The organism is Macrococcus equipercicus (genome assembly GCF_004359525.2).
GTDB classification, from domain to species: domain Bacteria; phylum Bacillota; class Bacilli; order Staphylococcales; family Staphylococcaceae; genus Macrococcus; species Macrococcus equipercicus.
In genome coordinates, this window is sequence record NZ_SCWC02000010.1 from 1 (window position 1) to 57671 (window position 57671).

Below are 57671 nucleotides of genomic sequence, written 5' to 3' on the forward strand. Positions count from 1 at the left end.
CAAATTTTCATATTATTCTACTCCTGCTAAAAATTTTTTCAGTTCTATAAAACTATTAATATATTCAATATCTTTCAATTCTGTTATACAACTTCTTTCTACAGTCGTTAACCTTGGGAGGAATACTATTTTTTTTAAAGAAGAGCTTTTCAATTCATTAATATTTTCAGTGTCAATTGATTGATTCCACGAAATAATACTTTTTTTATTCTCTATATTAAAAGTAAAAGGATTACCTATTAATAAATACTTTTGCTCTTTAATTCTACGTTCATTTTCTTCAAACTGTAAAAGTTGATTATATATTAGCTGCTTTTCTATTACTAAATCTCCATACTCTTTTTCGGTAGCTCCAATTATCTTATCTTGTTCCTCAATTTTTATTCCAAGTTTTTTTATTTTATTTTCTAATTGTTTAACAATATTTTCAAGATTCTTAGCTTTTGATTTATATTCTCCAATAATTTTATCCTTTACAAGAATCTCTGAACTAACTTTTTCTTTATCTTTTATCGCATTCAATGACTCTATTTCTAGTTTCTTAATGATATCTCTTAAATTATCTATAGCATCTACTTTTGTTTGATTATCTATAGATGTTTTATTAGTTTCTTCACTTGATTTGTTTTTATTATATTGATCCTCAAGATATTTTTTCACAGTTTGTACTTCAAAAGGCTTTTCACTATGTAGAAACACCATTATTTTATCAAATGAGTTGTCTTCTATTAAACCTATAATATCTGATTCAGAAAGTTCATTAATTTCATTTTCAAAGTTTTTTTTTATATTTTGATATTGCGATGCTATTAATTTTCGATTCTTTTCACTTAAATAATTTTTTAGAGCGTAAGAATGCATTCTTTCTACTACGTCCGCATTCCATTTTCTGAAACCTTTAGGCAAAATTTTTGTTTTATTCAATATTTCCGCCTTTTTATTAGAAGATTGTAAGTTAAATGCAACTTCTATATAGTCTATTTTAATCACCCTTTATTATAATGTTTTGTATATCTTTCTTATAATTCTATTTAAATATTCATTTAGATTATATCGAGAAAGTGTACCTGGAAAGAAGTAAATAATATATAAAGCTATTTGTGTTAACTCGTTATTTTTTATTTGGCACTAAATTAATGATGAGCATAACACAAATGACTTTTCAGTTATATTACTTAATTTTATAAACAACGGTATAAAAAATAGAATGAATAAAACTCTAGTGGATTATAGACTTTTTCGCTAAAAAGATTTTTATTTAATTTCGTTTGTCAAAATAAGCTGGACAGTTTCTCATCTTTAATGAAACTCAAAAATACCTCCAATGGTGTCCTGTAACCAAGAGATTTTCTAGGTCGATTATTTAGGGAATATGCAGCTTGAATAATATAGTCGTCTGTAACTGTGTTGAAATCCGCATCTTTGTCCAGACCGTTTCTTCTAAGCATTCCATTTGAATGTTCATTAAGACCACGCTGCGAAGGTGTGCCTGGATCAGCAAAAAAGATAGATATATCGTGTTGGTTACTGATTGACTTCCAGCTGGAAAACTCTTTACCGTAGTCGAATGTAATGGATTTAAAGAGACGATAAGGTAAAACCGAAAACATACTGTTTAATGCTTTTTCAATGTCGGATGCCTTGCGACCTTCCGGTCGTAGGGTGATGATCATCTTAGAAACACGTTCAACAAGGGTGATGACTGCGCTGCCATGACGACGACCGACAATCGTATCTCCTTCAAGATGACCGAACTCTCTATCAAAGTCAGGAAATTCAACTGTTCTTTCTGAAATGTGGCGTTTGAAAGTCTGACGACCTCTTTTCTCATGATAACCGTTAGGTTTTCTTTTCCCTTTCATTGGAAGTGATTGAACAGGAAGAATATCTTCCCTGAACATTCTGTACAGAGTTTTAACAGAGCAGCTGATAGATTCTTCATTCCTGCCTATGATGGTGTCAGGTGTCCAGCCGTCGGCTATTCTTTCTCGAATATAACTGGTCTGATGCTTAGGAAGGACAATCTTACGTCTTCCGCAAAGAGATTTTCTTTTCTTATAGTTCTGATAGAATTCCAGTGCAGATATACCTGCTTTGAATGCATTAATTACATTATAGACGGTCTGTCTTGAACGCTTAATTCTCCGGCAGATCTCACTGACCGAAATTTTCTGGTGGTAATATGATTCTATGAACGCAAGTTCATCCGTGGTAAGATGTGTATAGGCCATTTGTGCTAACTCCTTATGTTTTCTTTGGTCGGAAATACATATTGAGTTTAGCACAGAAGGCTTTTTTAGTTATCTAGCTTAATTTTACAATCGGCGCTAGATTGAAAAATACACTTTTAAAAAAATAAATCACGAATGATGTAAATGATTGATAGAGTTATTCTTGAGTTTTCTTGAAGTCATTCTTTGTATATTTCTTCATTAAAAAACTTGCAGTTGAAATTTTAGGTTCATCTGCAGGACTATATGTTATTTGCGTTTCAGTGCCCAGTCTGTCGGCAGCAGTGATATAAGCAGCAGCACGCCCATTATAATGAAGAAGCCACTAGCACCTAGTTGAAAGAGTGTATCGCTTAACGCTGTCTGTGTGAAGCCACTTATGATATACACAATGAGAAACGGTAAATACGCGATACTACAAATGCCCTGTATGACGACGTACCTCTTTTCACTGATACCTATATCACGTAAGCGACGGATAAAGCCGCTGAAACAAGCCCAGACAAGGATAAAAAATGACGGCACGCAGAAAAATAGTAACCCGATAGACATCCCTTCTCCCGGACTGTAAAAACGTTCATCCAGCCACCAGATTAACCAGCAGATCAACATCCAAATAGCAACCGACAGTATCATAGGCGGCCAGAACTGTGTCCGTGTATCCCGTCCTTCACTTGTAAAGGCATACCACCAGAAATCCTTCATAGCTTCTCTCATTCCCATATTCAGTCGTCCCTCTCAAGAAACACATCATCTCGCTCATTCCCCTACCAGCGAGAGCTAGGGACGAGGTAGCTGTCAGTCTTTCTCTTTAAAGTTATTTTTCAAGCTCTCTAAAATATCATCCTTACTTTTACCAATCATCATTTCCACACCAGCCAGAAAAGCCCCTTCCACGAGCGGATAATGAGCGATCGTGATCTGTGAATAATCATTCATCTCGAGCGCCATCTCAATATTCATCTTGCTGGAGCCGATATCGTAGAAGACAAGGGCCTCATCCTCTACTTCATCAAACATCGCTGTAATCGCATCAATCGATGTGCCGATTTCGCCGTCGATACCACCGACTGCTTTAATCGTCAGACCCTCAGCCATCTGACTGACAAGTGCCTGGATTCCTGCAGCAATCTCTTCACTATGACTGACGACACAGATTTCCATCAGCGGACACCTCCGATCAAGGCATCGAGGATATAGACCGCACTCTGTGCACCCGGATCAATCGTCCCCTGTGACTTTTCTTTGAAATAGGCAGCGCGCCCTTTAGTCGCCATCATATCCTTCGTCTCTTCAGCCAGCTGCTGCAGCTCTTCTGATGAGAGCAGATGATCGGCATCTGCTGCCGGACTGATGACATCATACATCGTCTTCTCGCCGCCTGTCACCTTGCCGCGTGCACTCACCGCTTCCTTGAACGCATCAAGGAGGGCGTGGATATTGGCTGCCGTCAGTTCATCCTCAGCGACCTGCGACATCTTGACGAACGAGAAGCCGTACAGCGGTCCAGACGCGCCGCCGACCGCACTCATCAAGGTCATGCCACAGGATTTCAGTACGTCTGCGATGGTCTCGCCGGTCAGCTTGTCATTCACTGCCTTGAATCCGCGCAGCATATTCACGCCGTGATCACCGTCGCCGATCTCTCTGTCTAGGTTCGTCAGCAATGTTTCATTCTCTTGAAAGGTCTGAAGCAGGCCTGTCAAACGTTCTTTCAGTTCGTGTGCATTCATACGAAGTCCTCCTAAAAGTATTTACTCGCTGCCTTACTGTCTAGAGCTGCTACGTAATCATCGTCATGCTTGAGGAGTGTAATGGAGAAGCCCTGCATATCCAGCGCCGTCATATAGTTACCGACAAAAAGCTTTGTCATCTGTAGATCCTTCGTATCAAAGTATTCTTTTAAGTAGCGTGCAACGACCGCGAGCTCACTGAGCGGTGTGCCGCCCATGCCGTTGACCATGACGATGAACTTGTCACCCTCGATTTCTTTCTCGAGCTCTGCCATTAGCCGTGCAACAATCTGATCGACCGTCTCCATTTTTTCGCGGTAGATGCCCTTCTCGCCGTGGATACCGATGCCGATCTCCATTTCATCTGCGGCAAGCTCGAAACCGTGCTGCCCAGTCGTCGGTACCATACAAGGCTCAAGTGCCATCCCGATTGTATGCATATTCGGCAGCACCGCCTCCACTTTGGCTTTTACTTCTTCAAGAGATAAACCTTGCTCAGCATAATAACCTGCAAGCTTATGGACGAAGACAGTGCCCGCCACTCCGCGACGCTGTTCCTTGTTATCGATGGCGATATCATCCGCGACAATCACGCGGTCAACCTTGATGTCCTCTATCTCAGCAAGCTCCATCGCCATCTCAAAGTTCATGACATCACCGGCATAGTTCTTGACGATAAGAAGTACGCCCGCATCAGTCGCCACCGCCTTGATGGCCTCAAGTATCTTGTCCGGTGTCGGCGAGGTGAAGACCTCACCACAGACAGCCGCATCAATCATTCCCTCAGCGACATAACCTGCATGTGCCGGCTCATGACCGCTGCCGCCACCTGATACGAGTGCCACCTTACCTCTCTTCCTGTCTTTACGCACAATGACTGAATCTGCAATGACTTCATGTGTGTCGTCCGCTAACGTGAGTCCTTTCAACATATCCGCAACAAACTGTGTCTTGTCATTCACTAACTTTTTCATTAGCTTCGCCTCCTGTTGCTTATATTATAAATATTTCCATTAGAAAGCGCTAACAATTGTGTGCTGGACAAATTATATAGTAGTCATTTCCGCGATAATCGAATTAATCCGATTTACATTATTCCCGCACTTCACCATTCGTCGCTATAACTTCTTTATACCAGTCAAATGATTTCTTTTTCCTGCGTGCCCTTGTACAGTTGCCTTCATCATCCGACTCCACAAAAAAACCAGATATCATCAATGATATCTGGGATGCAGGATATTCTATTTTTAGTTTTTGGATTTTTTCTGATAAGCTTCCAGTATCTTTGATGCGGTAACAACATCGAGTACTGCAGAACCGACTGTCTTAAAGACAGTAATCTCATCTTCTGACTGACGTCCTTTGATCTCACCGTTAATAAGCTGACCGAGTTCTCCGTTATACTGATTTTCATTAATGAAGCCTTCTTCAAGCGGCTGGATAAAATCACCTGCCTCCTGCATAACACCATCTGTTGTGTCAAAGATAACTACATTCGCGTCCTTGATGATTTCTTTCGGTATTTCACACATATCCTTTGTATAGGCACCGACACCATTAATATGTGCACCTCGTTTAATATGACGCGCTTCAAAAGTAGGACGCTTACTCGTGGTAACACTGGTTATGATATCAGCATCTGTCACACAGGCCTCACTGGTCTCAACAGGAACCATGCGTACACCAAACTTCAGGGCCATCTCTTCCGCAAAAGCGCTGGCACGGCTAAAATCCAGATCGAAGATAAGCACTTCTTCCAGGTCACGAACAGTCAGCATTGCTTCCAGCTGGCATTCAGCCTGACCTCCTGTACCAATCAAAGCACCGATTTTAGCATCAGGACGAGATAAAAGCTCCGTTGCCGCACCCTGGACTGCGCCGGTGCGAAGTTGCGTCAGATAAGTGCCATCAATCATTCCACTCACCATCCCCGTCTCAGGGTTCATGACAATCATCGTGGCCGGCACACTAGGCAGTCCTTTGTGCACGTTATCCGGATATACCGAGACAATCTTGATTCCAAGTGCGTCTTTCTCCCCTTCAACGTAGCCTGGCATAAAGAGTGCCTGCCCCTGTCTTGTCGCAATGTCAATATTGGTACGCAATGGTACAATAGCCTGTCCTTTTGAATAATGGGCGAGCGCTTCTTTATCCGCTTCAATGGCATTCCGCATCGTGAAGCAGTCTTTCACGTCTTGTTTCGTCAGATTAATCATCATGATCTACTCCTTAAGCAATCTTTGTGTTGGTCCGGTTCTTATGAAACTGTGATTCAAGCATTGTATAAGCACTATACAGCAAGACGGCAATGACCACCCATTTCAGCATGTACGTATCCAGAGACTTGACGAGGAAGACGGCAGTCAGTACGCCAAGGACACCGAATGTCGCTGCAAACAATGTAATTTTTCTGCTGTAGTGCTGTAATTTAACGAATTCCACACTGCCGACCGGCACTGAGAATGTACATGCCCCCATCATAATCGGGAATGCAGCGACAGGATTCATACCCATCAGATAGACCGTAACCATCGTCAAAGCATATGAACCAATACCAATATTATTGAGAGCACCATAAACAAAGAGTAGGAAACCTGTCAGCACTAATTTAAACCCATATAATTCAGTTGCAGTTCCGCTTGAAGCAATCCAGTTCATCTGACCCGCAAAGATCAGGAGGCCTGCAACAATCAGGCCGAAACCGATGAAGACTTTGATAATATTAGCTGGTAATTTGACGACAAACCGGGGACCGATATAAGCGCCGATGACCTGACAGATAATGCAGACTACAAGTGTCTTAATACCGACATCAATAGAACTGATGTAACAGATCGCCATGACAGCTACCGGAATAACACACTGGGTATTCAATGTACCCGGCAGTTTTTTGATGTCGACCCATTTAAGTTTGTCATAAAGTACTGTTCCTATCGCGAAGTCTGAAATACCGAATGTAGATAGAAAGAACATGGCAAACGAACTGAATGGCAGAGCCTTGGCATTTGCCGGCTCAGCTTTCATCTCCTGAGTATAAGTGGCAACATCTTTGGCAAAGAAAAAGAGGAAATACAGATTCACGAGAACAACGGCAACAATTAACAGAGTGACCATAACTAAAACCTCCCATTTTTAATTTTGTGATTATTTTCACAATCACGTATAAAAAAATTTATTCTGACTTAATTCTCATCTATAATTTACCATGACTTTTTCTGGAATACTATAATAATTAACAGGTATTTTCGAACTATTTGTGAATATATTCACAAATATATGTGATTTACTTATGTACGATTACAATCCTATCACCTATTCAACTGAATCTTCATTCATATACTTTGTGTCATGCTATAATCAAGATAAAATTGAATATTTTATTCATTTTTCTATGGTTTGCGGCGTCCGATATGATAACTACTGAAAGGAAATTGATAATGATACCTGTTTTATTAGCTGTCAGAGAAAATGACAGAACGTTTATGCTGAAATATGGTTACGATTTACATGACAGTCTTCAAGATGATATGGACATTGTTCTGAATACGCTGGATTATGCGATTGAAGAAGTATTAATCAAGAAGTTCGGCTACGAATACGACCTAGAGAAACTAATGGAGAATCTATGGATCAAAGAACTGTATCATCAGAAAGAATTGATACAGCAGCATCTAGCTGATGATAATGGCTATACCGGTTATCAGCCTTATCAGTTATGGATATACGGAGACAGTGCAGTCAGACTGACACTTTATAATAATCAAATATTAATCGGACGTATGGAAAAAATTGACGAGGAAGACATTAATCATGCCTGGCTGGAATTCCGTGTCACTGCAACTGCTGAATTAAAACCGATAGCATTTAATGACATTAAAAGTGTCCATAAGATCTAAAACACCCCGACAGTTAGACTGGATCCTAACTGTCGGGGTATCTTTAACCCTTCTACGCTTATCTGATTTTATTACGCTTAATGAACTCAGCCTTTTAAAGGCAGTGCCATGTCCTTCAGTTTATCAAAGAAAAGCACTTCATCCTGGCCATAGTGAAAACGCCCGTCCTCATCTATATGATACTGATCGGTATCAATCGTCCTTTCAATGAAGACCAGGAAATCATTCAATGACTCGGCGACGACATACATCGTCTCGAGATCGCTGCCATAGGTGATGACCTGTCCCTTTGTTCCCGTCTCACCCGGATCTGTATCAACAGCCAGGAAGTTACCGAAGCCGTCAGTCGCAAAAGGCAGCCAGAGCTCATGATAATATTCTTCCTTGATGGCACCTTCAGGCACAACAGAAACCGCAATCTCTTCCGCTTCATCCTGATTAAACTCCACTTCTCTGATGACTTCCTCCAGCGGCAGCCACTCAAGACCGAAGAACAGACCGACACTGTCATAACTCTCACCATCCGCTTCCCGGTACAGCGCCACGAACTGTTCATCAAGCGGTGCCTTAAATACTTCAACAAGGGCCTCAATCTCCTCATCCGTCGCACCTGGATTCAATGTAGCTGCGAAATAAACCTTGTCATTCTCAAACAATCGTTTAATATCCATACAATACCTCCCCTGTGTAATAGTTGATTATTCCCTTTGCGGTAGATATTTACACATCAACAAACAATTTTTGCCAAGTATATGATACAATGGCTAAAATTACTCTTAATCAGTAAAGGAGACGAATATGAACAGAACCGACGCTATTCTTCTTTTCAGCCAGATCGGCATGCTTATCCTCGGCTTGCTGTACTTACCTGACATCATCAGATCAGGCCTGACACCAGATAATCTATATGCCCTCTTTATGCTACTCGGTGCACTGACACTCGTCTCAGGCTTCGGCACAAACATTTTCACTAATACCCTAAACCGCGAAGATTACAGCAGACACTATCCGCTGATAGTCCGGCTGCGCTGGTCATGGATCAATACAATCATTCAGGGACTCTGCATCATAGCCTTCGCCGCCATCTGTTATTACCTTACCGTTTTTCTGAGTGACGAGTGGTTATGGCGTATACTGAGTCTTCTCTGGATTCTAGTGTGCCTCTATGACATTTACCGGGAATGGCGGCAAAGAAGAATATGGATGGGAGGAGAAAGTAAAACAGGCTTTAGAATTTAAGATGCCTTATTACAAATTCCCCAGATAAAACACCGTTGCAGAGACAAGAGTATGAACCATGAGAAACAGCAGAATAGCATTAATGGACGGCGGCTCATATTCCTCCTCCAGGACGACAAAGTAATCAAACAACATCTTCTTGAATTTATCCATGTGCGAACGACCTCCTTTTTAGAGGAGTATATGATATGGTTATGACAAGAAATGACGTAGTCCATAAAACATGAGAAATTATTTAATGTCTGTGAGATTATATCAGCTCAACACCTGAAAGCCATCAATGAAATACTGCTCTATCTGACAGAAGTCTCCTCTATCACCCTAACTGAATATAGTTTCAGCCAAGTTCGTTACAACAACCAGAACCGCCATTACGAACTGCCGGTTGATATCGCGAAGTTTCTCTATGACTCTATGTTGATCAGTGATGAAGCAGGTAGTCATCAGTTGAAAGAAATAAAAGACGAACAAGCATTATCCTCGCTGTTTGAGAATTTTGTCTACGCATTCTATCAGAAAGAAACAGACTGGAAAGTCTCACGTCCTAAGATTCATTGGGATGTCGATGACGGGTACAGCGAAGCACTTCCGGTTATGCAGACGGATATTGTGCTGAAGAAAGATAATCAGACGATCATCATTGATACAAAATTCTATCAGCAGAATATGAAATCAAGATATGAGAAAGGATCAAAGAAACATCTTTCAGGAAATCTATATCAGCTATTTACGTATCTGGAGAACTATCAGGAGAAAGATGACGAAACAGTCAGTGGCATGTTGCTGTATGCGATGACGAATGACGAAGAGCAGCCGGATCATGAGTATGTAATCAAGAGGAAGAAAGTGAAAGTAACACATATCAATCTATCGCAGGAAATGAAAAAGATAAGTCAGGAGCTGAGAGAGCTCGTTTGACTTATCTTGCTTAGCTTAACATTTTAAAAGTCAATTAGATATAAACAAATGAATATTTATATTACCAATGTAAACTGTAATGGTAAAAGAAAGATACATAAATATGATACTTAACTTAATCAATATTATATTATAATTTCTTTTCTGACGGCTTATCATCCAATATATAAGCTTAAAGATACAATAATAATATTAATATAAGTTTTTTAAAATTTTTAATTTGTTTAAGAGCGGCTTTATATTTTCTAAATTTATAGTTTCATAATTTTCCAATACATTTTGCGCTAATACTATTTTACTAATACTATTACCTTCCCCCTTATTCAGATATTTCCTTCCATTAATTACAAGATTATCCGTATATTCTTTTATCATATCTTCTATTTCATATTCTTTATCAGCTTCCAATTTATTTATAGTCAGAATATATAAATTACCAATTAAATTTACAGGTGAAGGATCACATGTATTTAATTTAGATTTTAACATATCAGAATCAATATCTAATTGCTTCTTTGCAGTATTAATAAACTTATGTAGAGGTTTGTCCTTTCCTTCGTTGTCGAATAGTAAAACTACAGGTTTACTAGGTTGTATATCAAGTCTTTCATTAAAATATTGAAAGTAATTTATTGGGTTTTTATTATGTTTACCTCCCGGCTTGGAAGAATAGTAATTTAAAATTTTAGACATAGTGTCAGCCCCATCTATGGCTAAATCAAAAAAATAGTACAGTCTTTTATTTCTTTTAATAAAATTAATTTTATAATGATATTTATTATCCTTAAACTCGACGAGTTCTGGATACTCTTTATAATATTTTTTTAATGCAGCCTTTATATAGTAAATATCTGTTTTCCCTTCAGGAAAAACAACTATATTATTTGGTTTATAGAATAAATTATAGAATAAAAACTTTTGATATTCTCTTTCTTTGGCATTTAATACCGAATCGTGTAAGTACGTAGTAAAATCTTTGCGATATGATTTTTCCTGTCTTTCCTTATTATACTCTATTTTTTTATTATATATTTCAATAGAATGGATAAAAGATAATCGTCCTTCAATTTGATTAGCATTTAATACTTGCTCATTAATAATTGGTGATTGATCCAATAAAAATTTATGTACTAGAGATCTGGTTGCTTTATAATAATCTCTTTTTATATTTAATCTATTATTTACTACTAATCCAGTTACCTCTTGGCGTGAATTATTAAGTTGAACTCTATATTTAGAACCATTTAATTTAAAACCATTTTTATTAATTAGTTGTTCAATCTCATAATAGAAATCTCCAAACGATTGGTAGAATTTCCTTGAATTACTAGAGAAAGTTAAATCATCAGCATATCTTGTATAGTCTACAGAATACTTTTGACATATATCCAAGACTTTCATATCAAATATATTGAGTATCAAATTACTCATGATTGGTGAAGTTGGAGCCCCTTGAGGAAGAGACCCTTCATAGCAAATCAATTTACTAATTGTTGTTGCCACTTCATCGTTTAAAAGAAAATACTTATTTTTGATTAAAAAGCCCCGAACTCTACCAAAGTGTATCGACTTAAAGAAGTCTTTAATATCAATGTTAAATACGATTTTTTTATTCCTATGAATTTTTGCATTAGTAAAAATACTTCTTTCTTTAATAAAACCATGAGATACATTATGAGAGACTCGATCCTTCATCATTAAATTATATTGAGTTTCTAGCAAGTCTTTTATTTTATATTGCAACCTTTTTAGTTTTGGATGTGGTGAATTAATTACTCTGGACTCGCCATTTTTTTTCAATATCTCAAATGTAGAATAAGGATGGTCTAAATGATATAAAAGATATACAAACGATTTATATGGAATTGATAAATGAAAAGCAAGCGTTCTTTTAGTGTTAATTAGCGATAAGTTCTCCATATATTAACTTCCTTTTAGTAAAAGTCATGTGGCTACTCATTATGTTTATACCAATTGCCAACTATCCCACTAGATGATGATGCGTACAGGTAACAAATGTCCCTGCCTTTCTTTTCAAGGTATGCGAAGCACATACCAAAAATCTAGCCACATGATATGTTAATTATATAAAAAAAAGTTAGGGTTAGAAAGAAAATTATGTAATAATATTACTTTATGAAATTATACTAACATATTATTTAATAATTCTTGTTTTTTAATTTTTAACAAAGTTATTTTTTGACTAATCTTTATTATACATGAATCCATATTTTCCATTAGACTACTTATTTTTTTTTGCTCATTTAGTACTGGGATAAACTCTTTTATATGTAATATATCATTTTTACGAAGGTTTGTTTGACTAACTCCATTATCAAACTTTAATAAATGCTTATTTCTATTTAAAATAAGAAATAAAAAGTATGGATGAGTATCAATTGGTCTCATCTTAGCTATTCTCTGATTCACTGCGTATCTATTAGATTCACTCACAAAGTAACCCTTTGCCAACGCTTTTCCGTTAGGCAAATCACTGAGCACCAGTAACGTATCTCCTTTCATAGCAAGTAATTCACCATGAGAAACAGTCTTTTTAACTTCACCATTAGTAGATATAAATTTTGAATTGACTAAAATATATTTACCTTCTTTAACTACATAATTTTCATGTGCAAGTCCATTTTCATATATAACTATTTCATTTAATTGTTTTTCTTCCCACTCCGGATAATCCTCACCATTCTCATCTTTGAATCGCAATTCTTGAGAGAATATCTTTTGCATATATCCCTTCTTCTGCTCTTCCAATAACGCCAGCTTCTTCTCTTCCAACTCAATCTGCCGATCAAGCTTACTAAAAAACTCACCGATTTTTTGTTGTTCATTTAAACTAGGTATATTAATGACTATATTTTCTAACTCCGTAAAGTAAAGATTTGATACACTTCCGCCTTCTACTCTTTTGGCAAATTCATTTGTTAATTTTCCACGTATATAATTCATTATAAAATATGGATTTTCTTTTGTATTATAAACAGAAATCATTTCTCCAATAGCAATATCAGGTAATGTCAGTACAGATACTTTCGAAAAATCTCTTGCTTTTTCTCCTACACGTGGAATTAAGATTTCTCCTCCATTACTCAATTTTAGATTTTTTAAGGATATATTGGTATGTGAACCCACTTTTCTAATTACACCATGGTACTTAGTGTATAACTCGCCATACCTTACACAAGGCGTTCCTCCTTCATTCACTAAAGACCATTTTGGAGCACTCTTTCCATAATAAAAATAACCAAAATCTTTAAATGTACCATTTGTCCACTCACCACTAAACTCAGGAAACCGTAATTCTGGCATTCTCTTTTCATTAGTCATGCTACAACACTCCTAATTCTTTCAAATATCCGTTAATCTCTTCTTCTAATACTGCGATTTCTTTATCGATATCCTTCAGTTCCTGCTGTACTTTCTCCAAATCAACCGGCTCTTCTTCAATGAACGTATCCACGTATCTTGGAATATTTAAATTATAATCATTTTCTTTAATCTCTTCTAACGTCGCTGCATAGCTATAGCGGTCGATAGTCTCTCTTGTTTGATAAGTCTCTACAATCTTATCGACATGCACACTAGTCAGGTTATTCTGATTCTTACCTTTTTCAAATTCTTCTGATGCATCAATGAACAACACTTTATCATCTTGTTGACGGCATTTCTTGAACACCAGGATACATGTCGGGATGCTTGTGCCATAGAAGATATTAGCAGGTAATCCGATGACAGCATCCAGATAGTTCTTCTCTTCGATTAAGTACTTACGAATCACACCTTCTGCTGCACCGCGGAATAAAACACCGTGTGGTAATACGACTGCCATTGTGCCATTATCATCTAAGTGGTAGATCATATGTTGGACGAAAGCAAAGTCTGCTTTTGATTTTGGTGCGAGTTTACCGTAGTTAGAGAATCTCTCGTCATCTAGATACTTCGCATCTGCTGACCATTTTGCACTATACGGCGGATTTGCAATTACCGCTTCAAACTTCTCTTCAATGACTGCCGGTTCTTCCAATGTATTACCATTCTCAATCGTGAAGTTATTGAAGTTGACATCATGCAGTAACATATTCATACGAGCCAAGTTATATGTCGTACTGTTCAGTTCCTGTCCATAATAATGACGCACATTCGCTTCTTTACCGACACGTAGGAGAAGTGAACCTGATCCACACGTCGGGTCATAGACGTTCTTAAGGTCTGTCTTACCCATTGTGACGATTTTAGCAAGAATTTTAGAGACCTGCTGCGGTGTATAGAATTCTCCTGCTTTCTTACCAGCCGTCGCTGCGAACTGGCCGATCATATATTCATACGCATCCCCGAGCATATCAATCTCAAGTTCACTATGTACAAAAGGCAGTTCACTTAGATTCATCATAACTTTTGAGATGAGTTTCGTTCGAGTTGCGACGTTGTTACCAAGACGTGATGAGTTCAAATCCATATCCGAGAACAGATTGACGAAGTCATCCTGACTGTCTGTGCCAAGTGTCGATTCCTCCACTTTGCTTACAGCTTTAGCCAAATCTTCAATATTGAATTTATCCGCAATGATATCTGCAATCATCTTGCTATAAAGATACTGCGGTTCAATGACGAAGCCGATTCGTTTAGTCAGCTCATCTGTGATGGCCTCCTGATATTCAGGATTCTCCCAAGCGTCTTCATAGCTGATGTCATCATCGCTGAGTAACTCTGCAATCTGCTCTTCTGTCTTCTCTGATAAGAAACGGTAGAAGATTAACCCTAAAATATAATTTCTGAATTCACTCGCATCCATATTCCCGCGAAGATCGTTCGCAATACTCCATAACTTCTTATGTAACTCCGCCTGCTGTTGTTTCTGTGCTTCTGTAACTGATGTCATATAATGTTCCTCCTAATATACTATGGTTGAAATGATTAATGTGTTACCTATTATTGAAATCCAACTTATTGTTTTAATTCAGAGAATTGTTAAACAGCCTTGTTCAATATTTAATCAAGTACTTGCTTTAATAATAATGATAGTAATTCACTCTTCTGTTTCTGCAGATATTTCAATCTGATGCTTGCTTTATACACTTTTGCAATACGCTGCTGTTTCTCAAGCGGCGGTAACGTAATGGTGAACTCTTTTATCTGGTGGACGGATAACTTTTTAACCAAAGTAGCGCCCTGACTAATCGCTTTTAGTTGCTGCGCCGCTTCTACCGATTCTGTCAGCCAGTAGTTCAGAAAGTCAGGATCAATATCGCTGAATCCAGTTAACTTGCAATAGTTATACGGCAATATAAAGCCATCATGCTGTTCACTCACTATGGCACTTTCTGTATTAGCAAGGTTAATAACAATATCCCCTTGCTTGATAGACTGTACTTTCGAGATGTCTGACAGCTGAATCGGTTTGTGCATGGTCGCTGTCTCCATGTACTTACCCTGATCTTCACCAAGAGCTGCTTGATCATAGAGATAATAAGTCGCTCCAGTAGGATCAGAAGTAAGACGAGATACCAATGTGCCTGATTCAATTGTCAGTAATGATTCTAACTTCATTTCGACTCCTTTGTAATTTTTATTTATTACATTTTTAACTATAATCTACAATATAAAATAAATCAAGTAATTTTAATAAATTACTTGATTTAAGTTCGATTTCACATCTCACTGCTATAAATTTTTGAAGTTTCTTTTATAAACGTCTGAACTTCATCTATTTTCTTACGTTTGGTCAGTAACCCGCCTGCTAATGGCTTTCCTACTTCTGAACGGTCCAGCTGCCCGCTGAATTCATATTCTGATACTAATCGGTTGAGTTGTTGCTGCGGGTATTCAAATTTCTTTGAGAAGCTTTCGATAGCTTTCTGCTTCTCTTCTTCCTCGAAATCCATAAAAGCATCATCTATGCTTGAGCCCGGCAATAAGGTTGGCACGACTTTATCCAGAAATGCTCTGATAAGGTCACGTTTTAGTCGCAGGTTCTCGTCATCTGCTTTGTCCAGTAGATCATGAATCTGTTGACGCATTTTATTCTGTTCCTTCTTGTCTTCTAAATTGATTTCACGCAGCAGATTCAAGATATAGCTGACATTGATAATATCATTGCGCATAATCTCAATCTCAAAGTCGATATCATCCAGAACAGAGACTTTATCCGCTTCTTTCCTCTTCTTCGTTTCTTCATAGAGATGCAGATATTTGCCTTTGTACTCCTCATACGTCTGCTGATCAATTTCAAGGATTGCTTCATCAAATTCAAATTCATCGAATGTCTTCAGCATCAGCAGTGTCTTGGAGAGCTGCTTGAAGGTCTCAACAAATGTCTTCTGCTGTTCTTCATCCTCAATCTGGTCAACACTTGATGGATCCGGTGCCATTGTGTAGAGTTCACCCAGCGTCTTCAGGAAGACTTTTAAGTAAGAATCATAGGACTGACTGAGCACTGTCTCTGTATTATCTGTTGTTGAGAAAAGCTGGATGGCATCGTCTGTCGCTTTTTTTAAGTTACGGTAGGCAACGATATTACCGTAAGGTTTGGTCTCCTTTTCAATACGGTTTGTCCGTGAGTATGCCTGAATCAGATCATGGTGTTTCAAGTTCTTATCGACATACAACGTGTTCAGCACTTTTGAGTCAAACCCTGTTAGGAACATATTGACGACAATCAGAATGTCAATCTTGTTGTCCTTGATGCCCTGTTTGACACGTTTTGAGATATCAGCGAAATAGCTGTTGTATGTATCGGTTGAGTAGTTAGTGCCGAATGTCTTATTGTAGTCCTTGATGACACTTTCAAGCTGGTCCTTGGCGTGTTCTGTGACCTCGCCGTCACGCATATCTTGGTTCGGCTGATACGTGAAAATCGTTGCGATTTTAAGCCCGTTCTTGCCTTCCTGTTCAGAGAGTGCTTTCAGTGCGTGATAATATTTCATGGCCATTGGAATCTTCTGCGTCGCAAGAATGGCTGAGTACTGGCCATTCCGTGTCTTCTTATGATGATTGCGGTAGATGTGTTCTGCCACCATCTGAATGCGTTCATCTGCCATCCAGACTTCATCTGTGTTAATAGACTCCACATATTCTTCATTGGTAGTATCAACTTCATTCTTGAATGTGTTGATGTATTCTACCGAGAAACCGAGTACATTACCATCCCGGATGGCATCTTTGATGAGGTATTTGTGCAGACATTTCTCGAAGATATCTGCTGTCGCGCGGCCATCCTGACTTTTGTTCTCCTCAAAGCGAGGTGTTCCTGTGAAGCCGAAGTACTGGGCATTCTTGAACTGCTGCTTAATCAGGCGGTGCATCTCACCGAACTGTGTCCGGTGACACTCATCAATGATGAAAACTACTTTCTCAGTCTCATACTGCGCCATCACAGGGTCCTGACGTTTGATTGCATGAGCCATCTTCTGAATAGTCGTGACAATGAGTGATTTCGAGCGGTCTCCTAATTGCTTCAGAAGGGTATGCGTGTTATCTGTCATGTCAACTGCGCCTTTTTCAAACTTATTGAACTCAGCTAAGGTCTGACTGTCCAGATCTCGTCTGTCAACCAGGAAGATAACCTTACTGATACCAGGTTCCTTAGCAAGCAGCTGACTCGCCTTGAAGGACGTGAGCGTCTTACCGCTTCCCGTTGTATGCCAGATATAACCGTTGTTATTCGTTTCAAGTGCACGATTAATAATGGCCTCAACAGCATAGACTTGATAAGGCCGCATCGCCATCAGAATGCGGTCCGATTCATTCACGACCATATACCGTGCAATCATCTTCGCCAGATGGCAAGGCTCAAGGAAGGTCTCTGCAAATTCCTTCAGATTGTTGATGCGATTGTTCTCTTCATCGCTCCAGTAGAACATATTACTTTTATTAATTTCCTTGTCACTATTCGCATAATAACGTGTCTCAACACTATTACTGATCACAAAGAGCTGAATATAACGGAAGAGCCCCGTAAAATTATGACGACGATAGCGTTCAACTTGATTGAATGCCTCAGAGAAAGCGACACCGCTTCTCTTCAGCTCAATCTGCGTCGCCGGCAGACCGTTAATCAGAATGGTAATATCATAACGTCCTTTATAGGTGTCATGAACAGTCACCTGATTCGTCACCTGGAACTTATTCTGACACCACTTCTCTGTATTGAAGAATTCCAGATAGACTTTAGACTCATCATCCCGTGTCAGCACAAACTTATCACGGAGAATCATCGCACTGTCAAAGACCGATTTGCCATTAATCTGCGTCATCAGACGATCAAATTCAGCATCAGTCAGCGGTTCATTTTTGAGTTTATCCATATGACGCTCGTTCAGAATCTGCCTGAAGTTATCAAGTAACACTTCATCATCTTTTATCTGGATACGCTCATAGCCTTTGGCAACCAGTTGACTGATTGTCAGTTCCTCGAGTGCGTGCTCGGATTGGTACATGAAATCACCTGCTTACTATTTTCTTTACTCTTTCCTTAATTATACATAATATGATAGGGCTTTCATATAAATTTTATACATCTGTAAATGAAAAGTAATAAGCAGTAGACAACTACTTATCACTCTATAATCATTGTTCTTTCTTCACAAACACTTCATTTCTGACTTCATCAGGTATAATGCCGAAGAAATAATTTTCAATCTGTTCCCAGAACCATTTCGTATGCACGACTTGCTTCTTCATTACATCCTGTTCATCAAATTCTTTTGTGAACAAGTATTTCAACATCGACATTCCAATTTTATGAGCTGTATACTGCTGATTTAATATATCGTTCTGATATTTCTTCGGTTTCGCTACAGCATTTTCAAGTGGATAAACTGAGTTGATCCGCAAGGATAATGTCGGTGTTTCACCACTGGACAAGTGATAACTCGCGATACCCAGTCCTTCTAGTAACCCTAAGATAATCGTGTAGTTACTGATTTCATCCTGTTTACTTCTAAATACAAAATAACTATGCTCATTAGGCGGTGTTTCGACTGAGATCTCCTTATCAAACAATGTATTCACATAGTACTTCAGTTTATCGAAGATATCGTTATATGTATTACTGATTTTGTACTTGTCCTCTGCTAAAACGGTAATGCCATTTAATCTATTGACATCATTTGCTTTAAGCAAGCTGTTAATGAGCAACATGCTGAACTGTTCATTGAACTTATATTTCAGTGTTGTTCTTAGTTGATAGGCTAGTTGTTTCTCATCAAAGTGGTTCCCTTTAACAGCGAACGTTCTGAATGCTTCTTCACACTGCTCCAGAATATCTAAGGCCTCACGCTTTAAATCAATTCCATCCTCTTCTTTGACTGTGATATTGTAGGCGATAGGCAGCTTTTTCAGCAACTTATCGTGTTGAAGAACCTCATCTCCTATTGCCATGTAGAATTTGAACTGTGGGTAGGAGTAATGATCAGCATAATTTTTCTTCCAGTAGTCACCTGTCTTAAACTTATAGACCTGTTTATAGAAGTCCCCGTTTGTATGACTCACAAATTCAAAGAACGGTTCATATTTTTTCATGGCAATCATCGCAGCCAGGTCATCATTGACAAGAATATAGTCTACCCCGTTCACTTCTCCTGGGCGCGTAACAATCGGCGGGTATTTGATTTTATTGTTGAAGTCATTCTCAATATTCAGCAGTGCTAACTTCACTTTGTTTTCAGGATCATCATTAGATGATTCCGTTTCGCCTTTAGCGAAGATATGTGCAAATTCCTTTGGATTGATGACTAAGTTTCGTTTATAACGATTTGCTTTGTATATCTTAATCAGTTTATCCATCACAGCGAGTAATTCTGACTTCTTAATGGAAGACATGGCATACATTTTCTTTACTTCATTGAAATCTTTCTGCAGGTAATCGACTTTAGCATGGCCGATTATTGAAGTATCACGGGCAGCACGACCGATCTCTTGTACGAAATCCAGTACATTACCTGTCATGCCGTAATGGTAGACACGTTTGATATCAGGTACATCAATACCCATACCAAATGCTTTTGTGGCTAAGATGACCGGTTTCGTACCATTTAAGAAGTCGTTGAAGTTCTGTTCTTTTTCATGCGGCGTCAGTCGACCATAGTAAATCGTAATTTTATCTTTTGTTCTTTCAGCATTCGTATCAACATATTTAAGAAAACTATGAATTTGCTTGATAGTCGGGAAATAGATAAGCAGTTTTTCATTCTTACTGATTGCATCCTTAATTGTTTTCAGCGTCAATTCTGTTTTAATCTTCATTGCATCATTTTTATATTTCGACTTATCTTCTTTTTCAATGTCTGAAATCTGCAAGAGAAGATTATCTTTCTTGACACTACCTACATATTTGATGACTGATGTGAGATTCAACGTCGATTTGATTTCATCCAGCATACTATTTTTCCCTTCGACAATTGCTGTCGCGGTAAACGTCACTATCGGGAAAGTCTGGTTCGCCCTCAATTTAGAGACATGGCTTCCCATGTACCAGTAATCCGGTCTGAAACTTTTCCCCCATGTTGTCACGATGTGTGCTTCATCGACTATGAATAGACCGATTGGACGTTCGCCTATCAAGTTGCCAATATCACCGCGGCTCAGCAGTGTCTCTGATGAAATATAGAGAAGGTCAATCTTACCGTCTTTAATTTCAGCCTTAATCTTTTCTTTCTGTAATGGCGAGATACCTGAGTTTATCGTTTTCGCATTCTTGATATTTTTTCTTTTCAGACTTTCTGTCTGATCGTTCATTAATCCGATAAGGGGAGAGATCACAATAGTAATCGGTTTTTGGTCTTTGTGATTCTCGGCCAGATATAAGGCTGGAATCTGGAACATCAGTGACTTACCTGCTCCGGTTGAAGCCGTGATGAAGATGTCGCGTGGTAATTCGCCGGCCAGTCCTTTCTCAGCTTGAGTAACAATATCATCAATAATCTGTGCCTGACTGATACGGACAATTTCTCTGGAAGCAGTTGTGTTCTTATAGAACGGGAGTTCTTTGAACTCGTTATAACCCCAATACTGATTCATAATTTTTCTGTAGTCATTTTCACGTGTGATGATTCTTTTTTGGGCAGAGCTGATAAGGACTTTGATTCTGCCGTCAAACTGGTGGTTCAATGTTTCAAGGTAGTCTTGCATTCGATTATATTCATCTAAGTTGGCAAACATCACATAGTAGCTATCTAAGGTATGAGTGAGTTTTTCTATTAAATCAATAACTTTTGACCGATTACTGCTAATATCAATGACTTGCTTGGAGTGAACCGCTTCTATATCATCAATCGTCTCAATTGATTGTCTCTTTTCATATAAGTTCGTCAATACCGCATCTTCGATTTCATCGAGGAAATCATTATAGATGACATAGTATTGATGTTGATGTTCAATAATCATCCCATAAATATTGTTGACAAATTCGTCGAACAGATTACTTTTGTAATTTGAGTCACTGAAGTTCTTATGATAGAAATCATGGATGTCCTCTAGAGCGTGGTTATGTGAGTAGATATCTGGATAGATATTGTTCTTAATAATTTCAATGTGATCGAAGTCATATTGAATCACTTCACCGTAGACATAGAATTCCTCAGGCATTACCCAGCCATACGGCAAGTCATAGTCTCTGATATCTCTCGCCATCTGTCTTTTTTCACGACTACCTACTTCATAGTGCTGATTGAGGAATCCATGTAATGGAAAATCGAAGAGCTTATTATTTTCTTTTTCTAGCTGCTCAGCTGTAAACCCGACTAAAATATAGAGTGTTTTCTTATCAGAAACATGATTAATCATTAATGAGCCTCCCAATAATCTTTCAAATTTAGTTTTGCTTTATGCTTACTTAATTTTCTTAACGCTTTGGCTTCAATCTGTCTTATTCTCTCTCTTGTTACACCATGGTCCAGACCTATCTCTTCTAGCGTCATCACTTCAAGTCCATTTAGGCCAAACCGTTTAATGATGACATCCGCTTCCCGTGGTTTGCATTCTTTCTCAATCAACTTATTAATATAACGATTCAATTCATTTTTAAACGCTTCATTTTCTACTAAATCATTACCGAACATAGATTGATTAACTTCAATGGGTTCAACAATAAAGTCTCCTATGGTTGAATCCTTATCTTCACCTACATAAGTTGATAACGACACTTGTGCCTGGTTATACAGATGATCATAGAGAAGTAAGTTCTCTATCTGCCCCTCAGAAAAATCACTATTCCTTTTAATATCTTCAATCATTTGTTGAGGCGATTCATAATCTTTTTGGCGTATGATTTGTCTTATCTTATTTAAAGCTTCATTAAGGTGAACAGGTAAACGTATTATACGGCTCTCATCAGCAAACCCGCGTGTAATGGATTGTTTGATCCAATGCGTCGCATAGGTAGAAAACTTGAATCCTTTACTAGAATCATATTTTTCGATTGCTCGTAATAAGCCCTTCTGACCGAAAGAAACGATATCATCTAACTCTAATCCGCCTTTCGGCATGACATTATAATATTTTAAAGCCATTTTATTCACCAGCTTTTGATTCGCTAACACAATTTTCTCTAACGTCTCTTCGTCGGAGTCCAGTGCATACTGTTCAAAGTATTCATCATTCTTCTCAAATGTAATGACGTCATGTTTCTCAAAATTTTCTCTGAACTCTTCACTATGTATAAAATCTGCACTATCTTCAGCTACATAATCCTCAGCCAAAAGAGCAGCTGTCAAATCAAATTCGGGTTCGGTGTCATCCATGATAGTTTCGTCTTGTGATTTTCCAGTGTTTTCAACACTTTCTTCTGCAGCAATCTTTTCACTTTTCGTGAAATGAAAACCTAGCTTAGTGATGTATTGCTGACCCTTTTCAAAATCGAAGAATAGCTTTTCGTACAAATACGATGATGTCACAATTAACTGTTGATCAATCATTTGCTTGAGCTCTTCATATGATAAAGTTATCGATTTATCAGGGAAGTTTGTCATTAAGAATTGTTGTAATTTTTGGTCATGTATATTCATAATCGCCCTCAATTCCTCTAATTCAAAAGTGATTGTATCCGCTTACATTAATTATACAATCTTTTTACATACAAAACTATGCTATTATTTCCATTTATCTAACTCGCCCGCATCAGCTCCATCAGCGCTGACTGCTGAATCGCTGTTTTTAGATTGGTCTTGTTAATGCCGAGTTCCTGGTTACCTTTTCGCATGATATGGACTTTAGGATAGATGTGTTCTGAACCGTCCTCAAGCTTCTTCAGGCCACTGCTGCTGCCTTCCATTCCTTTCATGGAATGTGGCACTGTACCAATGAAGATGTCTGAATATGCTGTGGTATATTCCAGGACTCTCAGGTCAAAGTTAGTCGCTTCATCATATGAGATGACTTCAAACTGGCCTGGTATGCTCGCCGCCTTGAAGATACCGTCAAGATCTTTTGTCTTAATGGTGACATTGTTCAGGCCAATGATCAGAATCTTCGCCTTCTCATTGAAGCTGAAGGCTCTTTTTTCCTCTGATTTTATCCCATACTTCACCTTGAACGTCTCAATATTGCCCGTTCTGTTCTCCATAATCGCTTCCTGCTTGATTCTCTCAAACAGTCCTTCCAGCATATTCACCAGCATATCGTAATCCATCTGCATCAGTAGTCCTCCTTATCGAATTTATTGAAGATAGTCGGCAGTTTCTCCTTAAAGCGCTTGATACTCCTCTGCATACGCTTATAATCTGCCAGTTCTATCTTCATTTCATCAGCAATCAAGTTCATCTCTTCCTCTGATAGCACTGGCACCAGGTATTCTGCAAGCTTCTTGTTCGTGAAAGTGAAGATGACGCTACCTGTATTCATCCGTTCTATCATGTTATGGCCAATCTCACTATTCATATAGGCGAGCAAGTAGTGTGGGTCTATTTTGCTGATGTCCGGCCGGATAATGGTGATATTCGAGCTGACAATCACTTGTTTATCTGCTGTCGCTTTATCAATAATGGCCACTTTAATCTTGGAGCCGCGGCTTGTGATGACGAGATCATGCTCTTTGACGAGCATCTTCTGATTGGCATCCAGCAGTTCCTGACTGATCGGCTGCTTGATGTCATCGATATAAATATCATCCAGGTCACTCAGGTTCAATAGGTAGCCTGCCTTGTCTTTATCTTTATCCGCATCCAGTGTCTGCTTATTAATGTCACGACCTCTTAACAGCTGTGTCGTCAGTTCTTTGAGTGGAACCGGGTTAATCAGATGATTCTCGGCATTCTTCAGATGGACGAGTGGATGGAGATTATATTCCACTTTTTCGAGGTCAGACTCCGTAACGTCAGTAGTCCGTTCTGAACCTAACTGAAGGTCTGTCATGATACGCCCGATATTATCTTCAGTGAATGTGTTCTTCTGTCTCGTCGGGCCGGTCACATATTCCCCGCTTGCATCAATAAAACGAATCTTATCATTCTCTGTCTTCGTCAGTATCAGCATATAGGTCGGAATCGCTGTATAGTTCATCAAGTCAGACGGCAGCTGAATAACCGCTTTCAGACACTTACGGTCCACGAGCCACTTGCGCACTTCCTTGTCCCGGATTGCGTTCAACGCAGCGCCTCTCACGATACTGATGCCGACACCGTCTTCTTTCAGTGCGGCATAGACTCGCAAAGTGAAGATCCAGTCGGATATCGCAATCTTGTCGAGCTTGTATTCAGGATTCTCTGCCAGCTGCCGGCGTATCTCCTGCCGGATATTACCAAGAAACGGCATGTTGCAGTAGACCATGTCATATTTATCCTTACTCCAGTGAATAAGAGAGTCTGTCTCCTTGATATCGAACGCCTGAATACCGCTCAGTCGTGACAGGACTTCCGCAATTTTGATGGCGTTAGGATTGAGCTCCTCACCGTGATAGTCAGAACCGATTCCCGCTTCATGCAGCTGTCTGATAAAGTGACCGGAGCCTGATGCAATATCCAGAACAGTGCCACTCGTCTCGGCATAATGCTTGAATATCTCAAGCGCCAGCTTCTCACCCTCATCAAACTCGAACAGTTCATGCGTGCGGTCATGCTGATTAATCATATAGAAGAACTGGATGAGTTCATCTTTTGATAATTGTTCAAGAAGAGATTCCAGTTCATTTAAATCTGCTGACTCTTTCGAATTCAGAACAGATAGATTAAAACGTCCTGTCTCCAGCCACTCTTCATAAATATTGATCACATCCAGTGAACTGATTCTCACTTTCCCTCTTAACGCATCCATAATTGGCCATGCCTTTTTTAATAAATCCAACGCTGTCACTCCTTATTGGTTATATTTAACCTTTTATTATTCTTAATATAATACAAAATGTTGGAAACGTCAATATATTTGGTTAAATAAAACCAAAAAAGAGATGTTATAATAACATCTCCCTCCGTTTTTTATTGATTTTTTCTTCAAAATAGTCAGCTTTTCAAACGCTCTCCAAGCTCCTCTATCTCCTCCGGTCCCACCTGACAGCACCCACCGATAATCTTAACACCTTGTGCTTTCCATCTGACTGCCGCTTCTACAAGCGAACTATCCGTCTGATCAATCCATCGTTTATTCACTGCGTCATATATTCTGCCGCCGTTCGGATAGAGGATAAGTGGATGCTTGCTGTGCTGCAGAAGGCCTTCAACCGCTGTATCGATGACTTTGACGCTGGTGCAGTTGACGCCGAATGCATAGATGTTCTTAATGGTATTAACGATTTCACAAACGTCTTTCAGGGGTGTGCCGTCTGAGAGGTGGTTCTTATCCCTCAAGGTGACGGACAGCCAGCATTCGATGTCATGATAGTCTGCCAGCAGCGTCTTGATTGCCTTGATCTCCTCTATATTCGGAATGGTCTCAAAGGCAAAGACCGTGATGCCTGCTGCTATCAATATATCCAGCCGTTCTTGATGATAATGAATATAGTCTTCCTGGGTCAGCTGATAATCGCCCGTATATTCTGCACCGTTACCGAGCATGGCGCCGTATGGTCCGAGCGAGCCGGCGACGATTGTCTGGTCTGTCGCGGCACGTCTTGCAAGTGTCACTGCTTGCTGTAGATAGTACACTGCATCATCTCTTGTCAGTCCGCTGTTCAGAAATGACGGCACGGCTGCCTGGTAAGTATTGGTCAGGATGATGTCTGCGCCGCTGTCGACAAAGGCTTTGTGGACGTTATACACCGCTTCCGGCTGATGCTTGATTAAGTTCGATGACCAGAGCGGGTGCTTGACGTCATAGCCGAACTGTTCGACGGTCGTGCCGAAGCCGCCGTCGAGGAGTGTGATGTCCTGCTTCAGTTTATCTTGTAACTTCATGAATCTCATGTCCTTTCCTGTATTTGACGTAGTAATGAATCAGGCCGACGATGATGCAGAACGGCAGGCCGATGAGTGTTGCGAGGCGCTGGTTCGGATCGAACAGCACGCCGATACATGAGATCAGGCATAAAGTGAAGCCTGTCACCGGTAAGATATATGAGGAGCGGTTTGCCACGCCTGTTTTTTTAAGCTGGTTGATACGCGACAGGCAGATGCTCATCCAGACGACGACCACCGCAAAGCCTGCGACTGAGACAAGGACGAGATAAACAGTTGTCGGTGCGATGACGCTCGATAACAGACTCAGCAGTGCACCGACCAGACTGATCAGCATCGCATTAACGGGCATTCCGTTCTTGCTCAGTTTCTTTGCGACCGGCAGGATGTTGTCCTGTTCTGCCAGACTCCACAGCATTCTGCTCGCAGCATAAAGTCCTGAGTTCGCGGCGGACAGGAGTGCCGTCAGTATGATGAAGTTCATCATATCGCCCGCGTACGGGATGCCGACGCTATCCAGAATCGAGACAAACGGGCTTTCCAGGAGACTTGCTTGATCCGTCGGTAATAACAGCACCATGATGACGATTGTGCCGATGAAGAGTAAGGCGAGCCGCCAGACGGTCGCACGAATGGTCTTCGGGATGACACGTTCAGGATTTTTCGTCTCGCCTGCTGCAATCGCGATCAGCTCCGTGCCGCTGAACGCATAGTTGACAGCGAGCATCGTGATGAAGATACTGAACAGACCATTCGGTACATCGAATAACTGCTCGCCTGCCGTGACAGGCTCGAGCGATGACGGCAGTACGTTGAACAGAATAAGCAGGCCGATCAGCATGAAGGCGATGATCGCAAGCACTTTGATGAGCGACAGCCAGAACTCCGCTTCGCCGTAGAGCCGGCTCGACGTCATGTTGACCGCGATAATGATGACGATGAATATGAGACTGAACAGCCAGACCGGAAAATCCGGGAACCATTTCTGAAACAGAATACCGCCTGCCGTGACCTCGGAACCAATTGCAATGGTCCAGCACAGCCAGTAGCTCCAGGCGACGACGTGACCGACAGACGGATGGATATAAATGTTCGCATATGTATGAAACCCGCCGACATCCGGGTGCTTGACCGCCAGTGCCCCGAGACACTTCATCACGATATAAACCAGTAAGGCCCCGACGATATAACTGATGACCATGCCGATCGGTCCTGCCTGCTGCAGCGTATAGCCGGTGCTGAGGAACAGTCCCGTGCCGATCACCCCACCGAAACTGAGCATCATGACGTGCCGCTGCTCTAAATCTCTTCTGAACTCATTAGACATTGCAATTTCCTCCCATAAAAAAATACCCCTCTGAAAAAGAGGAGTACTAAAGTATACACTCATATTCCAGGCGAACCTGTTGGAATTAGCACCGTGCATAAGCCGGTTGCTGAGACTTCATAGGGCCAATTCCCTCCGTCTGCTCTTTATAAGTTATTTAATTGTTTATAAGCATACACGAGAGAGAATGAAAGGTCAATGGCATAAACTCCTAATCCTAGTTATAATGGAGTCAAGACAATAAGGAGGCGCTTATGACACTATTATTTATTTCACCGGTTGGTTTACTGATCAACTTACTGATTATTGCGATTGTGTTTTTTGCCGTTAAAGCACTGCTCAAAAGATTTCTCTAAACGGCTCCACCAAAAAAAGACGGAGAATGATCTCTGTCTTTTTTATGCCTTACAGCCATTCTATATGGACTTTCTGTATTTCTTCTTTCCCGTCATGCATTTGGAACGTAAGGATCCATAGTGAATGAATCACTGTTCCATCTACTCTATTCTCTCGTCTAGAATCAATGATCACAATGTTATGATCATTTCGCTGCACTTTGTGGACAACTTCAAAATCCCAGTATGATAAGTCCTGAAAAGCATTAGCAAATACTTCTTTCATTTCTTTCAGTGAACCAGTCTGTTCCGTGCTGTCTTGACGGACTAAACGAAACACCATCCGTTCAGACGACATCTCTTCAAGTGCATCAAAGTCACGGTTTTGACAAGCTAACAAAAAATTAAAATGACTCATGTTTTACCCCTAATTCATAGCATTATTTCATTTGATGACTGGCGTCTCAACGAGACACTTTATTATAGCAGAGACAATTATAGTAGTGCCAGAGTATTTCTTAAGAAACATAATTATTACTGAACAAAAAACTCGCTTGTTCAGTAACAAGCGAGCTGACAATGCACCCTGACGGATTCGAACCGCCGACCCCTTGCTTGTCGAGCAAGTATTCTCCCGCTGAACTAAGGGTGCACATATAAGATTTTCTTAATTATAGCATCCCACAGCGATTTAGCCAATACCACTTTCAAAATAACTGTATGCAGCAGCTGATTTTATTAATATATTTTGTCACTATCACAAAAAAATAACCCTGTTGTTGTAACAAGGTTATCAGTCACTGATCAGCCAGCCTCTGCACAAACCGCTCAATCTGCTGCGGTGTCTTCAGGATAATCACGTTCTTATACGGTTCAACTGACAGGAGCATCTTCATAATACCCGGCCGTTTGTCACGTGGAAAGTTCCAGATCCATGACAGAAACTCAAGATCAATCTTCTCGACGCAGCCTTCTGCCATATCCGGTCGTACTTGGTTGCGATGTGTGAGATAGCGCTTGATTGCCTGATAAATAGTGATGCGCCGATTAATATCCAGGAATATAATCGTATCCGCCTTGTTGATTCTGACATCAATGGTACTAGAATAATTGCCGTCAATAATCCAGCGCTCACGGTCGAGCAGCACTTCCTGTATATCACGTTGTTCGGCGCGGGTCGTGAGTTGCCAGTTCGGCTTCCACATATGGGCATCCAGATGAATGACCGGCATATGAAGCTTATGACCGAGCGTTCGTGCAAGTGTTGATTTCCCGGCTCCACCGGGACCGATAATCATGATGCGTTCCATAATGCCCTCCTCCACTGTTTACAGTAAAAAGCACAGGAGTTACTCCTGTGCTGCCTGCTGACGCTTCATCCGTCTGACATAACGGCCGTCTGTCGGAACGGCCATCAAGTTGAAGTTCTCAGCCAGGTAATCCAGCTGGTGCTGAAGATATTCACCGACGATCTCCTTGCCGTGACCGGTCACTGCGACTCTTGGTTTCAGTGCAGCGAGCCGTCTCACTGATTCCCCTGCTGCTATCCAGTCAGGTGTGAAGTACTGCGGCGGGCCTGTCAGCTCTTCTGTCTGCAGGAATACTTTCCGCAGCGATTCCTGCTTGACGTTGACAAACGCATCGCCTGCAATCAGCACGCGGTCTGCCTCGCGGAAAAATGAGACATGCCCCGGCGTATGGCCTGGTGTATGGACCCAGCGGAAGCCCGGCATATAAGGCACTGTGCCGTCTGCCGGCAGTGCATAGACATGATGCTGCAGGTTGATCGGGCGTTTCGGGAAGAGCATCGACATTCTCGCTGCCATGCCGCCGACACCCGGGTCCGGTGATTCATAATATTCCTGACCGGTCAAAAACGGAATTTCACGGCGATGTGCAATGACTGGGACGTTCCAGTCATTGACCAGTTCAATGATGGAACCGACGTGGTCGAAATGACCGTGCGTCAAAATAATCGCTTTCGGCTTAGCACCTTCACCGTATATATCTTCCGCCGCCATCTTGATCTGCGTCGCACAGTTCGGCATCCCCGCGTCAATCATGACAAATTCTCCGGACTCTGGATGACCGACAAAATAGACATTTGCAATCTGGGTCGTATGGCTGAACAAGTCAGGCAGCACTTCTTTTGTCCGCCCGCTTGATAATGAAGTGACAGGAATCGCTTTATAATCTTTACCGTAATGCATGTTATGATTCATCTGAATTTCCCCCTTATCAGTTATCGCTCTTTCACTATTCCCAAATATCCGCCGGTTAATCACCGAACAAAGAGAACAGTCATGTACTCGTGCATGACACTGACGCCCGACAGATGATCAACCGTTGCCAGACTGTTCGTTTAGTGTTAGGCTGTTAGTACAACTGAATAATTGCTGGAGGCGCTCTAAGTTTGAGCTGAGAGGATATTATCCGACTCTTTGAACCTGATGTGGTTAGAACCACCGTAGGGAAGCATAATGATTTGATCGTATTGATATGACTATACAATCCTTCAGCATCTTATGCTGGGGGATTTTTTTATGGAAAGGACTGCATATATGATTGCGATTACCGATAATCTGCTTGAGACGCAGCTGCGTGACCAGCTGCTGCGTATTGAACCGGTCATTTCAGGAGTCATCCTTCGTCTGCCGTGGCACGAGGAGCGGCTTGCTGATTTCATTCAGCTGCTCCTTGACGGCGGGTTCAATAAAGACAAATTAATCATCCATAGTAACTGCCGCCTGCTCGAGCACTATCAGCTCTCCCGTATTCACTTCCGGGCGGGCGATCCCAAAGGCTTTGACATGAAGAAATCCCGGCCGGACGTCACTGTCAGCATGGCTGTTCATAGCGCTGCGGAATGTCCGGCATTGAAAGCAGCACAGATTGACTACGGCATTTTCAGTCCGCTGTTTGCTACGCCGTCAAAACCTGGAGTGCAGCTCAGAACAGATGAAGAAATAACGCAGGCATTAGCTGCCGGGCTGCCGCTTATTGCGTTAGGCGGCATCACAACAGAGACCGTCTCACAGCTGCCTTCAGGTTTTGTCACTATTGCAGGGATCCGGTTGTTCCAGCAGGATAATGCGACGCTGCAGGCGATTAAGGAGGTGCTGTTATCAAAACGTATGACTTAATTATCATCGGTGCCGGAGTAACGGGCTTATCCATCGCCCGCCAGCTGCCGAAAGATATGTCTATCGCTATTATTGACCACAACACAACAGGGCTTAACGCCTCTTATGCTGCAGGCGGCATGCTCGGTGCGCAAAACGAGTTCTTCCGTGACACTCCGCTTTACCGACTGTCGCTGGAAGGCCGCCGCATGATGCCTGACGTTATTGCAGCGCTTGAAGAAGAGACCGGTATAACTGTCCATTTACAGCAGCATGGTTTACTGAAGTATTTGAGCAGCGATGCAGACCGCGGCAAGCTGCAGCAGCAGTATCAGTTTCTCAAATCTCATGACCCGGACATCCAGCTGCTGGGTCACGAGGAATTACAGCGGCTGATACCAGATCTGTCAGCCAGGGAGAATTCAGCGGGCATCTTCATTAAAGACGACGGCCAGCTGGACGTCTCCTGCTATGTTCCCGCGCTGCGGCAGTCGTTAAGTCACTTCACCTGGATTGACGGTGAAGTACTGTCGGTGTCACATGGTTATACAGTCGTGGCCGACAACAACAGCTATATCGCCCCGCAGCTCGTCATCGCTGCAGGCGCCTGGTCAGGTGACCTGCTCGCTCAGCTGGGCATCGAGCTCCCGGTGGACGGTATGCGCGGTGAAGTCTGCTTAGTTCATCAGCCGGACTTAACCATCAGGCAGACAATCTTTGGTACGAACGGCTGTTACATCGTACCGAAGCACAGCGGGCACTACTTAGTCGGCGCAACGAGCTGCCGCGACCGCTTGCACAAAGTGACTGCAGCAGGAAAGGACTGGCTGCTGACGACAAGCCGCGAGATGATCCCGGTCTTAAGTAACGGCACAGTAGTCAAGCATTACAGTGGCGTCCGGCCTTATACACCGGCACTTTATATGGATGAATGTCTACCCGGCTTATTCACTGCCTGCGGTCATTACCGAAACGGCATTCTTTTGTCAGCAGTGACGGGTCACTATATGGCAGAGCTGATTCAAGGCAGACGCCATCCATTGCTTGAACATTTCACGATTAAGGAGGCAGTTTATGACACTCACTGTGAACGGTGAACAATACACGACAGCGGCAGCGACAATCCGGGCGCTGCTTGACGAGCTTGATGTTGATGATGACCGTGTGATTGTACTGTTGAATGATGTACCTGTCGCACAAAAACTATGGCTGACAGCAGAACTTGCGGCAGCAGACCGGTTAGAACTATTAGAATTTGTTGGAGGCGGATAACAATGTTTACTATTGGACACTATGAATTTAACTCACGCTTAATACTGGGTACTGGCAAGTTTGACAATGCAGCAGTCCAGTCGCAGGCAATTGAAGCGAGCGGCACTGAGGCGCTGACGTTTGCTGTCAGACGGATGAACCTCTTTGACCGGCAGCTGCCTAACCCGCTGGCAGATATCGACCTGTCCCGTTATATTAAGTTCCCGAATACAGCCGGTGCGAAGACTGCAGCAGAAGCGATCAGAATCGCTGACATTTCGCGGCACGCCGGTATGTGCGATATGATTAAAGTCGAAATCATCGGTCACGACCGCACACTGCTGCCTGACAGTATTGAAACTTACGAAGCATGCGGCAGACTCCTTGAGCAGGGCTACACGGTATGCCCTTATATTAACTGCGACGTTGTTCTTGCAGAGAAGCTGGAGAAGCTCGGCGTTCATGCCGTCATGCCGCTCGGTGCGCCTATCGGTACCGGGCTCGGTATTAATGACCCGCTGAATATTCGCTATATTGTTGAGTCAGTGAACATCCCTGTCATTGTTGATGCAGGTATCGGTTCAGCGAAAGATGCGGCTTATGCGATGGAACTCGGTGCGGATGCCGTGCTGCTGAACACAGCGGTCTCAAGTGCGGATGACCCCGTCAAAATGGCCGAGGCGATGAAGCACGGCGTAATCGCCGGACGGTTAAGCTTTGAAGCCGGACGTATTCCAAAACAATATGTCGCAAGTCCATCGAGCCCAGTAGAAGGTCTGCAGTTTCTATGAGCCGCTACGACCGGCAGATGAAGTGCGGTGCATTCGGAACACGCGGTCAGTCGGCCTTATCACAGGCAGTCATTATGATCACCGGACTCGGAGCGCTCGGCAGTGCAGCCGCTGAGCAGCTGGCGCGGGCTGGAGCCGGCCATCTTGTGCTATGTGATATGGATATTGTAGAGTGTTCGAATCTGCACCGCCAGAGCTGCTATGACGAACATGATGCATCAAGCGGTGCCTTGAAAGCAGAAGCACTGAAACACCATTTACTGAGAATTAACAGTGAGATTACTGTGACAGCTGTTGCCGAGGAAATCACTTCACTGAATATTGAACGCTTAATCAGTATGTATCATCCTGTGATGATGATTGACGGCACCGATCAGTTCAGCACCCGATTTCTGATTAACCAGGCATGCCACCGTCATCATATTCCGTGGATTTACGGGGCATGCCTCGGCACAAAAGGCACTGTGGTAGGCATCGATTTCACAGGTCCTTGTCTGTCATGTCTGTTGTCTACTATCCCGGAGACAGGAGAAGACTGCTCAATCGCAGGTATATTGCCGCCTGTCGCACATATGACGGCAGCGATGCAGTGTGCTGAAGTGATGAATTATATGGCAGAAGGCCGCTTCTCCAACCAGCTGCTGACCTTCAATACCGCTGTGATGAAATTCCAGCAGACAAACGCTGCGGCCTTTGCTGACGCGGACTGCCCGATTTGTGTCCACCATCAATACAGCGCGCTTGCAGCACCACCTGCAGCAGTCACTAAGCTGTGCGGCGGCAAATTCCTTGTCAGAGTGCCTGTAGAGCTGTTTACTGACAGCGGGCTCAGCTTCCAGCGAACGTCTCCGTTCTTCAAATATTATCAAGATGACGATTATCAGCTGAGCCTGTTTCATGACGGGCGCGTCATCCTGACCGGCGCTGACAACACGAGCAGCGCTGAGACAACTGTCCGTCAGCTGTTATATAGATAAACGTATGTATGCAAGAGAGAAGCCGAGATAAATATCCCGGCTTCTCTCTATTTAATGATTAACTCATTTTATATTGATCTTACATCTGCTATACCGGTCAGCGGCAGCACGCCTGCGAGTACATGGCTGAGTGCGATGATACCGATAACCAGTAGGACAAGCAGTATATCCTCATAGCCGAAGCGCGTCTTATAATAGTACGTTCTCGGTCCGTCATGGAAGCCTTTTTTCTCCATCGCGACTGCGAGCCGGTGCGCTTTCCGGATGTTCTGGCTGAGCAGCGGAATGAGCAGATGATGCAGTCGGTTGATGCCTCTGTAATGCGCCGCATCTATCATCTGATAGCGCATTCTTAGTGCATTCCGCAGCTGGAACAGCGAGTCGATCACGAGCGGGAGCATACGGATAGAAGCCATAAAGGCATAGGCGTACTTAGGTTTGACGCGTAAATGCTGCATTAAGCTGTAGAAAATCATGACAACTTCTGTCGTAAAGGCGATGCTCAGTCCGAAAGCTGAGACAGCGATGGTCCGTAACGACAAATGCAGCCCGCGGAACAAACTCTCAGTCGTAATATGGATGATCCCCCAGTCAAACAGCGGATGCGTCCCATTGCCGTAAAAGATCATAAACAGTGAAGACAACAGGCTGAAGGATGCGGAGATCGCTGTAAACGTCAGTACAACTTTAAACTTCGTCCCGCTCACCATGAATAAATAGATGAGCATAAGCAGCGCAATATAGAGCATCAAGTCAAAGCGGTGGACAAAGATCACGAAGAAAAACAGCATCACTCCGAGTGTCATCTTCGTAATAAAGTTCGCACGGTCCATGAAGTTCTTATGCCGCTTCCATTGTTCAAACATCGCTGCCACCTGCTTCCTTCAGCTGCCCGTCTGACACAACGAGCTGCCTTGATGCATAGCGCTCAATCAACTGCCGGTCATGAGTCACCATGACAATCGTCTGACCGCTCTTTATACGCTGCTGGAACAGTTTGATCAGTTCAAACGTGCTGCTGCTGTCGAGGCCGAAAGTCGGTTCATCGAGCAGAATAATCGCAGCCGGTGTACTCAATGCCGTCGCTACGCTTAACCTTCGCTTCTGGCCCATCGACAACTCATAAGGATGATGGTCTTTCAGGTGAAACAGCCCGAGCAGTTCGAGCATAGCTGCTGTCTCGTCATGCGCGGTCTGCTGATTCTGATGATAGAAGTTCACATACAGTTCGTCATAAACACGGTTCTTAATGAACTGCAGCTCCGGGTTCTGATAGACAAGATAGAAATACTGCGCCGCTGTCCTTAATTTCTTCAGACGATTTCCCAGGTAATACATTGCACCGTCATAAGGAATCAGCTGCATGATGGATTCAAGCAGTGTCGTCTTCCCTGCGCCGTTCTTACCGGTGATGGTAATCCACTCACCCGAAGCAATATCGAGTGAAGCGGTATAAAGAGTGTTCCGCCTGCGTTTCACGGCGCCGTCAAATTCAAATAGTGCGGCACCGCTGCTATAATCGTACGGTTCCGGCGCGTGACTCCATGCACCAGGATGCCATACGCCGAAGTCATCAAGCAGCGATGTACAGCGCGCTGAAATATCATCCGGTGTGCTGTCCTCTATTATTGCACCGTTCTGGTCCATGAGGAGGATACGGTCTACGTGCTGCCAAATATGTTCGACCTTATGTTCAACAATGACTACGGTCTGATCCTCCCATAATGTGATGATCTGCTGCCATAACGCTGCAGTCGATTGTGCATCAAGCATCGCAGTCGGCTCATCGAGAAATAATGTATCTGCACCTTGCAGCAGCGTGCCGGCGATAGCGAGCTTCTGCTTCATGCCGCCGCTCAGCTGATTGATTGGCTGATGCTTGTCAACATTCAGACCGACAGTCTGCAGCGCCTGTTCGATGCGGCTGTCCATCGCCGCTCCAGCCACCTGCTGATTCTCAAGTATAAACGCGAGTTCCTCATATACTTTCGGCATACAGAACTGGCTGTCCGGATCCTGGAAGATGATTGCCGGCGAAGCATCGATGGCGAGCCTGTCGTATTTCATCGGCAGTTCAATCAGCTCAGGCACGACACCACTCAGCACGTTCAGCAGTGTGCTCTTGCCGCTGCCTGACTGGCCGAGAATCAACACTTTTTCCTTGGCCTTAATATCGAGCGATAAGCCGTCGAATATTTTGCGTTCACCGCCCGGATATTTCAGCCGCAAGTTATGGACCGATAACTTACAGGGCGTCATAGTCTTCTTTTGACGCCGGTCTGAATAACTTGGTCACTCCGGTCTCATCCAGTGCCTTGACGAGGAGATAAGGGACAATACCTGCAAGCACAATCCCACTGATCAACCGGAAGATGACGAAGAGCAGTACGTTCCAGCCGGCAACGTCTGACATATAGCCGTAGAAGTAATCAATCGGCAGACTGATGATGGCTGCCGCTAATCCGGCAAGCACAGCAACCATGACATGGCGCGACTTATAGCGGAAGACAGCAAAAACAATTTCACACGCGAGACCTTGCAGTAACGCAAAGACAAACGTCGGAATATCGAACTTACCCATCGCGATTGTTTCACCGGCGCCTGCAGCAAACTCAGCTAACAATGCAATCCCCATCTTCGGAATAGTTAAATAAGCGACGACCGCTGCAATGAACCACATGCCGTATGACAGCTGCTCAATATGAAGACCAAGCGGCTTCAATGCTTCGTAAAACCCCCACCATAAGTTGTAAATGACTGCAAAAATCACTGAAATGAGTACTGTCACCAAGATGTCTGACAGTGTTAAACCTTTTTTTGCTCGTGCCATGTTAGTCTCCTCCACAAAAAAACACCACCTTCAACAGAAGATGGCGCCAAAAAGACATACTTATATAAGCATGCACTTTCCTACGCTAGCATCAACTAGATCAGGTTCAAAGGGTTCGAGCTGCGCTCGTCTCAGTTAATAACACCCCTAGTGCTTTTCGTTATTTATTTGTTAATCTCACTGTAACTGTAAAAGAATGGCTTGTCAACCTTGCTTTCTGTCAAGTGCCCGGCAATAAAACCCCGCTCATACAGTGAGCGAGGTTCATGATTATTCGACTGTGACAGATTTCGCTAAGTTACGCGGTTTATCAACATCGCAGTCTCTGTGCAGCGCTGCGTAGTACGCAATTAATTGCGTCGTCACAACAGAGACAAGTGGTGCCAGCATTTCATGAACAGCCGGCAGGACATAAGTGTCACCGTCCTGCTCAAGGCCGCTCATCGTGATGATACATGGGTTCGCCCCGCGTGCCACCACTTCTTTGACGTTACCGCGGATAGATAAGTTGACCGCTTCCTGCGTCGCAAGCGCGATGACAGGTGTGCCTTCTTCTATCAGCGCGATTGTTCCGTGCTTCAGTTCTCCGCCGGCAAATCCTTCTGCCTGGATGTAAGAAATTTCTTTCAGTTTCAATGATCCTTCGACGCCGACATAGTAGTCCATTGTACGGCCGATGAAGAATGCGTTACGAGTCGTCGCTAAGAAGTCACGCGCGATCTCTTCCATGCGTGGTGCATCGTCGACAACAGTCGTGATCGCTGCAGTCACTTTTGCAAGTTCAGGTAATAAGTCGATGTCTGTTGCAATGCCTGCATCTTTAGCAACAACTTGAGACAGAATCGCAAGTACGGCAATCTGAGCTGTGTAAGCTTTTGTTGACGCCACAGCGATCTCAGGGCCTGCATGCAGAATCAATGTATAAGAAGCTTCACGAGATAATGTAGAGCCCGGCACGTTGGTGATTGTCAGCGCTGTGTGACCTAATTCTTTGATCGCGACGAGCACGGCACGGCTGTCCGCTGTTTCACCTGACTGTGAGATGAAGATGAACAATGGTTGCTCTGACAATAACGGCATATTGTAGACGAATTCACTCGCTACATGCACTTCTGTCGGAACGCCTGCCCATTTCTCAAGGTATTCTTTGCCGACAAGACCGGCATTGTAAGATGTACCGCATGCAATAATATAGACGCGGTCAGCTTTACGTACTGCCTGAATGATATCAGCATCTACTTTTAATTCACCGTTGTCATCCTGATATTCCTGGATGATTTTACGCATCACGCCCGGCTGTTCGTGAATTTCTTTTAACATATAATGTGCATAAGTGCCTTTTTCGATATCAGAAGCATCGATTTCGGCTTTGTAAGGCGCACGTTCAATCACGTTACCATCAAGGTCTTTAATCGTCACGCTGTCTTTTGAGACTAAGACAATTTCACCGTCTACAAGCTCAACATAAGTGTCAGTCACTTGCAGCATTGCCATCGCGTCTGATGCGATGACGTTGAAGCCTTCACCTAAACCGACGAGTAACGGTGATTTGTTTTTAGCGACATAGATGACGTCCGGATTTTCTTTGTCAAGTAACCCGAGTGCATATGAACCATGCAGCAATTTAAGCACAGCAGTAAATGCTTCTTCTGTAGTCTGACCTTGCTTAGAGAAGTACTCCACTAATTGAACAATGATCTCTGTATCAGTGTCTGACTTGAATGTCACATCTGATAAGTATTCTTTTTTCAGCTGTTCGTAGTTCTCGATCACGCCGTTATGAACTAAAGTGAAACGCTCTGATTCCGATTGGTGCGGGTGAGAGTTTGTATGGTTAGGTACGCCGTGCGTCGCCCAGCGTGTATGACCGATACCTGTTGATGTCTCAAATGATGAATCAACGACTTTACGCAGTTCAGCGATACGTCCTTTTTCTTTGTACACACGGACATCTTCGCCGTTACGCACTGCGATACCCGCAGAATCATAACCGCGGTACTCGAGTTTCTCAAGCCCTTTTAATAGAATTTCCTTTGCGTCTTCAGTTCCAATATATCCAACGATACCGCACATATTCATTTCCTCCGATTAATTCGTATATTTTTATAGTGTCGCTCGTTAGTTTAGCGTAGTTGCTTCTGCTGACGTCTTTGTACGACCAGTCACCTGGCAGGTTTAACGTTCAGCTGTCGAACAAGCATATCCGGAATGGCATCCGCCGAAAGTTCGATGACCATTCTCCTCGTCAACAGTATTCACTGTTCTGGCGCTGTATCCCTGATTACTCCTTTGATCCTCCTGTTCTGCTAAACTTTATTAATTGTACTATTTTTTCATAATTCAAACAAGGGTGGAGCATATGATTCGCTGCAACTCGCATGCTCGAGTTCCTCACATGGAAAAAAGCCCGGAGATCTCCGGGCTTTTTCGACTTATTATTACCTCAGTCCCAAAAATCATCTGTCATTTGCTGCACTTTCCGCTGATAGTCTGCCTGTACTCAGCATTAGCTGATTGTATAGCGGCAAGATTTTCTTAGTAGGATTGATGATCATGGAATCCTTCACTTCTATCACATACTTGGATTATAGGTTGTATTATTTGTAAGGGGTACCATCATTGGTGTCCATGGAAAAGTGAATATAATTGAGTCAATCGACAATAGCCGACACCTTTGCTTTGAATGACGTCTCAATCTCTACTGTTTTATTGATATAGGTAAGAGACGATTTAATTTTATGAAACTTTTACAGCAGTTCCTTTACTCTTATTACCGGCTTTATCTTTAAGATAGACTGTCAGGACAGTTCCTCTTTTCTGCTTCGCTACCTTAATTGAGTAAGTATTTTTGGACGAGACCTTACCTGTCGCATACTTCGACTTGCCCTTATAAATCTCCACTATTGCGTACTTCTCACCTTTACCTGATACACTTATAGACCGAGTGGTCATCTTGTTCACAGTGGCAGGAGATGGTGCGACCTTATCAAGCACAGTCGTTGTTACAGCCGTGCTCTTCACGCCTTTGTAGTCAGAGTATAGAACGACTTTTGCACTAGCAGGCAGCTTACTGATTGCGATGCTGTACGTGCCATATTTCGCTTTTGCTGTACCGATCACCTTATTGTTTACGAGTGCTTTGACCGTGCTGTCTGACTTCGCTTTACCCGTAATCTTCGTGCTGGTGTTAGTGATGGTTGAGATTGTCGGTGTTGAGTTGCCGATTACAGTCGTAGTAACAGATGCACTTCTTACACCTTTGTAATCAGAGTATAAAGTCACTTTAGTGTCAGCAGGCAGCTTATTGATGGCAAGGCTATACTTGCCGCCCTTCGCTTTCGCTGTTCCGATTACTTTATTATTTACAGTCGCTGTGACTATGCTATCAGTCTTCGCTTCACCTGTAATCTTCGCACTGTTGGTGGTGATTACTGAGATTGTCGGCTTAGTGTTAGTAATTATAACTGGTTTTTCCGTAGTCGGCCGTTCTGTTGTTGGAATGATTTTTGGCTTTGCCGTATTAATATATAAATCTATTCTAGATAAATCTTCATATGGTTTATACTTTGTACCAAAATAACCTTTAGTATTATAAATATTCTGTAGTTTATTTTTATTATAGAAAATAGTTCACTAGTGTTGCATAAAAATATTCCAACCTACGGTTTTAAATGGAATATTCTAAAAACTTATTTTCTGTACAAAAAAAGTCCTTTATAATGGTTGGAGGTAGTAATACGCATCCAAATCCAATACAAAGGACCACATCATGGATAAGTTTACTAGAAAATCATCATTTGAACAATGGATTTCACCGATAGATTTCAAGAAAATTTCTCAACAGGTGAAAATCCTGAACTTAGATTACTATACAAAGAAGCTAGATACCTGTGCTTTCATTAAACTCCTGTTATATTCACAGCTGTTTGAGACCGAAAGTCTACGAGCTGTCAGTGACAGTGTTTTCTCAGAGAAACTTCAGAAAACCTTAGGTTTTGATTCTATCAGCTATTCTCAGCTCAGTAGAAAACTATCTGACGTTCCCACACAGATTTTTAAGGATATCTTCAGTCAGCTGTTATACCAGATCCAGAGGGAGACGCATTTTAATCAGAAGAGAAGGATCTCTACACCATTGAAGATCATTGACTCAAGTACACTGCCTCTGAACCTTCATCACTATCGCTGGGCAAAGTTCAGAAAAACAAAGTCAGGTGTCAAGCTGCACTTACGGTTGGTTCACATGGAAGATCATGATTCATATCCAGATGATTTTTACCTTACCCATGCCTGTGAGAATGATCAGAATCATCTTGAGCTTTTAGTGGATGACAAGGAATGTATGTACGTTTTTGATCGTGGATATGTACAGTACAATAGATTTGATGAAATGACTGATGAAGGCTACTTCTTTGTATCCAGATTACGGAGTAATGCGGTTCATAGAGTCATTCACGATTTTGGTGCCGGCGAACAGAGCAGCGTCATTTCAGATGAGATGGTGGTTCTTGGAACAACGACTAACAGGACAGAGCATTACTTTCGACGTGTGACTGTTCAGGATGACAAGGGTAAGAACCTTGTCTTAGTGGCCAATAGATTTGACTTATCTCCGGAGGAGATTAGCGAAATCTACAAATCACGCTGGGCGATTGAACTGTTCTTTAAATGGATCAAACAGCATCTGAACGTCAAAACATTTTACGGCTGTTCGGAGACAGCTGTCTCCAATCAGGTTTATATCGCTTTGATTGTCTACTGTTTGAATATGCTGATTAAGTTGAAGAATAATAGTAGAAAGAGTATTCTGCAGATTACAAGATTACTTAAAGCCTCTGTATGGAGCAAGGGGCACCATCTGATTCGTAGAATCAGAGAACCCATCCCCTGATAGTTACCAAAAAATGTTGCTTAGTTATTACGTAATAGAATCAGTAAAAAAATGGATGATCACTACCTCTGTTTAGGCGTTTTCAATTTTTAAATTTTCGTAGAAAATACAAGTTCAGAAAATTCTGTATTTATTTATGCAACACTAGTGATCAGAGAGTATAAAAAGACGGGAAAAAGTTCTTGAAACAAGAAACAAAATTGACGAATATCTTAAGGATAACACTTACAACAAGTGGGCTGTAAAGACAGAGGTTATCGAGTGGTACAAGAGACTGAGTGACACCAATACCGATAAAACAACCGCTTCAGTAGTAATGGATAGACTCCTATATACGGGCATCTATGAGAAGTCAAACGTGTCTGAGGTGTTAGAGCCTAACCATAAGGCGCATCTTATCCAACTATTTACTGATCAGTATAGAGACACTCGTTATAAGTTCTCTACAGATCAAAGCGGCTACCTGTTCATGAGCACTGTGATTAATAAGAAATCTATTGTATTTAAAGTGGATGAGCTAAAACTTTTTAGAAATTATCAAAATGAATTGATGATAGGAGAGTCAATTCAAATTGACGACATTAAACCATATGTAAATATCTCTGTCACTATAGACAACATATACAATTTCCTAGAGTCTTGTACAGACAACCATTTAGTAGAATCATTCAGTATAACGAATGATTTTCTATTAATAGATGTACCCAATGAGAGGAAACTGCTTAAAGTCGAGCCTCTTTCCCAAGCTCTGGACATACTAAAATTAAATAATAATATTACTGATTTAGCAAAAAACGTTTCAAAGGTATCTAACGCACGCCATTACAAGAAGTCATATATTAATAAGAACGTGAATGAAGTACCCTCTCTAAAGACAAGACATGTATTTACACCTGTCGAGGGAATCCACTATGAAGCTAATGAATTATTCAATCAATGATATCTCTCTTAAAATACAGCATAGAAAAGAGGAATACTTAATTGAGTGCAGTACCCCTTATTAAATCCAGTAACAGCCTGAATCATTATATTTCTCTACTGAGCCTTTCCTATCATCAGGCTGTAGAAAGATTGCTATTAAAACACGGATCGGCAACAACTGATTATTTCAGTGAGCAGTCATATATACGCTTTTTAAGTGGCGAAATAAAAAGTATCACCAGAGGGAACTACTCACGAACTGCTGAAGGTCTATATTGCCATCATATAGATGAATATGAGTTTGAAAATTTAGCAAGCAAAGCCTTTATACAGGTATATCAATACTCGTTTAAATATCAAAGAAAAGAACGACTGGTCTATTGTGATTTGATAGAGCACCTTATTCTGCATGCTCTGATAACAAAGGAAACCAACGGAGAAAAAGGGTACTCAGGACTTGTACTCTTTCTCATTCCGCAGGTCAAGGAATGGTATATAGATAAAATAGTGCCTAAACCGCAATGGATGAAGATATGCAAGGAAAGGGCACACCTAGGTTCCGAGCAAGTCTATACTCTGTTGACCTATGTCGATCCTATAGTAAAATCGGCATCCGAAAGACAATATATGAAGAAGAAAGGGCGTAGAGAGTTACACAGGCGTTTGAATCTCAACCTGACTATAAAACAGTATGAAGATTATAAAAAACTCAAAGAAAGAAAACGATTGATGAGAAAGGAATTAGAGTACAATATCTACGAACTTTTGAATAGACAACGAGAAATCAAGGAAAAAGAGAAGATTGAAGAGCGTACACGCAATTTTAACAATCAATTCTCAGCTCTCAGAGAACTAGGAATTACGCCTTATACCTCCCGAAAAAAGATTCTAGATTATTTATTCGATTATCATTATAAACACACATTTCCAAAGAAAAAGGAGTTCTATTCTTACAAGATGAGTGTTTTGAAAGAAGATTTAATAAGCGAATTGAATAATATTGTAAAAAGTAGATAGCAACGATATTTTATTCTACAAGCTCATATTAGATTAAAACCAAAATAACGTTTTATTTTCTGGTTAGAGGTGTATCTTAAAAGTTTTGTTATATTAAGGTTAACTCTAAAGAATGGAGGTTAATCTTAATGCTGACGTACAGACTTGAACTGATAAACAACAACATCTTCCTAGTATGCAACCAGACTCATGCCGCAGAACCTATTTTCAATGTCATCACAAGAATTTAATATCTGTCATCAACCTTTATGAATAAATATATGAGTTTCTGACGATGGTATGCTTTTAATAACGATTGACAGAGAAAAAGTTTAATAATAAAATCATAAACAAGATATGATGTTTAATTATATGTTGTTTAAAGAGACTAATTCAATTAAAAAGGAGACTGAGCATGATTGCTCAGTCTCCTTTTTTGTCTCTAAGTCAGCCAGTCCTGTCACTCTTTTGTTATGTGTCTTAACTATACAGTTATTACTATCACCTCTGAAAACATTAATTAGATGCTAAAACTTATTTCTATGTTCTATTTTTGATGAATTCTTCTTTTTTTGTTCTAAGTAGATAGTAGTCCATATTAAAATAAAGCCAATCCCTGCAATCATTAATATAAAACCGTGATCCTTTACAAATGTTAATATGAAGAATGTCAGCATGCTAATAAATATAATATTTGGTAATAATTTATTTTCCACTTGTAAAACCTCCTTTATATGATATATTGATATTGTAACATGTTTCCATTTTATTTTAAATAAATCTATTAGAGGAATAAAATGTCAAAGAAGTTATTTATGCTATTTACTTTGTTTGTATTTCTGATCAGTTTTACTTTTTCAGATGCTGCACAAGCTAGTACCCCGTCAAAAAATCCTACATCAAATCAATTAGTCGTTGACGAATTAGGTTATTCAGAAGCAGAACTTGAGAAAATATTTAAGGCTGTAGAAGATATTCCTATGTCAGTTGCAAGACAAGGTGAACAAGCTACGACTAAATGGTTAGAAAATTATCTTGGTGAAAAAGTTACCTTAGTTTCTTCTTCAATTTTTAATTATTTCTTCTTCACTTGTCTTTACATCTGTTATCTGAGTAATAGGTAGAAAGCCATCCATAACAGAAAAAAGCCCGGAGATTTCCGGACTTTTTCGACTTATTATTGACTCAGTCACAAAAATCATCTGTCATGTGTAGCCGCTGCAGCGCTTCTTCGACACCATAACTGATACCTTCTTTGGCAAAATCACGTTCATATTTCGTGATTTCGCGCGCTGCGAACAAGAAGGTATAGAAGCGTCTAAGCGATGTGCCGAACTGTCTGACTTCCTTACTTCCTACCCATAGCGCTTTCCGAACGAGGAAGTCATCCAGAAAATCATAAGGGTCACGCATATCTGTCACGGGCGTTCTGATGCCATAATTCAGCAAATAGACATCGACGAAAAAGGCGATATTTTCCACGTGTTCTGATGCTGTCTGCTCTGCCATTTTATCGTGATTGATCAAATAATGGCGGAATGACTCGAGCAGCTTCTGATTATTAGCTTGAACCTGTTCAACAATTGCCTCATAGCCCTCAAACCAACCTCCGTTTGCTGTATAGTCATCCCAGTGAGAGAACGGCTGCCACGTGCGCACCACTTTGTATCGTGTCATCTTCTGCTGTTCGAGCGGCACGACAGGTTTCAACTCAATATGCGCTTTGAACGCTTGCTGCAGTGCTGACTTACCCGTACGATATTCCGGCTTCAGAAACGGATAGTCGCTGAGCTTGTCCATCAATGACTGAGGGAATCGTTCCGTTAAATCAATATGCTGGTAGGACAGCAGCTTGACATACTGATTAACCGCACTGATGACCGCACGATTATGCGCTGTATTCACTTCTATCGTTCCCGCATTGGTTAAATACTGTTCAATCTTTTCAGGGTCATGCAGCACGGCATTGAACTGCTGCCTAATCCCCTGTTCAATGAGCACATCCAGTTGTTTTCTATCCTGCGCCTTAACGTCCGTAATAATCACCGGGGTATACGTCAGGTCATTGACGAGAACAAGCACTTTCTTACGGTTGACGTTGATATAAGTCGCATGCCATGAATACAGCGGATTAGCAGCCGCTGCACTTTCCGCTGTTAGCCTACTCGTGCTCGGCGTTAACTGACTGAATAGCGGCAAGGTCTTCTTAGTAGGATTGATAATCATGGAATTCCTCGTTTCTAGCGTGAATTTACAGGGGTAAGTTATACAATCAAGTTAGCCATTTAAGATGGAAGATACATTATTTATAAAAAAATACGCCATACTGATAAAAAAACTTACACTGTGAAAGTGCAAGCTTTTAATTCCCTATAGCGTCCATGGCATAGGATTTTTATTACGATTGAGTTGTTTTACATTACTCTTTGGCAGGTTTTCGCGTTTAACCAATTTCGGTGTCATGCCTGAATTGATTCTATTGTATAACTTTGAATCCATTTGATTCGTTCTAAAGCTTTTATAGATTCGATTTGTCACTTCACCACATTCAGGGCAGGCGTCTTCTTGCAAGTTACTGTTCATTGATTTCCATGTGTCATACTCTCCGCAACGTTGGCAAACAAATGTATATTTAGGCATTATTCATCAAGTTTCGGAATAATGTTATTTAAGAAGATTTCTTTCGGTAAAGAGACGGTACAACATGCATTTGGAACATCAACAATGCCCGCAACGTTACCTTGAACGGGTGCTGATCCGAGTAACATATAAGCCTGCTCACCTGTGTAACCGCATGATTTCAAGAATTCAATCGCATTGAGACATGCATTTCTGTACGCCGTATTGGCATCTAAATACGTTTGGTCACCAGAGAATTCATTGACTGAAATCCCTTCAAATACTAAGTACTCATTATAATGCGGCATCACTGGCCCTGGTTGGAAGGCCGGATTTCTCTTAATCTTGTACTTGTCCATGCCACCTTTAATGACATTCACTTTAAGCTCAATCCAGCCGGGCATTTCAATACCACCACAGAACGTAATCTCACCGTCACCTTGAGAGAAATGTAAATCCCCAACAGATAGCTTAGCACCATCAACAAATACAGGGAAGTAAATTCTGGAACCTTTCGATAAGTTCTTAATATCACAGTTACCACCGTTCTCACGTGGTGGTACAGTACGTGCACCTTCTTTAGCCACACGATCAAAATCTGCGCCTTTCAACGTACCCAGTACACAAGAATCAGGGTCTGGTAAATTCGCTAATGCCGGGACTCGATTCGGATTCGTATCAACTAATGCCTTCTCACGTCTATTCCACTCATCCAGCATTTCCTGACTCGGTGCAACACCAATTAAGCCAGGGTGAATAATACCTGCAAATTTAACATTCGGGACATGACGACTCGTCGCATAAATACCTTCAAAATCCCAAATTGACTTCGCTGCATTTGGATAATGATCCACTAAGAAACTACCGCCATTTTCCTTAGCAAAAATACCATTAAACCCCCACTCATGCGCACTGAAAGTACCAATATCTAAAATATCAACCACTAACAAATCACCAGGTTCAACACCATTAACATGAACCGGACCACTCAGAACATGAACACGATTTAAATTAACGTTCTTAATATCTGTTGGATCATCATTATTGCTGATCTGACCATCCGTCCAGTCTAAACATTCCATTTTGAAACTTTCCCCAGGTTCAACAGAAAAAGCAGCCGGAATATCAGGATGCCATCTATTATGTCCTGGATATTTCTGTTCGTGCATCTTTTTAGTTAAATCGATTTCGAAGATTTTTTTCGCCATTTGAGTCCCTCCTATTAAACTAATATTACACTTTTAGTATAGTAATATTTTCTGAAAATTACAATTTTTATGGAGTTAAAAAATAAAAAAAGACAAGAAATTAATCTTGTCTCAAAGTCTCCGATAATCTATTTTCACTTTGACATGCCACTATAACTGACAAAGACGCATAATATCAATCTTCTGGTGAAACTGATGCTGAAGACTAAGAAATCGTCATAATTAATTCACAACAGCTTAGCAATAATCATCTTTATTATTGACTATTATTTTATCGACCTAACTTTAAACTTCAATCTATTATAATCATATTCATTTTCAGTTACAGCATACAATATTCTATATATTGCATCCAATCCCGCTTCAGCATTATAGTGATAACCGAGTTTCAGTTTCTTATTTTTTTCAGGTATATATATTGTTGCACACTTAGGATATTTAGTATCATCCTTTTCTATTATCTCCGCTTCTTTAGCAACGCTTTCCGGCACGTTATTCTCTATTAAAAATTGAGGATTTGATAAACGTTCTAAATAGATTTCTTGATTGTTTATATCTCTTAATAAATCATTTATTACTACGCTGAAAGCATACTTCGGTTCCATATTTTCCTTAAGACTTCCATCAATCTGTTTTAAAGAAATCGATTTTCTCTGAATCTTATATTTATATCTCTCTTTATAGAAATCTTGAAGACTAATTTCTTCTTCATCACCAAACGTTCTTACATTCTCTATTGTATCAGTCTTCTCTCCAGAACTTGTCGTTTCACTATAGCCAAGAATATTAATGAAATCAGTCAAATGATCAGTAGACAGTTCCTCATTTTCACTTATTCCTAACTTCCCTGACTCGTCATTAAAATAGAGTGAATTAAGAAGGTCGTGTGTTAGCTGTAAAAACCTTTCGTATTTTTTAAGATTATACTCAATCTCTTCATCATATACAGTACCGTAATTAAAATGTTCTAATTCTTCATGTAACTGATTATCGAAAGATATATCTTCTTCCGTTGTCTGAGTTATGAGTTCTAATATTTTCTCTTCATCGTGTTTATACTTAATAAGTAAAATATATAGAGGCTGACTAGATAATTGCATACAAATAACAGAAAGCATTAGAGCTTGATATTTTTTATCGTTCATTAACGTTTGATCTAATGCCATCACTCGCATATTTAATGAGTAATAATTTATAAGTCTTTTAATCGCTCTAGGATTGCTACCAACTGAAAACTTAATTATTTCTAACAAAGGTTTGATATAGTTATCCGTATTATCTTTAAATAAATCTATTTTTTCTTTAAGCAATGATTCATATTTATAAACTTCAACTGGAATTTTAAAAGGTACTTGAATCATTTTTTCCATAAAACTTTTAGTTTTCTCATTCGAAGTATTTTTTATATGTTTAACACCTTGTTCTATCACTTTGTTATCAACCGCTAAAACAAATACGCAACCTTCTACATCAACAAATAGTTTAATCACTTCTAATAATTTAACTGCAATTTCTGGTGATAAACGATCTAAGTCATCGATAAAGATGACTATTCTCCCGTCTTTACCTAATCTAGAAAGTCTATTATTAACAACTTCTTGCATAGTTTTCCTCAACACACTTATCATTTGTGCAATGTCTAAAGTTGTTAACTCATTTCCATCTTCTTGAGTTTCTGCATCTTTACCTATTGGAAATGTATATCCTAGTGGACCTAAAGTGATAGTTCCACCACTCACTGCTTTCGATAGTCCATTTAAAATTTTATTAATTCTTCCTCTTTCTTTTTCATTTTCTTGTACTCCAATTTCATTTATAAGATACTTCAGAAAGGAAATGCCTATATGATGCTCTAAATTAAATTGTGAATATTGCCACGTATTAAATTTAAATGTAATTATCTTATCTCGGTTGTTTTCTCTAAGATAATTATCTATAAAGTTTATAAATGATGTCTTCCCTGTTCCCCAACCACCTTGTAATGCGATAGTGATAGGTGTCTCACAATACTCAATAAATTCGCCCAATGCTTCAACATATGGTATGATTTCAAATTTATCATGCTTACTTTCACTTATTGGAGTATCATTTGTTCCCAAACCATATTCTCTTCTTGTTTTCATCAAACTCTCCCCTTTTTACAAACTTAATTCACAGTATTTCTCTTTTAAGTCTTACAAATAAATTTAGAATAAATTTTGCTTTCACACCACTTTGACCTTTTAAATTTGCTTTTCTCTTCTTATCACACTTAATCTCCTAATAAGTAAAATTGTCAATATAATTTATTGTTTACATAAAGATTATACTTCTAAGTTATTAAAATAGTATAATTACTTTGTAAATATTTTATTATGAGGGTTTATATGGAAAAAATGAGAAGAAGATAATACGAATTATTAACTCCATTAACCACAATAAAGATTTCTAATATCTTTTCCATCAAACAATTGTGACCCATAATTTCACAAATGTGCAGGATGATCTTGCTCATCATCTGAAAGTCCATATTCTGTTAAGTCATATTGAAAGTAATTTGTCTAAAGCCAAGCTGATAGAAAAAAATTATACGGTATCTCTGCAAATAGATGTGTCACACCACTCATATTTAGAGATACAATAAACTCATCACAGAAAGGTGGGCGTGTCATGGATATTCAAGAGCGTGCAGTTCAGATTTTAAAAGAGACTTATGGTGAGTCGAGTGAATTCCGTGAGGGTCAGCTTGAGGCGATTACGGCGGTTGTGAATAAGAAGAAGTCGCTCGTCATTCAGAAGACGGGCTGGGGTAAGTCGATTGTGTATTTTATTGCGACGAAGATTCTGCGCGAGCGTGGTGCCGGGCCGACGATTATTATCAGCCCGCTTCTCGCTCTGATGCATAATCAGATTGAGGCTGCATCTAAACTCGGGCTTGATGTTGTGACCATCAACAGTCAGAATCGTGAGGACTGGGATGCGATTTATGAGCGGCTCAATGATGTTGATGCAATCATTGTCTCGCCTGAGAAGTTATCGAGTCCGGACTTTATCGAGCGGCTGTCTGCTGTGTCTGATATTCAGATGGTTGTGGTGGATGAGGCACATTCCATTTCTGACTGGGGTCATGACTTCCGTCCGGACTATCAGCGCATCGTCTATCTGCTGCAGTCGTTTCCAGACCACATCGCCATCCTTGGTACAACCGCGACGGCCAATGACCGAGTGATTCAGGATATCAAGGAACAGTTGGGCGACTTAAATGTTTTCCGCGGTGATTTGATTCGTGACAATATTTCTATTCAGGTCAATCCGTCACAGAGCAAGGTTGAGCGGCTGGCGTTTATCACTGATGCTCTGACACGTCATCCCTTTTTAAGTCAGCAGCAGGGGATCATCTACTGTCTGACGAAGAAGGAATGTGAGTCTGTCGCTGAGTTTCTAGTTCAGCACGGTATTTCTGCAGCGGCCTATTATTCAGGTGTACAAGGAGAGTCTGGCGAAGATATTTCCGAGGAAATTCTAAGTGCTTTTCATAGCGGTGAGACACGTGTGATTGTCTCCACTGTAAAGCTCGGTATGGGTTATGACAAATCGGATATCGGTTTCGTCATTCATTTCCAGCTGCCGCAGAACCTGATTGCCTACTATCAGCAGATTGGACGTGCCGGGCGCGATGGTTCTCCTAGTCTCGCATTGCTCCTGCATGGTGATGAAGACGAGGAAATCATCAAGTCATTTATTGAAGGTGCAAATAAGGATCCGGAGCTGTTGTCACAGATTCTGAACCTTCTGCATGACAATGACAAAGGAATGAAACGTAATGAGATTCTGCAGCACTTCAATCTGAATGTTACGAAGCTGTCGTCTGTCTTAAAATACCTCTATGTCCATAACTATATCTATATGGATAAGACTACTTATCACCTGAATCGCAACCAGCACTTCGATGCTGTGCGAAATGCCGAGGTCCAGCAGCAGCTCAATGAGACACGACTTGCTGAGCTCGCAAGATTAAAGGACTTCATTGAATACGACGGCTGCTATATGAAGTTTATTGCAGACGAGCTGGACGCACCTGATGCTAAGGAGACGTGCGGTATATGCGTCCATTGCCGGGGTCGCCAGTTCATCGTAATGGCAGATGATAATCCGTATCTCGTAGCGGCACGCGACTACAAGAACCAGCTGCACGGTGTCATCAAGCCGCGAAAAAGATGGTCGAATAATAAGAAGATTGACCATCCATATGAAGAAGGCTGGTCGTATACAGTCGATGCCTATTCACCAATCGGCAGACGCCTCATGCTGGAACGGGATAACGGCCAGTTCTCTGACAAGACAATGATCACTATCAGCCAGTTTTTAAGTGAGCATATTGCTGAGCATGGTATTGATGCGATCGCGGCGGTGCCAAGTCACAGAAAGCCGCACCTCGTCTCAGAACTCGCCCAGTTTATTGCGAACGAGTATCATATCGCCTATATCGAAGCACTGCAAGCTGCACTCGGCAGTCCGCAGCGTGAGATGCACAATGCTATGATGCAGGAACAAAACGCAAGAGAGAAAGTGAAAACAGCTGATATAGCAGCGGTTAGTGGCAAGAACGTCCTCTTAATTGATGATTTTATCGACTCACGTTGGACGATGACCGTCGCAGCAAGTTTGCTTCTTGAAAACGGCGCGAATGAAATCTATCCATTTGCACTTCTTAATATCGGCAACGACTAAAACCAGGAGACTGTTATCACAGCCTCCTGGTTTTCCCTTTATATGGATGTTATACTGATTGACGAAAGGACTGATGCTCTTGAATCATGTTTCACCTTATGCGCCACTTTTTATGGCTTATTGGATGGTTTTATTCAGCTACTATTCTTATTCGAATATCGTCTTCACCCACCCAGATACATGGCGAATCTGGGTATCCGGTATATCCTTCAGCCTATTTTTTCTTATGACGATGTGGGCAATATTCGCTATTGAAAAGCGGCAATCAGCCAGTAAATAAATGTTTTCTGATGTATATCATAGCCGGTTAAAGGATATTTAGGATAGATGCTCTGCTCCAGATATTCTGCCCAGCATCTATCTCTTATTCTAGCATCCGGCATGCCAGCGATTCTTTAGATAAGACACTTTTGCTTCATTATAGCCTCTCACCTTAAAACTCTCTGAAATGTACCGCTTTTCACTAGTGTTACATAAATAATAATTTTCTGAACTTATATTTTCATATAAACCATGATTTATTATATTTTCCTACCGCTTCACTAATCCCCACTCCACTTTTTCATCAGCTTTTTATCATAATACGACATCGCAAACAATTTCTTATCTTTATTGAAGTACATATATGTATAGCCATAGCGGTATCGATATGTCTTAAACTCTCCTTCATCATCCCAGTCGGGTTGATCTTTCCATGTCTTCTCAAGCTTGCCCACAATTTCTTCTCGTCATACTGGCTCTGCTGATCTTTACTCATCGTATTGTAGCCGGCGATCAGCATCGCACCTTTCTCCATTGAAAACATAACAGCAAGCGGTATAAGAAAGAGTAATATGATGATTATTAATATAAGCGGCATGTAGTTCCCTCCGTTCTTTAGACTATCCTCTTTAATTTTATCTTATTTTCCATATTTGTGTATTTATTTTCTATCAGACGATTTACAAAGTTTACCTAGCAATTACGAGTTCCGGCAGTATCATGCAGCAACTTGTCATCAATGTACGTGACAAAGTTAAGTTTAGTATGTGTTGTGTAAGAGTCAATGTGGGATTAACATGAAGATAGCATAAAAATATAATTTCAAAGGAGAGAAACATATGGCAGAACAGAAAAGTGGCCTTCAACGCAAAGTTCAGGCTTTCGGTTCTTTTTTAAGCAGTATGGTTATGCCGAACATTGCAGTATTCATTGCATGGGGATTCCTCACTGCTCTATTTATTCCAGATGGCTGGTGGCCGAATAAAGATTTAGCTAAAATCGTCGACCCAACTATTCACTATCTTATTCCAATCTTAATCGCATTCATGGGTGGTAAACTCATTCATGATGTCCGCGGTGGTGTTGTCGGTGCAGCAGCAACAATGGGTATTATCGCTGCTTTTGACCAGCATATGTTACTAGGTGCAATGATTATCGGACCATTAACAGCATGGTTAATGAAACAGTTCGATAAAGTTGTCCAACCAAGAATTCGTACTGGTTTTGAGATGTTAATCAATAACTTCTCAGCTGGATTTTTAGCATTAGGTATGATGATTGTTTCATATTATCTATTAGCTCCAATTGTCGGCTGGATTATGTGGGCACTTGGTAAAGGCGTAAAATTCCTTGTTGCCCTTCATATCCTTCCTTTAACTTCAATTCTGATTGAACCAGCAAAAGTATTATTCTTAAATAACGCAATTAACCACGGTGTGTTAACGCCGCTTGCGACTGACCAGGCTGCTGAAGTTGGAAAATCTATTCTTTATACATTAGAATCTAACCCGGGACCAGGTCTTGGTATTTTACTCGCTTACATGATTTTCGGTAGAGGGTCTGCACGTGCGACTGCACCAGGTGCGGCATTGATCCACTTTATCGGTGGTATTCACGAAATCTACTTCCCTTATGTACTGATGAAACCTGCGATGATTATCGCAGCGATCGCAGGTGGTATGACTGGTGTTGCCATTTTCTCTGCAACAGATTTCGGTTTGAAATCACCTGCTGCTCCAGGTTCAATACTTGCGTATATGGCAGTAACGCCTAAAGGTGATTTATTAACAATGTTTGCTGGTGTCCTCGGCGCAGCGCTTGTATCATTCATCGTCGGTTCATTAATTCTTAAATTCTCTAAAGATAAAGGCGAAGAAGATTTAGCAGCAGCGACAGCAAAAATGGAAGCAACGAAAGGTAAAAAATCTTCAGTAGCAGGCGCATTGACTGGTGCTGCAACTTCTGACCGCGTGAAAGTGGTCGAAGTCGATAAAGACGAAACAACTGAGCCGAATTTATTGAATCAATATGATACAGAGAACGTAGGTGCGCACGATTACTCAAACGTCAGCAAAGTCATCTTCGCTTGTGATGCAGGGATGGGTTCAAGCGCGATGGGTGCGGGTATGCTGCGCAATAAATTCAAGAAAGCAGGCATTAATGCTGAAGTCACGAATTCAGCGATCAATCAGTTACCTAAAGATGCTCAGCTTGTCATCACACAGAAAGTTCTGACTGACCGCGCGATTAAGCAGGTTCCGGATGCAATCCATATTTCAGTGGATAACTTCTTAAATTCACCGCGTTATGATGAACTGATTGCTAACTTAAAGAAAGACCAATAATTAGACAATTAGCGATACAAGTAATACACTTTAACTGAATAATTTTTGAAAGGAGTGGGGGTATGCAGATCAGTAATCGCGAGAAGAGAATCATCGAATCGTTGCTGAAGAACCCCCGCTCCTTTTTGACGATTCGGCAGATTGCCCAGGACCTCGGTGTCTCAAGCCGGACGATTCACCGGGAGCTTAAATTTGTCGAGCGTTCACTTGACCGCTTCGGGCTTGAACTGCTCCGCCTTCCTAACAAAGGGCTGCGGATCGAGGGGGACAGCGATCATTTCAATCAGCTGACCGACCAGCTCGATGCGATGGATGTCCTTGACTTGTCGATGGATGAACGAAAAGTCATTATTTTGTACACCTTGATTAAATCAAAGGACCCCGTCAAGCTCTACAGTCTGGCAAGCGAAATCGGCATTTCCATCAATAAGCTGAATAAGGAGCTCTCAGCGCTTGAAGCAGATCTCACCCACTATCACCTCGTGCTCCATAAAAAGCGCGGTGAAGGGCTCGTGCTGTCCGGCGGTGAAGTCAATAAGCGTCAGCTGCTCGCAGATCTCATGCTCGAGAGATTGAATTCAACAAGCGTCTACTCGGTTATCGAAGACCACTTCGTCTATCAGACATTAAATGATGAGAAGCTGCTTGATATTGTGGACATGAATCAGATCTTCAATGTCGAGCGGCTGCTGATGGACGAGCTGTCTGAACTTCCTTACGTACTAATGGAAACGTCGTATTTGACGCTGACGATTCATATCGTCCTGGCGATTGAACGCATCCGTAACGGCGAGCAGGTGACGATTAACGAAGAGCTCATTCAGGCGCTGCGAGTGACTCCTGAATTCAAGGTCGCAGAAAATTTAGCTGAATCATTATCTCATGTCTACAACGTAGACTTTGACCTTGAAGAAGTCGTCTTCATCACGATGCATCTGCGCGGGGCGAAACGCCGCGCGGATGAAAGTGAGACAGCGATTGATATTACGACGGAAGCCGAACAGCTGATCGCTCATGTTGAACGGCTGACCGGCAATGACTTTGAAGGCAACACGGTGCTCCGGGAAGGCATTCTTCTTCACCTTGTACCTGCTTTGAATCGTCTGTCCGGTGGTATAGAAACGTATAACCCGCTGACAGCTATGATCAAGGCGGACTATCCGGTGTTGTTTGAAGCAGTGAGCAGCGCTCTCGCCCGGATATTCCCTGACCATTCGTTTCCGGACGGGGAAGTCGCCTTCATAGTGCTGCATTTCGGCGGTGCTATGAAAGCAGCTGAAGAAGAGCAGGTGCTCGTCGTCTGTACGAGCGGGATTGGCACAAGCAGAATACTGTCCAATCAGATCGAGCAGAACTTCCCGAATGTCACTGTCGCCCGTCAGGCTTCGGTCAGTGAACTGAAGTCGATTGCGCTGGACCAGTTTGACCATATTATTTCGACGGTCGGTCTAGATATCAAGCAGCCTTATACAGTGGTCAATCCACTGCTCCCTGCATCCGACAAGCAGATTCTGGCGCAGATTTTCACATCTGCTACAGTGAGGCGGCAGAAAGAGACGCATGTTGTCAATCTCGACATTTATGACGCGGTCGTCCCGTTCGTCGTCGAAGGTCATGCACTGATTGATGCGCTTTACTTCCACGAGGCAGATGTCCTGACGCTGGAAGATGCAATCGCGGATTATGTGGCAGCACAGCATATTACAAGCGCCAGCGAGGAACTGCTGGCTGTCACCAGCAAACGAGAAGACGCGCAGGGGTTTGCGATCACCGGTTCAGAGATTGCGCTCCCTCACCTCGTCCATCCATTGATTGAGCGCCCGGGCATTGCGTTAATCACCTTGACTAAGCCCGTTACCGCTAAAAACATGGATGACGACATGCAGCCTGTCCGGTATCTCGCGATTATGCTGCTGCCGGAAGACACGCGGTTACGGCCGCTTGTCAGCGAATTCAGTGTACTATTGATGAACCATCTGGAGTCACCAGACAAATTATTTGGCAGCAGATCATTTGTCGTTAATCATATGAAACAAGCTTTAATGCAGCAAGTCACACAACTAATCTACTAAATGGAGTGAAGAAAACATGTCAAATTTAATCCCAACAGAAAATATTTTAATGAACCAGCAGCTCGCAACGAAAGAAGAAGCCATCGAAGCAGCAGGCCGTCAATTAGTTGAAGTCGGTGCAGTAGGCGAAGGTTACATCGAGGCGATGAAAGACCGTGAAGCTATCGTGTCAACTTATATGGGTAACTTCCTGGCGATTCCTCATGGTACTGACGAAGCAAAAACTGAAGTGATTAAAACAGGCATTACGTTACTGCACGCACCTGACGGCATCGACTGGGACGGCAACATAGTTAAAGTCGTAGTCGGTATCGCTGGTAAAGACGGCGACCACTTAGATTTATTATCACAGATCGCTATCGTCTTCTCAGATGAAGAGAACGTTGACCGTGTCATTCAGGCTCAATCAGCTGACGAAATCAACGCAATCTTCGGGGAGGTCGAACTGTAATGAAAGCAGTCCATTTCGGTGCCGGCAATATCGGCCGTGGCTTTATCGGTAAAGTATTATATGACAACGGCTATGACATTACGTTTGTCGATGTCAACGCTGAGATGATTGATCTGATCAACAAAGAACAGGAATATGATGTCATCATCGCTGAAGAAGCGAAGTCCCGTCAGCACGTCTCAGGCGTCAAAGGTATCAACAGCATGACAGATA

Annotated in this window: 54 protein-coding genes, 1 tRNA gene, 1 pseudogene and 3 riboswitches (1 of these 59 running past the window's edge); of the genes and pseudogenes, 18 read left to right on the forward strand and 38 right to left on the reverse strand. The window is 41.5% G+C overall.

Annotated elements, in window-relative coordinates; translation table 11 throughout:
- Window positions 1-12: 12 nt before the first annotated feature.
- From ERX35_RS10095 to ERX35_RS10135, 9 genes are all read right to left on the reverse strand, one after another.
- Window positions 13-924: a hypothetical protein gene (locus ERX35_RS10095; protein WP_149459780.1), complete on the reverse strand. Its 912-nt coding sequence runs from the start codon at window positions 922-924 to the stop codon at window positions 13-15.
- A gap of 347 nt (window positions 925-1271) precedes the next feature.
- Entirely contained in the window at window positions 1272-2231 is a 960-nt protein-coding gene (locus tag ERX35_RS10100) for an IS30 family transposase (protein ID WP_149459781.1), read from the reverse strand.
- 249 nt (window positions 2232-2480) lie between these two features.
- Entirely contained in the window at window positions 2481-2948 is a 468-nt protein-coding gene (locus ERX35_RS10105) for a DUF805 domain-containing protein (protein WP_149459782.1), read from the reverse strand.
- A gap of 81 nt (window positions 2949-3029) precedes the next feature.
- On the reverse strand, window positions 3030-3395 hold the full coding sequence (dhaM, locus tag ERX35_RS10110) for a dihydroxyacetone kinase phosphoryl donor subunit DhaM (RefSeq protein ID WP_246143159.1): 366 nt from the start codon (window positions 3393-3395) through the stop codon (window positions 3030-3032).
- Window positions 3395-3964, reverse strand: a complete 570-nt coding sequence (gene dhaL / locus ERX35_RS10115) for a dihydroxyacetone kinase subunit DhaL (protein WP_149459784.1) — start codon at window positions 3962-3964, stop codon at window positions 3395-3397. The genes dhaM and dhaL overlap by 1 nt, the downstream gene beginning before the upstream one ends.
- Before the next feature lie 11 nt (window positions 3965-3975).
- On the reverse strand, window positions 3976-4938 hold the full coding sequence (dhaK, locus tag ERX35_RS10120; protein WP_149459785.1) for a dihydroxyacetone kinase subunit DhaK: 963 nt from the start codon (window positions 4936-4938) through the stop codon (window positions 3976-3978).
- A 118-nt stretch (window positions 4939-5056) separates the two neighbouring features.
- Complete coding sequence (locus tag ERX35_RS11680; RefSeq protein WP_281290609.1) at window positions 5057-5179, reverse strand: hypothetical protein; 123 nt, start codon at window positions 5177-5179, stop codon at window positions 5057-5059.
- Between the two features lie 32 nt (window positions 5180-5211).
- Window positions 5212-6183 carry an ornithine cyclodeaminase family protein gene (locus ERX35_RS10130; RefSeq protein WP_246143160.1) on the reverse strand — a complete coding sequence of 324 codons (972 nt, stop codon included), beginning with the start codon at window positions 6181-6183 and terminating at the stop codon, window positions 5212-5214.
- A gap of 10 nt (window positions 6184-6193) precedes the next feature.
- Window positions 6194-7078, reverse strand: coding sequence for a sulfite exporter TauE/SafE family protein (locus ERX35_RS10135; protein ID WP_149459786.1), 885 nt, complete (start codon window positions 7076-7078; stop codon window positions 6194-6196).
- A gap of 323 nt (window positions 7079-7401) precedes the next feature.
- On the opposite strand from ERX35_RS10135, the gene ERX35_RS10140 reads away from it, so the two are divergent.
- Window positions 7402-7860, forward strand: coding sequence for a hypothetical protein (locus ERX35_RS10140; protein ID WP_149459787.1), 459 nt, complete (start codon window positions 7402-7404; stop codon window positions 7858-7860).
- Between the two features lie 86 nt (window positions 7861-7946).
- Here the strand turns inward: ERX35_RS10140 and ERX35_RS10145 are convergent, their stop codons facing one another.
- Window positions 7947-8531, reverse strand: a complete 585-nt coding sequence (locus tag ERX35_RS10145) for an SMI1/KNR4 family protein (RefSeq protein WP_149459788.1) — start codon at window positions 8529-8531, stop codon at window positions 7947-7949.
- A 127-nt stretch (window positions 8532-8658) separates the two neighbouring features.
- Between ERX35_RS10145 and ERX35_RS10150 the strand changes: the two genes are divergently transcribed.
- Window positions 8659-9099: a hypothetical protein gene (locus ERX35_RS10150; protein WP_149459789.1), complete on the forward strand. Its 441-nt coding sequence runs from the start codon at window positions 8659-8661 to the stop codon at window positions 9097-9099.
- Window positions 9100-9108: 9 nt separating this feature from the next.
- Here the strand turns inward: ERX35_RS10150 and ERX35_RS11500 are convergent, their stop codons facing one another.
- Window positions 9109-9252, reverse strand: coding sequence for a hypothetical protein (locus ERX35_RS11500; RefSeq protein ID WP_170234612.1), 144 nt, complete (start codon window positions 9250-9252; stop codon window positions 9109-9111).
- A gap of 99 nt (window positions 9253-9351) precedes the next feature.
- On the opposite strand from ERX35_RS11500, the gene ERX35_RS10155 reads away from it, so the two are divergent.
- Window positions 9352-10017: a 5-methylcytosine restriction system specificity protein McrC gene (locus ERX35_RS10155; protein WP_281290608.1), complete on the forward strand. Its 666-nt coding sequence runs from the start codon at window positions 9352-9354 to the stop codon at window positions 10015-10017.
- A gap of 192 nt (window positions 10018-10209) precedes the next feature.
- On the opposite strand, the gene ERX35_RS10160 is transcribed toward ERX35_RS10155, so the two are convergent.
- From ERX35_RS10160 to ERX35_RS10230, 15 genes are all read right to left on the reverse strand, one after another.
- Window positions 10210-11937 (reverse strand): retron Ec67 family RNA-directed DNA polymerase/endonuclease, encoded by a 1728-nt coding sequence (locus ERX35_RS10160; protein WP_149459791.1) that lies wholly within the window; start codon window positions 11935-11937, stop codon window positions 10210-10212.
- A 222-nt stretch (window positions 11938-12159) separates the two neighbouring features.
- The gene (locus ERX35_RS10165) at window positions 12160-13359 is read right to left on the reverse strand and encodes a restriction endonuclease subunit S (RefSeq protein ID WP_149459792.1); all 1200 of its coding nucleotides are present in this window, start codon (window positions 13357-13359) and stop codon (window positions 12160-12162) included.
- Window position 13360: 1 nt separating this feature from the next.
- Window positions 13361-14911, reverse strand: coding sequence for a type I restriction-modification system subunit M (locus ERX35_RS10170; RefSeq protein WP_149459793.1), 1551 nt, complete (start codon window positions 14909-14911; stop codon window positions 13361-13363).
- Between the two features lie 110 nt (window positions 14912-15021).
- Window positions 15022-15579 (reverse strand): restriction endonuclease subunit S, encoded by a 558-nt coding sequence (locus tag ERX35_RS10175; RefSeq protein WP_149459794.1) that lies wholly within the window; start codon window positions 15577-15579, stop codon window positions 15022-15024.
- A gap of 101 nt (window positions 15580-15680) precedes the next feature.
- On the reverse strand, window positions 15681-18467 hold the full coding sequence (locus ERX35_RS10180; protein WP_149459795.1) for a type I restriction endonuclease subunit R: 2787 nt from the start codon (window positions 18465-18467) through the stop codon (window positions 15681-15683).
- Between the two features lie 130 nt (window positions 18468-18597).
- Complete coding sequence (locus ERX35_RS10185) at window positions 18598-21813, reverse strand: DEAD/DEAH box helicase (protein WP_149459796.1); 3216 nt, start codon at window positions 21811-21813, stop codon at window positions 18598-18600.
- Complete coding sequence (locus ERX35_RS10190) at window positions 21813-23033, reverse strand: sigma-70 family RNA polymerase sigma factor (RefSeq protein WP_149459797.1); 1221 nt, start codon at window positions 23031-23033, stop codon at window positions 21813-21815. The genes ERX35_RS10185 and ERX35_RS10190 overlap by 1 nt, the downstream gene beginning before the upstream one ends.
- Before the next feature lie 98 nt (window positions 23034-23131).
- A complete protein-coding gene (locus ERX35_RS10195; RefSeq protein ID WP_149459798.1) occupies window positions 23132-23662 on the reverse strand; it encodes a hypothetical protein in 531 nt (176 codons plus the stop codon).
- The gene (locus ERX35_RS10200) at window positions 23662-25305 is read right to left on the reverse strand and encodes an N-6 DNA methylase (protein WP_149459799.1); all 1644 of its coding nucleotides are present in this window, start codon (window positions 25303-25305) and stop codon (window positions 23662-23664) included. Before ERX35_RS10200 ends, ERX35_RS10195 begins: the two co-directional genes overlap by 1 nt.
- Window positions 25306-25460: 155 nt before the next feature.
- Entirely contained in the window at window positions 25461-26351 is an 891-nt protein-coding gene (gene mmuM, locus ERX35_RS10205; protein WP_170234613.1) for a homocysteine S-methyltransferase, read from the reverse strand.
- A complete protein-coding gene (locus ERX35_RS10210; RefSeq protein WP_149459801.1) occupies window positions 26335-27678 on the reverse strand; it encodes an amino acid permease in 1344 nt (447 codons plus the stop codon). Before ERX35_RS10210 ends, mmuM begins: the two co-directional genes overlap by 17 nt.
- Window positions 27679-27734: 56 nt before the next feature.
- Window positions 27735-27833, reverse strand: a riboswitch (SAM riboswitch).
- A gap of 250 nt (window positions 27834-28083) precedes the next feature.
- Entirely contained in the window at window positions 28084-28431 is a 348-nt protein-coding gene (locus ERX35_RS10215) for a nuclear transport factor 2 family protein (RefSeq protein ID WP_149459802.1), read from the reverse strand.
- 162 nt (window positions 28432-28593) lie between these two features.
- Window positions 28594-28665: transfer RNA gene (locus ERX35_RS10220), tRNA-Val, on the reverse strand.
- A gap of 145 nt (window positions 28666-28810) precedes the next feature.
- The gene (locus tag ERX35_RS10225; protein ID WP_149459803.1) at window positions 28811-29323 is read right to left on the reverse strand and encodes a DNA topology modulation protein; all 513 of its coding nucleotides are present in this window, start codon (window positions 29321-29323) and stop codon (window positions 28811-28813) included.
- A 39-nt stretch (window positions 29324-29362) separates the two neighbouring features.
- The gene (locus ERX35_RS10230) at window positions 29363-30235 is read right to left on the reverse strand and encodes an MBL fold metallo-hydrolase (protein ID WP_149459804.1); all 873 of its coding nucleotides are present in this window, start codon (window positions 30233-30235) and stop codon (window positions 29363-29365) included.
- 166 nt (window positions 30236-30401) lie between these two features.
- Window positions 30402-30504, forward strand: a riboswitch (TPP riboswitch).
- 52 nt (window positions 30505-30556) lie between these two features.
- On the opposite strand from ERX35_RS10230, the gene ERX35_RS10235 reads away from it, so the two are divergent.
- The 5 genes from ERX35_RS10235 to ERX35_RS10255 are packed head-to-tail and all read left to right on the forward strand — an operon-like array spanning window position 30557 to window position 34154.
- On the forward strand, window positions 30557-31156 hold the full coding sequence (locus tag ERX35_RS10235; protein WP_170234614.1) for a thiamine phosphate synthase: 600 nt from the start codon (window positions 30557-30559) through the stop codon (window positions 31154-31156).
- A 44-nt stretch (window positions 31157-31200) separates the two neighbouring features.
- Window positions 31201-32232 (forward strand): NAD(P)/FAD-dependent oxidoreductase, encoded by a 1032-nt coding sequence (locus ERX35_RS10240; RefSeq protein ID WP_246143163.1) that lies wholly within the window; start codon window positions 31201-31203, stop codon window positions 32230-32232.
- On the forward strand, window positions 32210-32407 hold the full coding sequence (gene thiS, locus ERX35_RS10245; protein WP_149459807.1) for a sulfur carrier protein ThiS: 198 nt from the start codon (window positions 32210-32212) through the stop codon (window positions 32405-32407). Before ERX35_RS10240 ends, thiS begins: the two co-directional genes overlap by 23 nt.
- 2 nt (window positions 32408-32409) lie before the next feature.
- Window positions 32410-33177, forward strand: coding sequence for a thiazole synthase (locus tag ERX35_RS10250; protein WP_149459808.1), 768 nt, complete (start codon window positions 32410-32412; stop codon window positions 33175-33177).
- Window positions 33174-34154 carry a ThiF family adenylyltransferase gene (locus ERX35_RS10255; RefSeq protein WP_149459809.1) on the forward strand — a complete coding sequence of 327 codons (981 nt, stop codon included), beginning with the start codon at window positions 33174-33176 and terminating at the stop codon, window positions 34152-34154. The genes ERX35_RS10250 and ERX35_RS10255 overlap by 4 nt, the downstream gene beginning before the upstream one ends.
- A 68-nt stretch (window positions 34155-34222) precedes the next feature.
- Here ERX35_RS10255 and ERX35_RS10260 read toward each other — a convergent pair whose 3' ends face one another.
- The 5 genes from ERX35_RS10260 to ERX35_RS10280 form a co-directional block, all read right to left on the reverse strand.
- Complete coding sequence (locus tag ERX35_RS10260; RefSeq protein ID WP_149459810.1) at window positions 34223-35020, reverse strand: energy-coupling factor transporter transmembrane component T family protein; 798 nt, start codon at window positions 35018-35020, stop codon at window positions 34223-34225.
- Window positions 35013-36413 carry an ABC transporter ATP-binding protein gene (locus tag ERX35_RS10265; protein WP_149459811.1) on the reverse strand — a complete coding sequence of 467 codons (1401 nt, stop codon included), beginning with the start codon at window positions 36411-36413 and terminating at the stop codon, window positions 35013-35015. The genes ERX35_RS10260 and ERX35_RS10265 overlap by 8 nt, the downstream gene beginning before the upstream one ends.
- Window positions 36400-36984, reverse strand: a complete 585-nt coding sequence (locus tag ERX35_RS10270) for an ECF transporter S component (RefSeq protein ID WP_149459812.1) — start codon at window positions 36982-36984, stop codon at window positions 36400-36402. Before ERX35_RS10270 ends, ERX35_RS10265 begins: the two co-directional genes overlap by 14 nt.
- 60 nt (window positions 36985-37044) lie before the next feature.
- Window positions 37045-37143: riboswitch (TPP riboswitch) on the reverse strand.
- A 111-nt stretch (window positions 37144-37254) separates the two neighbouring features.
- A complete protein-coding gene (gene glmS / locus ERX35_RS10275) occupies window positions 37255-39057 on the reverse strand; it encodes a glutamine--fructose-6-phosphate transaminase (isomerizing) (protein WP_149459813.1) in 1803 nt (600 codons plus the stop codon).
- A 663-nt stretch (window positions 39058-39720) separates the two neighbouring features.
- Entirely contained in the window at window positions 39721-40266 is a 546-nt protein-coding gene (locus ERX35_RS10280) for an Ig-like domain-containing protein (RefSeq protein ID WP_149459814.1), read from the reverse strand.
- 25 nt (window positions 40267-40291) lie between these two features.
- On the opposite strand from ERX35_RS10280, the gene ERX35_RS10285 reads away from it, so the two are divergent.
- From ERX35_RS10285 to ERX35_RS10300, 4 genes are all read left to right on the forward strand, one after another.
- Window positions 40292-40564 (forward strand): hypothetical protein, encoded by a 273-nt coding sequence (locus tag ERX35_RS10285; RefSeq protein ID WP_149459815.1) that lies wholly within the window; start codon window positions 40292-40294, stop codon window positions 40562-40564.
- Between the two features lie 189 nt (window positions 40565-40753).
- Window positions 40754-41875: an IS4 family transposase gene (locus ERX35_RS10290; RefSeq protein WP_149459816.1), complete on the forward strand. Its 1122-nt coding sequence runs from the start codon at window positions 40754-40756 to the stop codon at window positions 41873-41875.
- Between the two features lie 358 nt (window positions 41876-42233).
- Window positions 42234-42815 carry a hypothetical protein gene (locus tag ERX35_RS10295; RefSeq protein ID WP_149459817.1) on the forward strand — a complete coding sequence of 194 codons (582 nt, stop codon included), beginning with the start codon at window positions 42234-42236 and terminating at the stop codon, window positions 42813-42815.
- A 41-nt stretch (window positions 42816-42856) separates the two neighbouring features.
- Window positions 42857-43813 (forward strand): SAV1803-related protein, encoded by a 957-nt coding sequence (locus ERX35_RS10300; RefSeq protein ID WP_149459818.1) that lies wholly within the window; start codon window positions 42857-42859, stop codon window positions 43811-43813.
- A 506-nt stretch (window positions 43814-44319) separates the two neighbouring features.
- Here the strand turns inward: ERX35_RS10300 and ERX35_RS10305 are convergent.
- Complete coding sequence (locus ERX35_RS10305; protein WP_149459819.1) at window positions 44320-44508, reverse strand: hypothetical protein; 189 nt, start codon at window positions 44506-44508, stop codon at window positions 44320-44322.
- A gap of 81 nt (window positions 44509-44589) precedes the next feature.
- On the opposite strand from ERX35_RS10305, the gene ERX35_RS10310 reads away from it, so the two are divergent.
- Entirely contained in the window at window positions 44590-44916 is a 327-nt protein-coding gene (locus ERX35_RS10310) for a hypothetical protein (protein WP_149459820.1), read from the forward strand.
- A 61-nt stretch (window positions 44917-44977) separates the two neighbouring features.
- Here ERX35_RS10310 and ERX35_RS10315 read toward each other — a convergent pair whose 3' ends face one another.
- The 4 genes from ERX35_RS10315 to ERX35_RS10330 all read right to left on the reverse strand — a co-directional run bounded on the left by ERX35_RS10315 (window position 44978) and on the right by ERX35_RS10330 (window position 49742).
- A complete protein-coding gene (locus tag ERX35_RS10315) occupies window positions 44978-46018 on the reverse strand; it encodes a DUF6933 domain-containing protein (RefSeq protein ID WP_149459821.1) in 1041 nt (346 codons plus the stop codon).
- A gap of 144 nt (window positions 46019-46162) precedes the next feature.
- Window positions 46163-46432 (reverse strand): zinc ribbon domain-containing protein, encoded by a 270-nt coding sequence (locus ERX35_RS11710; RefSeq protein WP_149459822.1) that lies wholly within the window; start codon window positions 46430-46432, stop codon window positions 46163-46165.
- A complete protein-coding gene (gene fmdA / locus ERX35_RS10325; RefSeq protein ID WP_149459823.1) occupies window positions 46432-47619 on the reverse strand; it encodes a formamidase in 1188 nt (395 codons plus the stop codon). Before fmdA ends, ERX35_RS11710 begins: the two co-directional genes overlap by 1 nt.
- Window positions 47620-47885: 266 nt before the next feature.
- Window positions 47886-49742, reverse strand: a complete 1857-nt coding sequence (locus ERX35_RS10330) for a KAP family P-loop NTPase fold protein (protein WP_149459824.1) — start codon at window positions 49740-49742, stop codon at window positions 47886-47888.
- 526 nt (window positions 49743-50268) lie between these two features.
- On the opposite strand from ERX35_RS10330, the gene ERX35_RS10335 reads away from it, so the two are divergent.
- Window positions 50269-52329, forward strand: coding sequence for a RecQ family ATP-dependent DNA helicase (locus ERX35_RS10335; RefSeq protein WP_149459825.1), 2061 nt, complete (start codon window positions 50269-50271; stop codon window positions 52327-52329).
- A 542-nt stretch (window positions 52330-52871) separates the two neighbouring features.
- Here the strand turns inward: ERX35_RS10335 and ERX35_RS11615 are convergent.
- Complete coding sequence (locus tag ERX35_RS11615; protein WP_246143161.1) at window positions 52872-53045, reverse strand: hypothetical protein; 174 nt, start codon at window positions 53043-53045, stop codon at window positions 52872-52874.
- A gap of 56 nt (window positions 53046-53101) precedes the next feature.
- Window positions 53102-53188 (reverse strand): annotated as a pseudogene (locus tag ERX35_RS11715) (hypothetical protein); the annotation flags it as partial.
- Window positions 53189-53429: 241 nt separating this feature from the next.
- Here ERX35_RS11715 and ERX35_RS10345 point away from each other — a divergent pair.
- The 4 genes from ERX35_RS10345 to ERX35_RS10360 all read left to right on the forward strand — a co-directional run.
- On the forward strand, window positions 53430-54935 hold the full coding sequence (locus ERX35_RS10345; RefSeq protein WP_149459827.1) for a PTS mannitol transporter subunit IIBC: 1506 nt from the start codon (window positions 53430-53432) through the stop codon (window positions 54933-54935).
- Window positions 54936-54997: 62 nt separating this feature from the next.
- Window positions 54998-57007: a BglG family transcription antiterminator gene (locus tag ERX35_RS10350; RefSeq protein WP_149459828.1), complete on the forward strand. Its 2010-nt coding sequence runs from the start codon at window positions 54998-55000 to the stop codon at window positions 57005-57007.
- A gap of 16 nt (window positions 57008-57023) precedes the next feature.
- Window positions 57024-57458 (forward strand): PTS mannitol transporter subunit IIA, encoded by a 435-nt coding sequence (locus ERX35_RS10355; RefSeq protein ID WP_133418327.1) that lies wholly within the window; start codon window positions 57024-57026, stop codon window positions 57456-57458.
- On the forward strand, window positions 57458-57671 hold the beginning of the coding sequence (locus ERX35_RS10360) for a mannitol-1-phosphate 5-dehydrogenase (RefSeq protein ID WP_149459829.1). Its footprint extends 917 nt past the window's final position; the window shows 214 of its 1131 coding nt (coding positions 1-214); its start codon is at window positions 57458-57460; its stop codon lies off the right edge, out of view. The genes ERX35_RS10355 and ERX35_RS10360 overlap by 1 nt, the downstream gene beginning before the upstream one ends.

Excerpts from the sequence above, each read along its gene's own strand:
- ERX35_RS11710 (WP_149459822.1), bottom strand. The coding sequence starts at position 46,432 with ATGCCTAAATATACATTTGTTTGCCAACGTTGCGGAGAGTATGACACA.
- ERX35_RS10175 (WP_149459794.1), bottom strand. The coding sequence starts at position 15,579 with ATGAAGTTAGAATCATTACTGACAATTGAATCAGGCACATTGGTATCT.
- ERX35_RS10215 (WP_149459802.1), bottom strand. The coding sequence starts at position 28,431 with ATGAGTCATTTTAATTTTTTGTTAGCTTGTCAAAACCGTGACTTTGAT.
- ERX35_RS10190 (WP_149459797.1), bottom strand. The coding sequence starts at position 23,033 with ATGAATATACATGACCAAAAATTACAACAATTCTTAATGACAAACTTC.
- ERX35_RS10310 (WP_149459820.1), top strand. The coding sequence starts at position 44,590 with ATGTCAAAGAAGTTATTTATGCTATTTACTTTGTTTGTATTTCTGATC.
- ERX35_RS11500 (WP_170234612.1), bottom strand. The coding sequence starts at position 9,252 with ATGGATAAATTCAAGAAGATGTTGTTTGATTACTTTGTCGTCCTGGAG.
- ERX35_RS10265 (WP_149459811.1), bottom strand. The coding sequence starts at position 36,413 with ATGACGCCCTGTAAGTTATCGGTCCATAACTTGCGGCTGAAATATCCG.
- dhaM (WP_246143159.1), bottom strand. The coding sequence starts at position 3,395 with ATGGAAATCTGTGTCGTCAGTCATAGTGAAGAGATTGCTGCAGGAATC.
- ERX35_RS10335 (WP_149459825.1), top strand. The coding sequence starts at position 50,269 with ATGGATATTCAAGAGCGTGCAGTTCAGATTTTAAAAGAGACTTATGGT.
- ERX35_RS10290 (WP_149459816.1), top strand. The coding sequence starts at position 40,754 with ATGGATAAGTTTACTAGAAAATCATCATTTGAACAATGGATTTCACCG.
- ERX35_RS10315 (WP_149459821.1), bottom strand. The coding sequence starts at position 46,018 with ATGATTATCAATCCTACTAAGAAGACCTTGCCGCTATTCAGTCAGTTA.
- fmdA (WP_149459823.1), bottom strand. The coding sequence starts at position 47,619 with ATGGCGAAAAAAATCTTCGAAATCGATTTAACTAAAAAGATGCACGAA.
- ERX35_RS10350 (WP_149459828.1), top strand. The coding sequence starts at position 54,998 with ATGCAGATCAGTAATCGCGAGAAGAGAATCATCGAATCGTTGCTGAAG.
- ERX35_RS10165 (WP_149459792.1), bottom strand. The coding sequence starts at position 13,359 with ATGACTAATGAAAAGAGAATGCCAGAATTACGGTTTCCTGAGTTTAGT.
- ERX35_RS10185 (WP_149459796.1), bottom strand. The coding sequence starts at position 21,813 with ATGATTAATCATGTTTCTGATAAGAAAACACTCTATATTTTAGTCGGG.
- ERX35_RS10230 (WP_149459804.1), bottom strand. The coding sequence starts at position 30,235 with ATGAATCATAACATGCATTACGGTAAAGATTATAAAGCGATTCCTGTC.
- ERX35_RS10330 (WP_149459824.1), bottom strand. The coding sequence starts at position 49,742 with ATGAAAACAAGAAGAGAATATGGTTTGGGAACAAATGATACTCCAATA.
- ERX35_RS10345 (WP_149459827.1), top strand. The coding sequence starts at position 53,430 with ATGGCAGAACAGAAAAGTGGCCTTCAACGCAAAGTTCAGGCTTTCGGT.
- ERX35_RS10285 (WP_149459815.1), top strand. The coding sequence starts at position 40,292 with ATGGCAAGGCTATACTTGCCGCCCTTCGCTTTCGCTGTTCCGATTACT.
- ERX35_RS10130 (WP_246143160.1), bottom strand. The coding sequence starts at position 6,183 with ATGATGATTAATCTGACGAAACAAGACGTGAAAGACTGCTTCACGATG.
- ERX35_RS10195 (WP_149459798.1), bottom strand. The coding sequence starts at position 23,662 with ATGCAGATGGATTACGATATGCTGGTGAATATGCTGGAAGGACTGTTT.
- mmuM (WP_170234613.1), bottom strand. The coding sequence starts at position 26,351 with ATGAAGTTACAAGATAAACTGAAGCAGGACATCACACTCCTCGACGGC.
- ERX35_RS10235 (WP_170234614.1), top strand. The coding sequence starts at position 30,557 with ATGGAAAGGACTGCATATATGATTGCGATTACCGATAATCTGCTTGAG.
- ERX35_RS10225 (WP_149459803.1), bottom strand. The coding sequence starts at position 29,323 with ATGGAACGCATCATGATTATCGGTCCCGGTGGAGCCGGGAAATCAACA.
- ERX35_RS10210 (WP_149459801.1), bottom strand. The coding sequence starts at position 27,678 with ATGTCTAATGAGTTCAGAAGAGATTTAGAGCAGCGGCACGTCATGATG.
- ERX35_RS10170 (WP_149459793.1), bottom strand. The coding sequence starts at position 14,911 with ATGACATCAGTTACAGAAGCACAGAAACAACAGCAGGCGGAGTTACAT.
- ERX35_RS10135 (WP_149459786.1), bottom strand. The coding sequence starts at position 7,078 with ATGGTCACTCTGTTAATTGTTGCCGTTGTTCTCGTGAATCTGTATTTC.
- ERX35_RS10270 (WP_149459812.1), bottom strand. The coding sequence starts at position 36,984 with ATGGCACGAGCAAAAAAAGGTTTAACACTGTCAGACATCTTGGTGACA.
- glmS (WP_149459813.1), bottom strand. The coding sequence starts at position 39,057 with ATGTGCGGTATCGTTGGATATATTGGAACTGAAGACGCAAAGGAAATT.
- ERX35_RS10260 (WP_149459810.1), bottom strand. The coding sequence starts at position 35,020 with ATGTTTGAACAATGGAAGCGGCATAAGAACTTCATGGACCGTGCGAAC.
- ERX35_RS10250 (WP_149459808.1), top strand. The coding sequence starts at position 32,410 with ATGTTTACTATTGGACACTATGAATTTAACTCACGCTTAATACTGGGT.
- ERX35_RS11680 (WP_281290609.1), bottom strand. The coding sequence starts at position 5,179 with ATGATATCTGGTTTTTTTGTGGAGTCGGATGATGAAGGCAACTGTACA.
- ERX35_RS10255 (WP_149459809.1), top strand. The coding sequence starts at position 33,174 with ATGAGCCGCTACGACCGGCAGATGAAGTGCGGTGCATTCGGAACACGC.
- ERX35_RS10180 (WP_149459795.1), bottom strand. The coding sequence starts at position 18,467 with ATGTACCAATCCGAGCACGCACTCGAGGAACTGACAATCAGTCAACTG.
- ERX35_RS10140 (WP_149459787.1), top strand. The coding sequence starts at position 7,402 with ATGATACCTGTTTTATTAGCTGTCAGAGAAAATGACAGAACGTTTATG.
- thiS (WP_149459807.1), top strand. The coding sequence starts at position 32,210 with ATGACACTCACTGTGAACGGTGAACAATACACGACAGCGGCAGCGACA.
- ERX35_RS10150 (WP_149459789.1), top strand. The coding sequence starts at position 8,659 with ATGAACAGAACCGACGCTATTCTTCTTTTCAGCCAGATCGGCATGCTT.
- ERX35_RS10160 (WP_149459791.1), bottom strand. The coding sequence starts at position 11,937 with ATGGAGAACTTATCGCTAATTAACACTAAAAGAACGCTTGCTTTTCAT.
- ERX35_RS10145 (WP_149459788.1), bottom strand. The coding sequence starts at position 8,531 with ATGGATATTAAACGATTGTTTGAGAATGACAAGGTTTATTTCGCAGCT.
- dhaK (WP_149459785.1), bottom strand. The coding sequence starts at position 4,938 with ATGAAAAAGTTAGTGAATGACAAGACACAGTTTGTTGCGGATATGTTG.
- ERX35_RS10105 (WP_149459782.1), bottom strand. The coding sequence starts at position 2,948 with ATGAGAGAAGCTATGAAGGATTTCTGGTGGTATGCCTTTACAAGTGAA.
- ERX35_RS10100 (WP_149459781.1), bottom strand. The coding sequence starts at position 2,231 with ATGGCCTATACACATCTTACCACGGATGAACTTGCGTTCATAGAATCA.
- dhaL (WP_149459784.1), bottom strand. The coding sequence starts at position 3,964 with ATGAATGCACACGAACTGAAAGAACGTTTGACAGGCCTGCTTCAGACC.
- ERX35_RS10355 (WP_133418327.1), top strand. The coding sequence starts at position 57,024 with ATGTCAAATTTAATCCCAACAGAAAATATTTTAATGAACCAGCAGCTC.